The organism is Metabacillus sp. FJAT-52054, from assembly GCF_037201815.1.
Taxonomy (GTDB): Bacteria; Bacillota; Bacilli; order Bacillales; family Bacillaceae; genus Metabacillus_B; species Metabacillus_B sediminis.
The window spans coordinates 3,388,296-3,445,966 of record NZ_CP147407.1 but is presented as its reverse complement, the minus strand read 5'-3'; the positions used below and the strand labels follow the sequence as shown (position 1 = coordinate 3,445,966).

54 protein-coding genes and 1 riboswitch (2 of these 55 cut by a window edge) are annotated in these 57,671 nt (G+C 42.9%); of the genes, 39 read left to right on the top strand and 15 right to left on the bottom strand.

Annotation, left to right across the window (positions count from 1 at the left end):
- The 9 genes from WCV65_RS17975 to WCV65_RS17935 all read left to right on the top strand — a co-directional run.
- On the top strand, positions 1–704 hold the 3' portion of the coding sequence (locus WCV65_RS17975) for a type 1 glutamine amidotransferase (RefSeq protein WP_338778387.1). The gene continues 214 nt to the left of window position 1, outside the view; the window shows 704 of its 918 coding nt (coding positions 215–918); its start codon lies off the left edge, out of view; its stop codon occupies positions 702–704.
- Positions 705–784: 80 nt separating this feature from the next.
- Positions 785–889, top strand: a riboswitch (purine riboswitch).
- Positions 890–1,023: 134 nt separating this feature from the next.
- Complete coding sequence (locus tag WCV65_RS17970) at positions 1,024–2,217, top strand: nucleoside transporter C-terminal domain-containing protein (protein ID WP_338778385.1); 1,194 nt, start codon at positions 1,024–1,026, stop codon at positions 2,215–2,217.
- A gap of 109 nt (positions 2,218–2,326) precedes the next feature.
- Positions 2,327–3,016 carry a DUF2071 domain-containing protein gene (locus WCV65_RS17965; RefSeq protein ID WP_338778383.1) on the top strand — a complete coding sequence of 230 codons (690 nt, stop codon included), beginning with the start codon at positions 2,327–2,329 and terminating at the stop codon, positions 3,014–3,016.
- Positions 3,017–3,204: 188 nt separating this feature from the next.
- Positions 3,205–4,221, top strand: coding sequence for a fatty acid desaturase (locus WCV65_RS17960; protein WP_051860495.1), 1,017 nt, complete (start codon positions 3,205–3,207; stop codon positions 4,219–4,221).
- 115 nt (positions 4,222–4,336) lie between these two features.
- Positions 4,337–5,848 (top strand): spore germination protein, encoded by a 1,512-nt coding sequence (locus WCV65_RS17955; protein WP_066098996.1) that lies wholly within the window; start codon positions 4,337–4,339, stop codon positions 5,846–5,848.
- Positions 5,841–6,938 carry a GerAB/ArcD/ProY family transporter gene (locus WCV65_RS17950; RefSeq protein WP_338778378.1) on the top strand — a complete coding sequence of 366 codons (1,098 nt, stop codon included), beginning with the start codon at positions 5,841–5,843 and terminating at the stop codon, positions 6,936–6,938. The genes WCV65_RS17955 and WCV65_RS17950 overlap by 8 nt, the downstream gene beginning before the upstream one ends.
- Position 6,939: 1 nt before the next feature.
- A complete protein-coding gene (locus tag WCV65_RS17945) occupies positions 6,940–8,040 on the top strand; it encodes a Ger(x)C family spore germination protein (RefSeq protein ID WP_338778377.1) in 1,101 nt (366 codons plus the stop codon).
- 235 nt (positions 8,041–8,275) lie between these two features.
- Complete coding sequence (locus WCV65_RS17940) at positions 8,276–9,472, top strand: hypothetical protein (RefSeq protein WP_338778376.1); 1,197 nt, start codon at positions 8,276–8,278, stop codon at positions 9,470–9,472.
- Positions 9,473–9,507: 35 nt separating this feature from the next.
- Positions 9,508–11,082, top strand: coding sequence for a hypothetical protein (locus tag WCV65_RS17935; protein WP_338778375.1), 1,575 nt, complete (start codon positions 9,508–9,510; stop codon positions 11,080–11,082).
- A gap of 174 nt (positions 11,083–11,256) precedes the next feature.
- Here WCV65_RS17935 and hxlB read toward each other — a convergent pair whose 3' ends face one another.
- Positions 11,257–11,814, bottom strand: coding sequence for a 6-phospho-3-hexuloisomerase (gene hxlB / locus WCV65_RS17930; protein ID WP_338778374.1), 558 nt, complete (start codon positions 11,812–11,814; stop codon positions 11,257–11,259).
- A 4-nt stretch (positions 11,815–11,818) separates the two neighbouring features.
- On the bottom strand, positions 11,819–12,451 hold the full coding sequence (gene hxlA, locus WCV65_RS17925) for a 3-hexulose-6-phosphate synthase (protein ID WP_338778373.1): 633 nt from the start codon (positions 12,449–12,451) through the stop codon (positions 11,819–11,821).
- 168 nt (positions 12,452–12,619) lie between these two features.
- Between hxlA and WCV65_RS17920 the strand changes: the two genes are divergently transcribed.
- Positions 12,620–12,982, top strand: a complete 363-nt coding sequence (locus WCV65_RS17920) for a helix-turn-helix domain-containing protein (RefSeq protein ID WP_338778372.1) — start codon at positions 12,620–12,622, stop codon at positions 12,980–12,982.
- A gap of 31 nt (positions 12,983–13,013) precedes the next feature.
- On the opposite strand, the gene WCV65_RS17915 is transcribed toward WCV65_RS17920, so the two are convergent.
- Positions 13,014–14,819: a DNA/RNA non-specific endonuclease gene (locus WCV65_RS17915; protein ID WP_338778371.1), complete on the bottom strand. Its 1,806-nt coding sequence runs from the start codon at positions 14,817–14,819 to the stop codon at positions 13,014–13,016.
- A 146-nt stretch (positions 14,820–14,965) separates the two neighbouring features.
- Between WCV65_RS17915 and WCV65_RS17910 the strand changes: the two genes are divergently transcribed.
- The 10 genes from WCV65_RS17910 (at position 14,966) to WCV65_RS17865 (ending at position 25,863) form a co-directional block, all read left to right on the top strand.
- A complete protein-coding gene (locus WCV65_RS17910; RefSeq protein WP_338778370.1) occupies positions 14,966–15,757 on the top strand; it encodes an SDR family oxidoreductase in 792 nt (263 codons plus the stop codon).
- A 16-nt stretch (positions 15,758–15,773) separates the two neighbouring features.
- Complete coding sequence (locus tag WCV65_RS17905; RefSeq protein WP_338778368.1) at positions 15,774–16,082, top strand: iron-sulfur cluster biosynthesis family protein; 309 nt, start codon at positions 15,774–15,776, stop codon at positions 16,080–16,082.
- Positions 16,083–16,241: 159 nt separating this feature from the next.
- Positions 16,242–16,937: a GntR family transcriptional regulator gene (locus WCV65_RS17900; RefSeq protein ID WP_338778366.1), complete on the top strand. Its 696-nt coding sequence runs from the start codon at positions 16,242–16,244 to the stop codon at positions 16,935–16,937.
- Complete coding sequence (locus tag WCV65_RS17895; RefSeq protein WP_035404437.1) at positions 16,934–17,557, top strand: sterol desaturase family protein; 624 nt, start codon at positions 16,934–16,936, stop codon at positions 17,555–17,557. Before WCV65_RS17900 ends, WCV65_RS17895 begins: the two co-directional genes overlap by 4 nt.
- 1 nt (position 17,558) lies before the next feature.
- Entirely contained in the window at positions 17,559–18,323 is a 765-nt protein-coding gene (locus tag WCV65_RS17890; RefSeq protein ID WP_338778362.1) for an SDR family oxidoreductase, read from the top strand.
- A 1,164-nt stretch (positions 18,324–19,487) separates the two neighbouring features.
- On the top strand, positions 19,488–20,453 hold the full coding sequence (locus WCV65_RS17885; protein ID WP_338778360.1) for a nuclease-related domain-containing protein: 966 nt from the start codon (positions 19,488–19,490) through the stop codon (positions 20,451–20,453).
- A gap of 19 nt (positions 20,454–20,472) precedes the next feature.
- Positions 20,473–21,198, top strand: coding sequence for a nucleotidyltransferase domain-containing protein (locus tag WCV65_RS17880; RefSeq protein WP_338778358.1), 726 nt, complete (start codon positions 20,473–20,475; stop codon positions 21,196–21,198).
- A 109-nt stretch (positions 21,199–21,307) separates the two neighbouring features.
- Positions 21,308–22,645 carry a copper amine oxidase gene (locus WCV65_RS17875; protein ID WP_338778356.1) on the top strand — a complete coding sequence of 446 codons (1,338 nt, stop codon included), beginning with the start codon at positions 21,308–21,310 and terminating at the stop codon, positions 22,643–22,645.
- Positions 22,646–22,727: 82 nt separating this feature from the next.
- Complete coding sequence (locus tag WCV65_RS17870) at positions 22,728–23,699, top strand: class F sortase (protein ID WP_338778353.1); 972 nt, start codon at positions 22,728–22,730, stop codon at positions 23,697–23,699.
- Between the two features lie 934 nt (positions 23,700–24,633).
- Complete coding sequence (locus WCV65_RS17865) at positions 24,634–25,863, top strand: trypsin-like peptidase domain-containing protein (protein WP_338778350.1); 1,230 nt, start codon at positions 24,634–24,636, stop codon at positions 25,861–25,863.
- A gap of 74 nt (positions 25,864–25,937) precedes the next feature.
- On the opposite strand, the gene WCV65_RS17860 is transcribed toward WCV65_RS17865, so the two are convergent.
- The 3 genes from WCV65_RS17860 to WCV65_RS17850 form a co-directional block, all read right to left on the bottom strand.
- Positions 25,938–26,447, bottom strand: a complete 510-nt coding sequence (locus tag WCV65_RS17860; RefSeq protein WP_035413522.1) for a cupin domain-containing protein — start codon at positions 26,445–26,447, stop codon at positions 25,938–25,940.
- A gap of 12 nt (positions 26,448–26,459) precedes the next feature.
- Positions 26,460–27,455, bottom strand: coding sequence for a DUF4003 family protein (locus WCV65_RS17855; RefSeq protein ID WP_338778348.1), 996 nt, complete (start codon positions 27,453–27,455; stop codon positions 26,460–26,462).
- A 136-nt stretch (positions 27,456–27,591) separates the two neighbouring features.
- Complete coding sequence (locus tag WCV65_RS17850) at positions 27,592–28,377, bottom strand: SDR family NAD(P)-dependent oxidoreductase (RefSeq protein ID WP_338778346.1); 786 nt, start codon at positions 28,375–28,377, stop codon at positions 27,592–27,594.
- 459 nt (positions 28,378–28,836) lie between these two features.
- Here WCV65_RS17850 and map point away from each other — a divergent pair, with 459 nt between their 5' ends.
- Positions 28,837–29,583 carry a type I methionyl aminopeptidase gene (gene map / locus WCV65_RS17845; RefSeq protein WP_035413516.1) on the top strand — a complete coding sequence of 249 codons (747 nt, stop codon included), beginning with the start codon at positions 28,837–28,839 and terminating at the stop codon, positions 29,581–29,583.
- A 76-nt stretch (positions 29,584–29,659) separates the two neighbouring features.
- Here the strand turns inward: map and WCV65_RS17840 are convergent, their stop codons facing one another.
- Complete coding sequence (locus WCV65_RS17840) at positions 29,660–30,613, bottom strand: YafY family protein (RefSeq protein ID WP_338778344.1); 954 nt, start codon at positions 30,611–30,613, stop codon at positions 29,660–29,662.
- Positions 30,614–30,798: 185 nt separating this feature from the next.
- Here WCV65_RS17840 and WCV65_RS17835 point away from each other — a divergent pair, with 185 nt between their 5' ends.
- Both WCV65_RS17835 and WCV65_RS17830 read left to right on the top strand, forming a co-directional pair.
- The gene (locus WCV65_RS17835; protein WP_338778342.1) at positions 30,799–31,032 is read left to right on the top strand and encodes a dihydrofolate reductase family protein; all 234 of its coding nucleotides are present in this window, start codon (positions 30,799–30,801) and stop codon (positions 31,030–31,032) included.
- A 27-nt stretch (positions 31,033–31,059) separates the two neighbouring features.
- A complete protein-coding gene (locus WCV65_RS17830; RefSeq protein WP_338778340.1) occupies positions 31,060–31,320 on the top strand; it encodes a dihydrofolate reductase family protein in 261 nt (86 codons plus the stop codon).
- Between the two features lie 31 nt (positions 31,321–31,351).
- On the opposite strand, the gene WCV65_RS17825 is transcribed toward WCV65_RS17830, so the two are convergent.
- The 7 genes from WCV65_RS17825 to WCV65_RS17795 form a co-directional block, all read right to left on the bottom strand.
- Complete coding sequence (locus WCV65_RS17825; RefSeq protein ID WP_035413511.1) at positions 31,352–31,963, bottom strand: VTT domain-containing protein; 612 nt, start codon at positions 31,961–31,963, stop codon at positions 31,352–31,354.
- A 79-nt stretch (positions 31,964–32,042) separates the two neighbouring features.
- Positions 32,043–32,210: a hypothetical protein gene (locus tag WCV65_RS17820; protein WP_156506005.1), complete on the bottom strand. Its 168-nt coding sequence runs from the start codon at positions 32,208–32,210 to the stop codon at positions 32,043–32,045.
- Between the two features lie 19 nt (positions 32,211–32,229).
- Positions 32,230–33,255, bottom strand: coding sequence for an alpha/beta fold hydrolase (locus WCV65_RS17815; RefSeq protein WP_035413509.1), 1,026 nt, complete (start codon positions 33,253–33,255; stop codon positions 32,230–32,232).
- The gene (locus WCV65_RS17810; RefSeq protein ID WP_051860886.1) at positions 33,252–33,728 is read right to left on the bottom strand and encodes a hypothetical protein; all 477 of its coding nucleotides are present in this window, start codon (positions 33,726–33,728) and stop codon (positions 33,252–33,254) included. The genes WCV65_RS17815 and WCV65_RS17810 overlap by 4 nt, the downstream gene beginning before the upstream one ends.
- A gap of 432 nt (positions 33,729–34,160) precedes the next feature.
- Positions 34,161–35,327 (bottom strand): galactosyldiacylglycerol synthase, encoded by a 1,167-nt coding sequence (locus tag WCV65_RS17805; RefSeq protein WP_338778335.1) that lies wholly within the window; start codon positions 35,325–35,327, stop codon positions 34,161–34,163.
- Positions 35,328–35,353: 26 nt separating this feature from the next.
- Complete coding sequence (locus WCV65_RS17800) at positions 35,354–37,687, bottom strand: FtsX-like permease family protein (RefSeq protein ID WP_338778333.1); 2,334 nt, start codon at positions 37,685–37,687, stop codon at positions 35,354–35,356.
- On the bottom strand, positions 37,684–38,385 hold the full coding sequence (locus tag WCV65_RS17795) for an ABC transporter ATP-binding protein (protein ID WP_035413505.1): 702 nt from the start codon (positions 38,383–38,385) through the stop codon (positions 37,684–37,686). Before WCV65_RS17795 ends, WCV65_RS17800 begins: the two co-directional genes overlap by 4 nt.
- A 708-nt stretch (positions 38,386–39,093) precedes the next feature.
- Here WCV65_RS17795 and WCV65_RS17790 point away from each other — a divergent pair.
- From WCV65_RS17790 to WCV65_RS17770, 5 genes are all read left to right on the top strand, one after another.
- Entirely contained in the window at positions 39,094–40,449 is a 1,356-nt protein-coding gene (locus WCV65_RS17790) for a glycosyltransferase (RefSeq protein ID WP_231890001.1), read from the top strand.
- A gap of 43 nt (positions 40,450–40,492) precedes the next feature.
- On the top strand, positions 40,493–41,386 hold the full coding sequence (gene galU / locus WCV65_RS17785; protein WP_035413500.1) for a UTP--glucose-1-phosphate uridylyltransferase GalU: 894 nt from the start codon (positions 40,493–40,495) through the stop codon (positions 41,384–41,386).
- Positions 41,387–41,463: 77 nt separating this feature from the next.
- Complete coding sequence (locus tag WCV65_RS17780) at positions 41,464–42,813, top strand: UDP-glucose/GDP-mannose dehydrogenase family protein (RefSeq protein ID WP_338778327.1); 1,350 nt, start codon at positions 41,464–41,466, stop codon at positions 42,811–42,813.
- A gap of 74 nt (positions 42,814–42,887) precedes the next feature.
- The gene (locus WCV65_RS17775) at positions 42,888–43,691 is read left to right on the top strand and encodes a YusW family protein (RefSeq protein WP_035413497.1); all 804 of its coding nucleotides are present in this window, start codon (positions 42,888–42,890) and stop codon (positions 43,689–43,691) included.
- A gap of 353 nt (positions 43,692–44,044) precedes the next feature.
- Entirely contained in the window at positions 44,045–44,245 is a 201-nt protein-coding gene (locus WCV65_RS17770; protein WP_338778325.1) for a hypothetical protein, read from the top strand.
- A 101-nt stretch (positions 44,246–44,346) separates the two neighbouring features.
- On the opposite strand, the gene WCV65_RS17765 is transcribed toward WCV65_RS17770, so the two are convergent.
- Positions 44,347–45,381, bottom strand: coding sequence for an STAS domain-containing protein (locus tag WCV65_RS17765; protein WP_338778323.1), 1,035 nt, complete (start codon positions 45,379–45,381; stop codon positions 44,347–44,349).
- A 171-nt stretch (positions 45,382–45,552) separates the two neighbouring features.
- Here WCV65_RS17765 and WCV65_RS17760 point away from each other — a divergent pair, with 171 nt between their 5' ends.
- The 11 genes from WCV65_RS17760 to brnQ form a co-directional block, all read left to right on the top strand.
- A complete protein-coding gene (locus WCV65_RS17760) occupies positions 45,553–46,869 on the top strand; it encodes an NAD(P)/FAD-dependent oxidoreductase (RefSeq protein ID WP_338778321.1) in 1,317 nt (438 codons plus the stop codon).
- Position 46,870: 1 nt separating this feature from the next.
- The gene (locus tag WCV65_RS17755; RefSeq protein WP_338778319.1) at positions 46,871–47,857 is read left to right on the top strand and encodes a class I SAM-dependent methyltransferase; all 987 of its coding nucleotides are present in this window, start codon (positions 46,871–46,873) and stop codon (positions 47,855–47,857) included.
- Positions 47,858–47,887: 30 nt separating this feature from the next.
- Entirely contained in the window at positions 47,888–48,415 is a 528-nt protein-coding gene (locus WCV65_RS17750) for a GNAT family N-acetyltransferase (RefSeq protein WP_338778317.1), read from the top strand.
- Positions 48,416–48,977: 562 nt separating this feature from the next.
- A complete protein-coding gene (pgsB, locus tag WCV65_RS17745; protein WP_035413486.1) occupies positions 48,978–50,159 on the top strand; it encodes a poly-gamma-glutamate synthase PgsB in 1,182 nt (393 codons plus the stop codon).
- A gap of 12 nt (positions 50,160–50,171) precedes the next feature.
- Entirely contained in the window at positions 50,172–50,621 is a 450-nt protein-coding gene (gene pgsC, locus WCV65_RS17740; protein ID WP_338778313.1) for a poly-gamma-glutamate biosynthesis protein PgsC, read from the top strand.
- Between the two features lie 15 nt (positions 50,622–50,636).
- Complete coding sequence (locus tag WCV65_RS17735) at positions 50,637–51,794, top strand: CapA family protein (protein ID WP_338778311.1); 1,158 nt, start codon at positions 50,637–50,639, stop codon at positions 51,792–51,794.
- 13 nt (positions 51,795–51,807) lie between these two features.
- On the top strand, positions 51,808–53,400 hold the full coding sequence (locus WCV65_RS17730; protein ID WP_338778309.1) for a gamma-glutamyltransferase: 1,593 nt from the start codon (positions 51,808–51,810) through the stop codon (positions 53,398–53,400).
- 18 nt (positions 53,401–53,418) lie between these two features.
- A complete protein-coding gene (locus WCV65_RS17725) occupies positions 53,419–53,652 on the top strand; it encodes a hypothetical protein (RefSeq protein WP_035413480.1) in 234 nt (77 codons plus the stop codon).
- Positions 53,653–54,047: 395 nt separating this feature from the next.
- A complete protein-coding gene (locus WCV65_RS17720; protein WP_338782350.1) occupies positions 54,048–56,357 on the top strand; it encodes an immune inhibitor A domain-containing protein in 2,310 nt (769 codons plus the stop codon).
- Between the two features lie 494 nt (positions 56,358–56,851).
- Complete coding sequence (locus WCV65_RS17715; protein ID WP_338778305.1) at positions 56,852–57,355, top strand: hypothetical protein; 504 nt, start codon at positions 56,852–56,854, stop codon at positions 57,353–57,355.
- A gap of 181 nt (positions 57,356–57,536) precedes the next feature.
- On the top strand, positions 57,537–57,671 hold the start of the coding sequence (gene brnQ / locus WCV65_RS17710) for a branched-chain amino acid transport system II carrier protein (RefSeq protein WP_338778302.1). It continues 1,188 nt past the right edge of the window; only the first 135 of its 1,323 coding nucleotides appear in the window; its start codon is at positions 57,537–57,539; its stop codon lies off the right edge, out of view.

The window sequence follows — 57,671 nt, the reverse complement described above, 5'->3', positions numbered from 1 at the left end:
GTGCAATTTTGCTGAAAAAGGAGAGGTTCAAGTTGATCGTTCATTATTTACAGCATGTTCCCTATGAGGGTTTGGGATATATACAGGATTGGGCAGATGAAAGAGGGTTCCATCTGACGAAGACAGCTTTATATAAGGATGATATCCATTTCCCTGAACTGAGTGAGTTTGATCTCCTTATTGTTCTAGGCGGTCCGATGAATATTGATCAAACTGATGAATATCCTTGGCTGAAGCAAGAGAAAGAGTTTATCTCCAGAGCCATACATTCAGGCAAAAAGGTGCTGGGAATTTGTATGGGATCTCAGTTAACTGCGACTGCTTTGGGCGCGAGAGTAAGCAAAAACGCGTTTGAAGAGGTAGGCTGGCATGAGGTGAAAATGAGAGAGACTCGAATTCCTGGTCTGCCGGCCAGTTTCAAAGCGATGCAATGGCATGGGGATACATTTGATCTCCCGGAAGACTGCATTTGGCTGGCAGAGAGCGAAGCTTGTTCCAACCAGGCGTTTCTTTACGATGACCGGGTCATCGGTCTCCAGTTTCATCTGGAGTTTACAGAAGAAATTGTTTCTAAAGTTGCCGAGAGTGAAACTCCTTCAAAGGGACAGTATGTTCAAAGCTTGGAAGAAATTGCAGAAGGCAGACATTATTTTCAGCAATCAAAAAGATTAGTTAGCTGCTTTTTAGATTACTTAAATCAGTAATAGGAAACTATCGAAAAATTTCAACTTCTCGGAGACAGGTTGCTAAATACCTATACCTGTTTTAGAATAAGCTATACTCAATTAACCTAATTTTATATCCTTGTATAATATCAGTTAAGATTCGGTCTGATAGTTTCTACCTGGCAGCCGCAAAATGCCGGACTACAAGGAAGTATGATCATATAAGAGAAACAGGGGCATGCCGTTTACAATGGGCAATCCCTGTCTGCAGGCTCTAATTTTCATGCTTTCGGTCCATTTGGCTGAGGGTGAAAATTAGGGTTTTTTTATTGGGTCAATACATCTGGGAGTTGAGATCATGTATTTTTTAATTAACCTGCTGGGCATTTTCGTTGTGATCGCTCTTGTCTTTGCCTGTTCTCCTCAAAAGAGAGAGGTAAAATGGAAGTCGATTGGAATTTTGCTCGCGGCTGAACTGCTTATCACCTGGTTCATGCTTGGTACAGAAATAGGCGGTAAGGCAATCAGCACGTTTGCTTCATTTTTCACTTGGCTGATTGCATGCGCAAATGAAGGGATTTCGTTCGTCTTTCCTTCCGTCATGGCCAATGACACGGTAGATTTCTTTTTTAGTGCACTTCTTCCTATCATTGTAATTGTCACCTTTTTTGATATATTATCTTATTTTGGTATCTTGACTTGGATTATTGATAAAGTAGGGTGGGTAATCTCGAAAATTTCCGGGTTGCCGAAGCTTGAAAGTTTTTTTTCCATTCAAATGATGTTTCTTGGAAACACAGAAGCACTTGCGGTTATCCGTCAGCAGCTGGTCGTTCTAAAAGAAAACCGGCTTCTAACTTTTGGAATCATGAGTATGAGCAGCATAAGCGGATCGATCATCGGAGCCTATTTAACGATGGTTCCGGCTGAGTATGTGTTCAGTGCGATTCCGTTGAACTGCCTGAATGCACTCCTTCTTGCAAGTATTTTGAATCCTGCAGTTGTCCCTAAAGAGGAAGACATTGTGTACGTTCCCCCAAAAAGCGAAAAGAAGGATTTCTTTTCGACCATTTCCAACAGTATGATGGTTGGAATGAACATGGTGATTGTAATCCTCGCGATGGTTATCGGATATGTAGCCCTAACGGCTGTCTTGAATGGTATTCTTGGCTTTTTCGTAGACGGTCTGACCATTCAAAAAATCTTCTCCATCATTTTCAGTCCTTTTGCGTTCCTTCTTGGTTTGTCAGCAAAGGATACGATGTATGTGGCTCAGCTTATGGGAATTAAGATGGCGACAAATGAATTTGTGGCTATGCTTGATTTGAAAAACAATCTGAATACGCTAAGCCCGCATACGGTTGCCGTTGCGACGACGTTCCTGACCTCCTTTGCAAACTTCAGTACTGTAGGAATGATTTACGGCACATTCAGCTCCGTTTTAGGAGAGGAAAAATCCTCGATGATCGGGAAAAATGTCTGGAAGCTGCTTGTCAGCGGGTTGGCAGTTTCCCTGTTGAGTGCGATGATTGTAGGCTTATACGTCTGGTGAAATAAAATCCGTCTCCTAATCAGGGAGGCGGATTTTTTTGAATGGCTGATTCTCTATCTGGCTAAATTATTTTAAGAGGCACATATACATAATGGAGAGGGGGGATTTGGTGAAATGGATCATGAAGCAAACGTGGCGGAATCTGCTGTTTGTGCATTGGCCGGTTGACCCTGCATGGCTGCAGGAAAGGCTTCCTCATTCATTAACAGCAGATGTATTTGAAGGCCAGGCTTGGATAGGACTCGTGCCGTTTGAAATGGATGACATCAGATTCAGGGGATTCCCCTCTATCCCTCGCCTGTCTAACCTGTTAGAGCTGAACATTCGGACGTATGTAACCTGCAGCAGCAACCCGGGGGTATATTTCTTCAGTCTTGACGCGAGCAGCCTGATTGGAGTTAAGGTGGCAAGGTCGTTCTTTCATCTGCCATATTACCGTGCAAAAATGATGGCGGAGAAGGAAGGAAAACGGACGCAATTCACCTCGGAAAGACTTCATAAGGGAGCTCCTTCTGCAAAGCTTCATATAGAATATGGACCTGCTTCATCTGAGGTGATCATGAAGCCATCCGCACTCGATCTTTGGCTGACGGAACGATATTGCCTCTTTACCGAAAAAAGAGGCCATCTATTCCGGGGAAATCTTGATCATGAGCCTTGGAAGCTTCAATTAGGAACGTGCATTATTCACACAGACACCATCACTGTTCCCTTCAGAAGAGATGAGAGCGAATCCTTACATATTTTATATGCCGAAGAGCTGAAAACTCAATTCTTTCCATTTGTTAAACTGTTCTAATTTTTCAGGTGCTGAACTCAGTCACAGCAGTCATTTGAAGAATGTTTCCGATATTTTAACTCTTTATAAAATTAAAGCATCTAGTTTTATGGAGCCAAACATAGTAAGATGGGAGTAGTTCATGAAGATAAAAATAACAGCTGTTCAGCTGAAAATAGATCACGTACCTAACCCTCGAGGAGGAAGATATGTCTAAACAAAAACAAGTAATGCTCAAAAAAGACATGGCCCCATTTGAAAAATCCAGTGTGAAATCAAGCGTAAGACAGCTTATTAATACATTTCCGCCATTTTTTCTCCTTTGGTTTGCAGCCTATCAATGTTTGTCCGTTTCCTATTGGCTGTCCCTTGCTCTCGCGATTGCAGCTTCAGGTTTTGTCATTCGAATCTTTATCATTTTCCATGACTGCTGCCATCAATCGTTTATGAAGACCCGCAAAGGCAATGACATTCTTGGGATTATAAGCGGTGTCCTCACGTTATTCCCTTATGAAAAATGGAAGAGAGCCCATTCCATTCACCATGCGACAAGCAGTAACTTAACAAAAAGAGGAACAGGCGATATTTGGGTATTAACGGTTGATGAATATGTTTCTTCGTCTTTTTGGAGAAAAATTGGTTATCAGCTATACCGCAATCCGCTTGTGATGTTCGGACTTGGCCCAATCTATCTTTTCCTTATTTCGAACCGCTTTAACCGTAAAGGAGCAAGGAAAAAAGAACGCCTCAATACGTACTTGATTAACTTTTTGATTGCCGGATCTTATGCGCTCATGTGCTGGTGGATTGGCTGGCAGGCGTTCCTGCTTATCCAGGTTCCGATTGTCTTTGTATCTGGTGCTCTTGGAATTTGGCTGTTTTATGTACAGCATCAATTTGAAGATTCCTATTATGAGAATGAAGAAGAATGGGATTATGTCAAAGCGGCTGTAGACGGCAGCTCTTATTACAAGCTCCCGAAGGTTCTTCAATGGGTAACAGGCAACATCGGCTTTCACCACGTTCACCATTTGAGCCCTAAGGTGCCAAACTACAACCTGGAAAAAGCGCATCAATCCACTCCGCCGCTCCACAAGGCGACAACGATTACGCTTCTTTCCAGCTTTAAATCCCTCCGTTTTCATCTGTGGGATCAGAAAAATAGAACGTTCGTCCGTTTTAAGGATATAAAACATCTTCTCCGTAAACCGAATTCAGAAATGTAATAGCCCTGAAAAACCTGCAGACCTGCTCTGCAGGTTTTTTGCCGTTTACGGGTTTCCCAGGCTGTATATTTTCAGACAGAATCGAAAATGCTAAAAATAATCGAGGTGGAAGCGGATGAGCTCAAGCTCTCATATCAATCATGATCCATCGGCTAGAACAGGCAGCGGGAACGGGCCGCTCTCTTCAGGAAGCCCGGACGAAACGATTTCATACATAAAGAATTCGTTCTTCCAGGCGGATGATCTGAAAATAAAGAGGTTTATTTTCAATGAAAAAAATACATTTATTCTCTATATAGATTCCATAGCAGACCGCGAGATCATTCAGACGAATGTTTTAAAACCTCTCTTGAATAAGCAAAAAGGAAAAATTGAAGACATTGTGACCATTACCGTCATGCATAGGACCTTGGAGCTTGATAGCGCTATTGAATCCATGGTGGAAGGACATTGTCTTTTATTTATAGAGGGAGAAACAGAGCTCTTTTTATTAAATGTATACAAAAAAGAGATGGATACCGGCCAGGAACCGAATAATGAGAAAGTAATCAGAGGATCACACCAAAGCTTTTCTGAAAATGTATTGAAAAACATTCATTTTATCCGCGAAAGAATTAAAAGTCCTTCCTTAACTGTTCAGTTTCGTTCAGTAGGAAGGACGGGCCATTCGAAAATGGCAATTGTCTATGTAGGGAAAATTGTGAATCCATCCCTCGTTAAAGAAGTGGAAAGAAGGCTCAGCTACCTTCAGGTAGATTCTGTTCAATCACCGGGTTATTTTGAGGAATTTCTCGAGGACTACCCATTTTCTCCGTTTCCTCAGTTTTTGAGCACGGAAAGGCCAGATCGGGCAGCGTCGAATTTAATGGATGGAAGGATCGCAATTTTGATGGAAGGAAGTCCGACTGTACTGATTCTGCCTGCCCACTTCTTTACATTTTTTCAGTCATCGGAGGATTATAACCAGCGGACGCTAATTGGATCCTTTTACAGAATTGTACGAATGGTCTCTTTTTTAATTGCATTGGGGCTGCCCGCCTTCTATATCGCCCTCGTTTCCTTTAACTATGAGGTAATCCCGGTGGAAATTGTTTTCTCCATTAAAAGCTCACTGGAATATGTTCCATTCCAGCCGGTTCTTGAAGCCATGATTATGCAGCTTACTCTTGAATTGCTTAGAGAAGCAGCGATTCGCCTTCCAAATGCCATTTCCCAGACCATTGGCGTCGTCGGAGGTTTAGTGATCGGAACGGCAGTAGTGGAAGCTCATTTTGTTTCCAACACCATGATTATTGTAGTCGCCATTACTGCCATCTCTTCCTTTGTCATTCCTTCCAATGAGATGAGCAATACAATCAGGATTTTAGGCTTTCCGATTATGCTGATGTCGGCCCTTTTTGGTTTCTTCGGAATTGTGATTTCTTTTATGCTTATATTGATTCATCTTGTGAAATTAAAGCCCTTTGGCTGTCCCTATTTTTATCCTCTGGCACCTTTTGACTTTAAGTTTTTTAAAGACACGGTCTTCCGTGTTCCAATCTGGATGATGAATGAAAGGCCGCGTGATACGAAGCCGGTTTATTCATGGAAGGAATCAAAGTCAAGAGGGTGGAGAAAAAATGAATAAAAATCTATCTCCTTTTCAGCTCTACTTCTTCATCATTCAAACCCAAATTGGGGTGGGGATTCTTGGACTTCCTTATGAGGTTCAAAGTGAAGCGAAAGGGGATGCGTGGATTTCCATTGTGGTAACAGGCATCCTCATTCAAATGGTCATCACGCTATATTGGCTATTGGCAAAAAGGAACCCGGAAAAAAATCTGTTCCAATACTCAGTCAGCATGCTAGGGGGAATTGCGGGGAGATTCATCAATGGACTGTACGTTTTGTACGGAATTACAGTCATGGTTGTCATTCTTGTTTTTGCAGTGGGAATCATTAAGGACTGGGTGCTGGATGAAACGCCAAGGTGGATTATTGTAGCAATGCTTTGCCTTGTAGGAGTATACCTTGGAAAAGAAGAGGCTGAAGTTATTGCGAAGTTTCATGTAATTGTATCGGGATTGATTATTCTGCTATTAGTGATTACGGTCATTGCTCTTTTTTCCTATCCATTAGATTTCAGGTATCTGCTGCCCCTGTCGCAATCGGGCTGGAAAGAAATTTCAATGGGAATCACCAAAGCTTATTTTTCAATGATCGGGTTTGAAGTCCTTTTAATTTTATATCCTCTTGTCAAGACAAAAACGGCAGGAGCCATTTTAAAATCCGCCACATGGGCAAATTTTACAGTCACTGGAGTTTACACGTATTTAACAGTCGTCTGCCAAATTGTTTTTAGTCCGGACGAGATGGATATCATTCCGCAGCCGCTTCTTTATTTGGTAAAGGCCCTTTATATTCAGGTCGTGGAAAGGTTTGATTTGCTTTTCGCATCCATCTGGATTGTCAATGTTTCCACCTCTTATGTAAGTTACTTATTCCTATCAACAGAAGGGTTGAAAACGGTTCTTATGAAACTGAAAAGGCCGTATCTTGCTTATGGTCTTTGCGCCGCAACATTTTTGATAGCTTTGTTTTTAAAGGATGAAAAGCAGATGTATATAGTCAACGATATTCTGCTCAAATTTAGCGTGATTCCTATTATTGTCATTCCGTCACTTCTTTTGATCATTGGCTTGTTTTTTTACAAAAAGAAAACCAAAGGGAGTATGTGAGATGAAGAAAATCATGCTCGCGGTATTGGCTGGTTTGCAAATCTTTATATCTGGATGCTGGGATCAGCGCCTGCTCAAGGATAGCAGACTTGTTTTTGGGACGGGAATTGATCTGGTTGAGGATGAACAATTATACGTGACGGCCACGATTAGAGACTTCATTGGCGGAATTCCGAATAATTCGATTGTTCATACAAAAGCTCATACATTAAGGGAATCCAGGATGATCATGGACAGGAAGGTATCCGGCCAATTTGATCCTTCAAAAAACAGAATTTTTCTCCTTGGTGAAAATCTTGCAAAAAGTGATATCTATTCATATCTGGATGTGCTGTACAGAGACTCCAATAGTTCGGTTTCTTCCAAGGTGGCTGTAGCAAAAGGGGATGCAAGTGAAATTTTAGATATGGGAATGGTTGGGAATGTGCTCATTTCCGAGTATTTGATTGAAATCATTGAAAGCCAGGAAAAATCGACGGTTAGCCCTATTCATAGCCTGCAGACGATCTGTACCCTGATGTTTGATGAAGGAAAAGACTTTGGTCTTCCTTTGGTAAAAAAAGAGTTAAATGAAGTAACCGTGGATGGCATAGCTCTTTTTCATGATAAAGTTCTGTCTGGATATCTTTCTGTTGATGAATCAACGCTATTGCTTTTATTAATGGGGGCAAAGGCTAAATCTGCAAGATATGTTAACCGTATTCATGATGGAGAGAAGCCTGAAAAAAATAACTATATCACCTATTCATTCCTAAAAGTGAAGTCCGGAATGAACGTAATCCATGCAACTCCCGGAAATATAAAGGCTGAAGTAAAAATGAAGGCTGAAATTGATGTGGCAGAATACCCGCAGGATTCTTTGACAAATGAAAAATTAGTTAAAGCAATAAATAAGAAAATCTCAGAGCAGCTTACAGCCGAAGCTAAATCCGTCATCAGCAAAATCCAGGAAGCAAACAGTGATATGTTTGGAATCGGGAGAGAATTAATGGCTTACTATCCTCACGTATGGAAGAATCTTGACTGGGAAAAAGAATATCCATCCATAGAAATCCTTCCAAAAGTTGAAGTTACAGTGACAGAGCATGGGGTGATCAATTAAAAAATTTTGGCTCTGTCAGAGAGGGTTGTGTTAAAGATAAATGTAAATAGAGCTGCCCTTAACCTCCCAAATTATTTGTCAAAACAACCATGTTTAAGAAAATAGCCAAATTTTTTTTGAGTAAATGACAAAATAGTGATCCAAACCTAAATCTTTTCCGTTAGCTTATCGAATACACAAAATTAATCGTTACTGCATGAAAAATGACTTTTCAAGGAGGAGGTGAAAACATAAGGTGCATAAGCAAGTAATTCAGGCTGCATTAGTCTTAGGAATCTTAACGGTTCCTGCATTCGCTTCCGCTGAAGGCTTGCTGAGCTCAACTGTGAAAAATACCACTGGAATTGTGGAATCTGTCACGAATGAAGTCATTGGTGTTTCAACAGAAAAAGAAGATTCTGCTATGGAAGAAAAGCAGGCTGCTCCGATTAAAAAGGAAAGCAGCACCCAAAACGCATTAAGTAAAACGGTTTCTTCTGTAACAGAGTCTCTATCTACTACAACGGACAAGGTGACAGATTCCCTATCCGACGGCAAGCCTTTAGTGGATTTAAATCTATCAAAAGATCCTTCTTTAAAAGTGAACGCTGGAGCAGTAAACGCAGATCTTTCCAGAAAGCCAAGCGTCAAGGTTGAAACGGGAATCGCTAATGCAGACTTATCAGAAAAACCTTCTGTCAACGTGAACACCGGCATAGTCAAAGCAGATGTATCGGAAGAACCAAGCATTAAAATCGATACAAACGTGATTCAAGCCGATGTATCCAAAGAGCCAAGTATCAAAATCGATACAAAGATTGTTCAGGCTGAAGGAAACAAAGACAGCGTCTCAGTAAATACTGGCAGCACTCCAGCCAAATCAGACATCCCGGTAAAAGAGGAGCAGCCTAAAAGTGAAGCAGATCCAAAACCTGCTGTAACTCCTGTAAAGGATCAAGCTCCAGCTGAACTGAAAGAAAAGGATACGAAAGAAACAATAGAAAAAGAAACATCCAATTCCTTGCAGGCTGCCGATAAACCGGAAGCAAGCAAGAAACCTGCAGCAGCCGTTCAAGCGCCAGTAAAAAAGGTAATCAGCCAAACTGAGCCAGAACGTGCAAAAATCACGGCTAAGCCTTCCGAAACAAGCCCTGCAAAAATAGTAAAGGGTACGGAAGATCCGGCAAACGGGCCGCCTGAAATGGTGAAAGAAAAACTAACCGCCATTACAGTAAGCCAAAGTGCTCCGTCATCCTCTACAACAACGATGACAGGAAGCAGCGCAGCCAGTTCAGGATTGGCAGCGATCGGACTGCTGAATCCGATGCAGGGGGAATTTATTTTCGCGGATCCAATCCATAACAGCCAGAGTAAGAACTACTATGACCAATGGTTAAATGCTCCGCCGGCACAGCCGCCCCAATCTTCTCTTCTTTTAACTAAAAGCATATAAACAAAAAACTTTTATTAAAAGGAGAGAATTTTATTATGAAAAACGTACTCAGAACATTAACCGTTACAGGTGCTCTTGCAGCAAGTCTATTTGTTGGAGGCCAAACAAGCTACGCAGCGGAAAAGGATTCTTTGCTGGACTTGGATAGAATCAATATCTTGGAAAGCGGAGAAAATCAAAGCTTGCTCGAAAACATCAATATCCTGGATCGCAGTGACGATCAGCGTGTAAAAGCAGATACGGTTACAGATGGAAACATTAAATCCGATGTGAAAGAAACAGAAGATACGAAGACAACTGTTTCAGAAGCAGAGGGGACAGCGGGAGCCGCCGCAGCCGTTGAAGGCGAAGACACATCTGCCGCAGCGAAAGCAGAAGGCAGCGGAAAAGTCTCCAATGAAACCATCGTGAATGAAGAAAACGACTCATATTCTTCTAAAACTGATGCCGATGCAAAAGGTGAAGCAGGAGCCGTAATTAAAGGCGAAGATACATCAGCTGCAGCCAAAGCGGAAGGCAATGCTGGAGTTTCCAATGAAACCGTAGTCGAAGATGATAAGTATTCTTCTAAAACAAATGCCAAAGCATCCGGTGAAACTGGAGCAATGATTGAAGGAGAGGATACATCTGCTGCAGTGAATGCAAAGGGTGACGCTGGAATCTCCAATAAAACCGTAGTAGAAGAAGATAACTACTCTTCTAAAACAGACGCCAAAGCATCCGGTGAAACTGGAGCAATGATTGAAGGCGAAGACACTTCTGCCGCAGTGAATGCGAAAGGTGACGCTGGAGTTTCCAATGAAACCGTAGTAGAAGAAGATAACTACTCTTCTAAAACTGATGCCAAAGCATCCGGTGAAACTGGAGCAATGATTGAAGGCGAAGACACTTCTGCCGCAGTGAATGCGAAAGGTGACGCTGGAATCTCTAACGAAACCGTTGTTGACGAAGAAAATGACACATACTCTTCTAAAACTGAAGGGAATCTTGCTGGTGAAACAGGTGCTGTTCTTGAAGGTGAAGACGCTTCTGCCGCTGTAAAAGCGAAAGGAAACGCTGGAATCACTAATGAAACAGTGGTTGATGAAGAAAATGATTCTTATTCTTCAAAAACAGAAGGTAACTTTGGAACTGGTGTAGGAACTGTTTTAGAAGGTGAAGACAGCTCTGCTGTTGCAAACGCTGATACGAACACAAAAATCTGGAATGTTTTCGAAACAAACGATGATTCTTCGAAAGCTGCAATTGGAACAGATTCTGCTACAAACTTTGGACTTGGTTTACAAGGGGAAGATAATGAGTCTGTTATGATTAATGGAATGTCTGATATCCTTACTGGACTATGGGTACAATCAAATGAAGAAAATGATTCGTATGAAGCTGGACTAAACTCCAAAACAAACAATCAGCTTGGTTTAAACCTTACAGATGGTGAAGAATCTATGCTTGGTGCGAACGTTGGACTTATGACAGATCTTCAAGCGATGTTCTCTGACAGTGAAGAAGGAGACGATAGCGAAAGCAGCTTCAACAGCGGCTTGAACCTTGGTCTTAACCTTATGCTGAATGGAGTAACTGACTCCGAAGATGGTCTTGATTTAGGACTATAAGATTTATCCTTTTAAAAGGAAAGGCCTGACGAGGTCTTTCCTCTTTTTTTGTAAGGAAGTACATGAGTGCCGGACATCGCGACTAAAACAAGACGTTACCTGACCTCCTTCCCCCCGTACAACAAATCACCGCAAAAAAATGGAGAGGTCATAAAACCTCTCCATTCCAAACATTTATTCCAAATTCGCATGCTTTCCATACATCGTTTTCGAATCGAGTCCTTTTTTCTCCATGAACTTCAGGATTACGGCATCGAAAAAAAGAAGCAGGGTTTGTTCAAAAAGTGAACCCATCGGCTGGATCGTTTCTTTCCGTTCTCCGGATTGATCCTTTGGTGCTCCAGGCAGTTTTACGGTGAAATCCGCTATTTTGCCAAGAGTGGACTCGGGTGAAATAGTGACACAGGCTATGCTGCCTCCGATCGAATGCGCTTTTTCAGCCATGGAAACAAGACTTTTGGTTTCTCCTGATCCGGATGGGATGATGATAAGATCGTTCTCTTCAAATTGGGGAGTAGTCGTTTCGCCAACGGCGTAAGCGTCGAGCCCCATGTGCATCATTCTCATGACGAAGGATTTGGCCATTAACCCGGAGCGGCCGGCGCCTGCAACAAAAATCTTGTTCGATGCCAAGATTTTATCGACAAGCTCAGCGGATTCCTGCTCGTTCAGTGCATCTGCTGCAGCATTCAATTCATTGAGAATGGTGCGGAAGAATTCAGCGGTCTGCATGGGATTACCCTTGCTTTATCAGTTTTTGCATTTTAGCGGCTGTTGCTTTTTTATCATCTTGACCAGTGATGCCGCCTCCAACAATGACTAAATCCGGGCTGGCTTTGATTACTTCTGGCAATGTATCCATTTTAATTCCGCCGGCTACTGCTGTTTTTGCATTTTTGACGACACGTTTAATGGTTTTAAGATCTTCAAAGGAGTTTTGGCCAACTGCTTGAAGGTCATATCCAGTATGAACGCAAATGTAATCTACGCCGATTGCGTCCAGTTCTTTTGCACGTGTTTCAATGTCTTTAACAGCAATCATGTCTACAAGAATTTTTTTGTTTTGTTTTTTTGCTTCTTCTACAGCGCCTTTTATAGACATATCTTCAGCTGCTCCAAGAATGGTAATGATGTCTGCACCAGCTTCAGAAGCCTTCATCACTTCGTATCCGGCTGCATCCATAATTTTCAGGTCAGCTAAAACCTTCAAATTAGGAAATGCTGCTTTCATTTCTTTTACTGCCTTAAGTCCTTCATTTATTACAACGGGCGTGCCGATCTCGACGATATCGATGTGTTCCTCTACTTCTTTAACCAATTCAATGGCCTCTGGAATGTTCACGAGGTCTAATGCGAGCTGCAATTCCATCTATAATCACTCCTGTATATTAGTGTGAGGCAATCCTTTTTACTGTTCCCTAAAAAACTGCCTGAAATAAGCATACTCTCAAATTTATTATTTTGTAAGTACTGACTTAAAACTTACATAGTGTTAAAAAGTATACCATGAGTTATAATAAGACTTGAGGTGATTTAAATGACACGAACGAAAGATAAATTTTTTAATTGTGAAAAAGAATTAACCCTTTCCGTTATCGGCGGAAAGTGGAAAATGCTGATTCTTTGGCATCTTGGAAAAGAAGGGACAAAGCGTTTTGGAGAACTTAAATCGCTCATGCCTGGAATTACACAGCGTATGCTTGTAAACCAGCTTCGGGAGCTTGAAGAGGACGGGATTGTGCACAGGGAAGTATATCCTGTAGTTCCGCCAAAAGTAGAATATTCCCTCACAATTCAGGGAGAGAGTCTGATGCCCATTCTTGAAGCTATGTATGACTGGGGTAAAAATTATATGAGTGAGTTAGAAGAGAATCCGCTTGGAAAAACGGCTCAAAAATAAAAAGACTTGCCGCGTCGGCAAGCCTTTTTGATTAGATTTCAATATCTTCCGGTCCTTCAATGACCCGTCCGACAGCCGATTCAAGCTTTTCAATCGGATCGCTCTTTTTAAGATCTTTAAACTGAAGGCCTGTTAAAGACTCGATTTTTGATAAAGGAACCTGATACGTTTTATACTCTCCGTATGCAAATTCCAGATCATCAATTAAATTCTTTTGTGACTGAAGGTAGGCGGTAGCGGAGAGGGTGTCGTCTTCTTTTACCATGACCGCCACTTTCCAAAACTCAGCCGGAATTTGAATATCGCGATAGACAAGATCATCATCTCTGAAGACCGGCCCAGTAAAAATGGTGGCTTTAAACTGATGGTTTTCGGCATTGTCCAGGATGTAATTTTCAAGCTCAAGCCACGTTTTTTGGTTCAAATTTTTATGCTGAGGGGAGCAGTTTGTAAAATGGAACGTATCATCATTTGCTTTTTTTGCATCTGATCCCCATACCGGATCTCTTCTTCTAACCAGATGGCCGCGATCCAAGTCGTTACGGCTGTATAATTCCTCACCTGCTTGATACTTTTCATCAATACGGGGATCGTAATACCAGGAGTCTTTATCCCGTTCGATCTCCTTCAGCTGTTTTCCATCTATATTGACAACCGTATAGTAAGCAATTCTTCTCTTTTTACTCATAACAAGGGAAAAATGTGTGTAATCAAGCACGTTCCCTCCGGCTTTCACTGGGGCGGCATCCGCTTCCTGATCCTTTGAGAGCTTAGGCAGTGAAACCGCGTGTTTGGTGCCAAGGAATTTGCTGTCATATCCAGTTGCTTTTTCATATCGGGAAGGCTTTAATTTTTCCACTTTCACCGGTTTAGGATTCGCTTGCTCGGCTTTTATATCTCCAAGGATTTCAGATAGCAGCTCCTTTTGGTGCTCTTTAAGAGATGCTTTTTGCTCTGAAAGAAATTTAACGATGCTGCTGATTCGAATTCCTTCATTTGCTGTATATTCCTCCGGATTTTCAGGATCGGGTACGCCGGCATGGTGAAGAGCCACTATGACCCATTCATCGTTTAAAACGGGTGACCCGGAAGAACCTTCTTGTGTATCAGTAGAATAATGAATGTAATCATCGAAAACATCCGTTATTTTATTATCGCGAATAGCTAAGGATTTAGGTGCGCCTGACGGATGCTGAATAATTGAAACATATTCTCCAACAAGCCCTTTTCCAGACTGGGCATGCAGCGGAAGAAAGCCAAAATCACTTAATGGAGAGCCATCGGCTGAAATTTCTTCAACCGCTGTCAGTGTAAAATCCATTTCTTCATTCGTAATGAACAATCTTTCAGGAGTGATACGAAAGCTTTTAATCTGCTTTTCTCTTAAATTTAGATCCAATTCATAGTTGAATTGAGCCAAACTGTTTAATGCAGCATCCTCGTCAACCAAGACGTGGTGATTTGTAAGCAGAAGAGAAGGTGAAACGAGAAAACCTGTGCCATGTCCAAGCACTCTGCCGATCCGGTCTCTCACTTCAATTCTGCACACGGATTTTGAAGCTTGAATTCCGGATTCCAAATAAGAAATCGGAAACAGGTTGTTTTCACCAACAATTCGTTCAAGTGCTAAGCCATCTCGAGGGTTGACAAGTGCTTGCCGGTAAGCGGCTCTTTCAGGCGTATCGACTTCAAGAGGATTCTTTGTCTCCAGCTTTTTTGCCAGTTTTTCACGTTCATTGGAACGATGCTCATACCTTTTCATCGCCTGCTGTTCCTGTTGGGCTGAAGATGCTTGGTTCCACTGCTTCTGCGGCTCTTTCACACGAATGATTGTCATGATTCCCTCCTGAACTTTTTTATCCGCCTTTATGGCGGACAATTCCATTATAGAAGGGTTTTTCCATAAGCTCAAACATTGGCACTGAAAGTTAAGGGTATGATAACCTAATGAATATTTGAATAAGGTGAAAGCAGGTGGAAGGTTTGGATTTAAATCTAAAAGGTAAATTAGCTGTTGTAACAGGATCAACAGGGGGTATAGGTAAAGAAACAGCAAAAAGCTTTCTTCAGGAAGGTGCCACAGTCATTGTTAATGGAAGAACAGAAGAAAAAGTACAAAAAGTTGTGGACGAGCTATCCGCATTTGGAACGGTGCATGGAATTGCAGCGGATCTTTCAAATCTTGAAGGAAGCAATGATTTCATTTCAAAAGTGAATGAAATCGGACCAGTTGATATATTGGTCAACAATCTTGCCTTTTTCGAAGTGAAATCATTTGAAGAGGTGACAGATGAAGAATGGGAAGATTACTTCCAAACCAACATTATGAGTGCCGTAAGACTCTCACGCAAATTTTTGCCGGATATGCTGAAACGAAACAGCGGACGCCTTCTTAACCTTGCAAGTGAAGCCGGAGTTAAGCCTTTGCCGCAGATGATTCCTTATTCGGTAACCAAAACAGCTCTCATTTCTCTTTCAAGAGGATTGGCAGAATTGACAAAGGGAACAAACGTTACGGTAAACTCTGTCCTGCCGGGGCCAACCTGGACAGAGGGTGTCGAGAACTTTATGAAAGGCGCAGCCGAATCGGAAGGAAAAGATCTCGAGCCGTTCACGAAAGATTATTTTAAAGAAAATGAGCCAACTTCATTGATTCAGCGTTTTGCAACTGTTGAAGAAGTGGCCAGTACCATTTTGTTTTTAGCTTCGGATAAGGCTTCTGCCATTAATGGCTCTGCCCAGAGGGTCGAGGGAGGCATTATTCGTTCTTTATAATAAGGAGGAATTCACAATGATTAAGCTAACCGAACATGCAAAACAGAAGCTGAATGAGGCGCCGGAGGGCACAGTCTTTGCCATTCCTTTTGATCCCGGAAGCTGCGATATCGTAAACAATGTTTATGAAATCAAAGGAATGAAGGACCGCGATCTGGAAGGCCGCGAAAAGAAAATTTCAGCCGAAGGATACGATTTTATCGTTGACAAGGATTTCGAAGAAGGCTTTGATCATGAACTGGAGATCGATTTCTCCAATAACCACTTTGTCCTCCGCAATAAAAATCAGATTTTTAACAGCCGGGTGAGATTAACAGTCGAATAGTAAGGGGATAGCGGACCGCAATAGGTTCGCTTTTTTTATGGAGATTTCCGGAAGATGGTAAGGAATAAAGCATAAAAGTCCCTATTGGATGTTGACAATTTCTGAATTTTAGAATAATTTGGTCTTACCAACATATATTTTGGTCATACCAAAAAGGAGATGGGGAATGTGGAAAGGGCATCAGATTTTGTTGAAAAAGAACTCGTTCAATCCATTCTGGCGCACAAACTTTTGCCGCACACCTCTTTAAAGCCTGAGAGAGAGCTTGCTTCAATCTATGGGGTTGGCAGACCGGCTGTCAGGGAAGCGATCCAAAGAATGGAGCGTGATGGGTGGGTTACTTCGAGAAAAGGAATGCCGCCGACTATCAATGATATTTGGCAGCATGGGAATCTGATGACAATTGCCAGCCTGCTCAAATCCTATGAGAATATTCCGCGGGAATGGATTAGCTATATGCTGGAGCTGAGGATCTCACTCACCCCTGCCTATATTCGGGATGCCGTTGAAACGAATCGGGCAGAGGCCGCTGCTCTCTTAATCAAAGCCGATACTCTTAAGCATGCCGCTGAAGATTTTGCGGAATTTGACTGGGAGCTTCAACGGGGAATGGCGAGATTGTCCTCTAATCCAATATATTTGCTCATTATTAATAGTTTTACAGATTGTTATATAGCGATGGCTGTGCAGTATTTTGATGAGGAGAATCATCGAATTGCTTCAAGGAAGTATTACACGGATTTGCTGGAGGCTGTTCTCGCCGGGAGTTCAAGGGAAGCGGAAGCAATCGCAAGGAAGATGATGCAGGATAGTCTGGTGTTATGGGAAGCTAAAAATGAGGAGCTGAAAAAATGAAAAGTAAAGGATTGTATCGTGATTTTTTCCTTCATTTTGATATTTTAGTAATGGGACTGATATTTATTGTCCTTGGTGCTGCTGTTCTAATTATGAATCCTTCCTGGCTGAATTTCGTTTTTTTCTGTACTGGATTAATCGTTTTTATTTTCAGCGAGTATTTAACACACCGCTTTCTTTTTCATCTTAAACCGCCAAAAAATCGTTTGTTTCTCCAGTTTTTAAAGCGTTTACATTACGATCATCACAAATATCCGAATGACTTAAAACTGTTATTTCTGCCGGTCTGGTACAGTCTTCCGAATTTTATTGTTTTGGCGGCCATTTTTTATCTTTTCACAGCGAATGTAATAAGTACAGCCGCTTTCGGCATGGGGCTGATTCTCATGCTGCTCACCTATGAGTGGAAGCACTATGTCGCCCACCGGCCGATCAAACCGCTTTTCGGATTCGGAAAATGGATGAAAAAAACCCATCAGCTTCACCATTTTAAAAATGAAAACTACTGGTATGGCGTCTCCAATCCAATCGGAGATGTTCTCTTTGGAACATTAAAGGATGAAAAAAAGGTAGAAATGAGTCAAACAGCGAAAGATTTAGAGGGAAAAGGTGGATTGTGATATGAATAAAATCGCGCTTATTACGGGGGCCTCCCGTTTAAATGGTATTGGAGCCGCTTTATGCAGAGAGCTGGGGGCGGCAGGACACGACATTTTCTTTACAGCATGGTCTCCATTTGATCAGGCTGTGTACGAGAAAAATCATGTAAATGAACCCGGATTATTGCTGGACGAACTGCGCACAATCGGAGTCCAAGCGGAAATGATGGACGCTGATTTATCTGACCCTGCGGTACCTGAAATGATTTTTAGTGAAGTAATAAGGAGATTCGGTACAGAACCTGACATCCTCATTAATAATGCCGCATTCAGCATGAATAAAGACATTTTGGAGATGACCGCCCTGGACATGGACCGTCATTATCACGTCAATGTCAGAGGAACCGCCCTCATGTGCGGAGCCTTCGCCCGCCATTTTTCTAAGGCGAGCGGAGGCCGCATCGTCAACATGACGTCCGGCCAATCACGCGGTCCCATGCCGGGTGAAATTCCATATGCCGCAAGCAAGGGAGCCATCGACGCTCTGACTGTATCCATTTCAGCTGAACTCGCACCAATGGGCATCACCGTAAACGCCGTCAACCCAGGCCCCACCGACAGCGGGTGGATGAACAGCGAGATAAAAGAGCACCTCGCGCCGATGTTTCCCTTCGGCCGAATCGGCCAGCCTGCAGACGCCGCGCGGCTCATCCGATTTTTAGTTAGTGAGGAAGCAGCCTGGATCACGGGGCAGGTGCTGCACTCGGAAGGCGGGTTTCGGAGGTAGTGGGATGGATGGGGGGGACCGCTGAGGTTGGGGGGAGGCGGTCTGGTCTTCATTCAGCTTCGCCGATATCGGGAGGGCTGGGTCCGAAAAAAGGAGGTCAGAGTCTGATATCCAGAAGTGAGTGACCGATATAATAGCGTGAATGTCCGATAACCGATTCAATGTCCGATATAAGGCTGGTTGTGTCCGATAAAAGGTAGCGATGGTCCGATATCCTGAAGTGAGTGATCGATAAAAGAAGGGGAATGTCCGATAACTCATTCAATGTCCGATATAAGGTTGGCTGTGTCCGATAAAAGGTAGCGAGGGTCCGATAAAAGGTAGCGAGGTTCCGATATCCTGAAGTGAGTGATCGATAAAGGAGCGTGAATGTCCGATAACTGGTTCAATGTCCGATATAAGGCTGGCTGTGTCCGATAAAAGGTAGCGAGGGTCCGATATCCTGAAATGAGTGACCGATAAAGGAGCGTGAATGTCCGATAACTGGTTCAATGTCCGATATAAGGATGACAGCGTCCGATAAAAGGTAGCGAGGGTCCGATATCCTGAAATGAGTGACCGATAAAAGAGGGCGAATGTCCGATAACTGGTTCAATGTCTGATATAAGGATAACAGTGTCCGATAAAAGGTAGCGAGAGTCCGATATCCTGAAGTGAGTGATCGATAAAGGAGCGTGAATGTCCGATAACTGGTTCAATGTCCGATATAAGGCTGGCTGTGTCCGATAAAAGGTAGCGAGGGTCCGATATCCTGAAGTGAGTGACCGATAAAAGAGGGGGAATGTCCGATAACTGGTGCAATGTCCGATATAAGGATAACAGTGTCCGATAAAAGGTAGCGAGGGTCCGATATCCTGAAATGAGAGTCCGATAAAAGAGGGCGAATGTCCGATAACTGGTGCAATGTCCGATATAAGGATAACAGTGTCCGATAAAAGGTAGCGAGGGTCCGATATCCTGAAATGAGAGTCCGATAAAAGAGGGTGAATGTCCGATAGCAGATTCAATATTCGAAATACAGACTGAGATATAGATTCAGAAGCCAATATTCATTTGAAAAGAGATATTTAGGCCGGAATAAAACTATTTTGAAACGAAAACTTTCCCGTAGAAGGACATTTTCCTAATAATGACGAAATCGTAAAATAGAAAGGGAGTGACAGATTGATTGTAAAACAAAGGGAGAAATCGATTTTAATCAAAAAACAGGAGGCTCTATTGCGGAGGCTCCCCAAAAATCATTCTAAATACAGTGAGATTGAGGGTGATTTAGGGAAGCGATTGGCAGGTTTAAATGGTGAGTATTCAATGGATTATTATTTAAATGAAGTAGAAGGGAGAGATTATTATATAGTAAACGATCTCAGACTTTATTATCAGGATCAGTATTTTCAAATTGACAGTTTAATAATATTTAATTCTTTTCTGTTAATATTAGAGTCAAAGAATATTAGTGGTGTGGTCAAGTTTGATCCGCATTTCCAGCAGGTCATAAGAATTAATAATGGAAGAGAGGAAGTTTTTCCAGATCCGGTTCTTCAAGCTAAAAGGCATGCAAGGCTGCTTTCGTTATGGATGAAAGACAAGAAACTTCCTGAACTACAAATTGAGTATTACATTGTAATTACGAATCCCCGCGCAGTTCTTCAAACATTATCCTCCAGTGAGAAGTATATTGACAAGATACTACGGGCCTCTAATTTGCCTGACAAAATTCAGTCTCTTCGTTCTCATTATACCAAAAAAATCCAATCGCCAAGTTTGAAACGCGTGTCTAAAGAGCTATTGAATGCACATGTGCCACTAAATACTGATCTCCTTTCACAATATAGTATTGAGAAAGAGGAATTAAAAAAAGGTGTAATTTGTCCAAAATGCAGTGCCGTCCCTATGCATAGAACTTGCAGGACATGGGTATGCAGAAGCTGCCAGTTTAAATCTTTAGATGAACATGTGGAAGCTATTAAAGATTATGGTCTTTTATTTTCCACTAACTTAACAAATAATAAGTTGAGAGCCTTTCTTGAAATTCAATCACCTAAATTGGCATACAGATTGATTAAACAGCTGAAAGTTCCCCAAAATGGAGAGAATAAAGGCAGAATTTATGATGTTTCAAAATTAGTATAATCACGAGAGGAGTCTCCCAATGCCCATCCCCACCACCCACCTCCAAAAAATCCAATCCACCCACCAAGTCAAAATCTGCTTCGCTGTCGAAGCGGGCAGCCGCGCATTCGGCTATGCATCAGCTAAAAGTGATTATGATGTGCGCTTTATTTATATCCACCGTCCGGAATGGTATCTATCTATAGACAAAGAAAGAGATGTGATAGAGGTGCCTGTCAGCGATAACCTGGATATAAGCGGATGGGAGATGACGAAGGCACTGAGGCTTTTCAGGAAATCGAATCCGTCCTTACTGGAGTGGCTCTATGCTGATACGTATTATGAGGATCGTTTTTCCGTTGCCGATGAGCTCCGTTCATTGAACCGCACATACTTTCAGCCAAAACCGGCGCTTTTCCACTATTTAAATATTGCCGCAGCAAATGAGAGGAAGATCAGCGGAGGAGCGATACCAATGAAGCCACTCATGAATCTTATTCGTTCTATCCTAAGCGCAGGCTGGATTAGGGATCATGGTACTTTTCCTCCGAACATAATGGAATCTTCTGTTTGGGCACCTATTATAAATATGAAGAAATCCGGTTACACGGATCCCATTTATTTAAATAAAGAAATGCAGGCCTTTATTCACCGTGAATTGGAAGAATTGAGAGCGTACGCCGTATCTTTAAGACAAAATCCCGCAGATCCCACCGCAGAACTGAATCTCCTTTTTCAAAATACAATTAAAATAGCCTGGCATTAAAGCAGATTTCGATAAGGAATCTGTTTTTTTATTTTTAAAAAAGTGATCCATTAGGTAAACTGTCCCGTTTACTATATGTAAAACAAAAAACAAGGGAGTGAACAGCTACATGAATATGAAAAGAATACTAATAATGATGATGGCTTTACTGCTTTTTATCCCGACTATGGCTATGGCCGCAGGAGAAAAGGCACAGCCGACGGTCTCTACACCGGCAGCAGATCTTAGATCGACTTTGGACCAGCTGTTATCCGAGCACTTTGTTTTAGCAGTAATGTCCATGACGAAGAAATATGACGGAGCTGCCGATGCAGAACAAGTACAAGCAGCACTAAATCAAAATGCAAAAGATATGACGCCAGCCATTGAATCTATTTACGGTAAAGAAGGCGCAGCACAGTTTGAAGAAATTTTCCTTGGTCATAACACATACACAGATTCTCTAGTCGAAGCAGCGAAAAGCGGAGATGCTGAAGCACGCAAAGCAGCTGAAGCTGAAGTTCAGGAATTTGTTGACAACTTCGCTAAATTCCTTGGAACAGCTACTGAAGGAAAACTTCCTGAAGCAGCAGCAAAAGAAGCTCTTCGTGCACATGAAGATGATGTAATGAAAGCATTCGATATGCATGTAAAAGGTGATTATGAAGCATCATACACAGCTTTCCGCGAAGGTTACGCACGGATGTTTGTCATCTCTAAAGCATTATCAACAGCAATCGTTTCTCAAATGCCTGAAAAATTCGAAAACTCTAAAGCAGATACACCAGCTGCCGATTTAAGATCTAACCTGAATATGCTTGCTTCTGAGCACTTTGCTTTAGCAGCAATGGGTATGCAAAAAGGCTTTGATGGAGCAAAAGATTACGATTTCGCAACTTGGGCTGAAGATATGCACACAGCTGATTTCAAAGCAGCCATCGCTTCAATTTATGGTGAAGAAGGCGGAGCACAATTTGAAAAAGTATGGCAGTCTAAACACATCACTGCACAAGCTGATCTAGCTGCAGCTGCTGCACAAGGTGATGAAGAAAAAGTAAAAGCAGCTAAAGAATCTCTAAGCATGTTCTCTAAAGAATTTGGTGCATTCCTTGGTGCAGCAACCGAAGAAAACCTTCCTACTGCAGATGCTCAAGCAGCAGTAAAAGGACATGAAGACACAGTCATCAAAACGTTTGATAGCTATGTAGCGAAAGACTACGAAGCAAGTACAGCTTCATTCCGTGAAGGGTATGCTTACATGTACGGAGTAGGTGAAGCACTTGGAGGAGCAATCGTAAAACAAATGCCAGACAAGTTCATGGCAGAAAACATGCCTTCTGATATGCCTAAAACAGGTATGGGCGGTACAGCAAATGACCAGTCTCCATACATGATGTATGCTGCACTTGCTGGAATTTTGGCTCTGACTGGCGGATTAGTTATTCGCAAACGAGCAATGAATAAGTAATAGACAGGGAATAGGAAAAAGAAGAGAACTCCTTCTCTTCTTTTTCCTATGATTACCATCTTTTTGAAGCGGAGGTGTTTTCGTGAAATGGTTCCTCTCAATTGTTTATGTAGGACTGTTCACCCTATTCATTTATAGTGCAGCTGATTATTTTTTCTTAAACAACCAAGAGCCAGCGGTTAATGCAACGCAGCAAGAGAGAAAGACAGAAGAAAAGAAAGATGTCATTCCAGCTCTGATCAAGACGAAGCTTCCTCTTAATAAGGAGTTTCCAAGAATCAAAGAGCAAATTGAATCCATGAACGGATTGACCTCCGCCTTTAAAGGATTGGAGCCGGTGAAGGTGGAAATTCCTAAAATCAATGTCTCGGCCAGTATTGAAAATGTAGGAACCCTTCCGAGCGGTCAGATGGATGTTCCGAAAGATGATAATAATATCGGCTGGTTTGAACCGGGAACCAAGGTCGGGAATGCAGGAAACGCCGTTTTAGCCGGTCATGTAGATAATAAGACCGGTCCGGCTGTCTTTTACAACCTTAAGAAGCTTGAAAAAGGCGACGAAATTAAAGTGAAGGACAATCAGGGAAAAGAGCTTGTTTTTATTGTAAAAAACAAGGTAAGCTATCCGCGTGATAAAGCACCTTTAGATGATATTTTTGGCAGTACAAGCAGACGGAACTTAAACTTAATTACTTGTACAGGAACATTTGACCGCTCTAACCGAACTCATGAAGAACGTCTTGTCGTGTATACGGAGCTCAGAGACGATTTAGTTAAACAGATTGAAACAAATGCGGAAAATCCGGAAGCTCCAACTAAAGTGGAGGTAAAAGGAAACTTGGTTTCATGGCATGCGGTCAGGGATGAAAAAATTATCGGATACCGTGTCTATCGCCAGAACAGTAATGGAACGAAGGAGCAAGTAGGAAGTGTATCTTCTCTGGACCGTAAAAATTATTTAGATCCTGATTCAGAGAGTTCCATCTACTCCGTCACGTCTGTCGATATTTACGGACAGGAATCCCATTTTGCAAAATGGTCAACTGAAAAATAATAAAGAATCCCGCTGGCTATTCGGCGGGATTTTGTTTGTATTATTTAGGGTTTATACCTCAAGGCATGAACTCTCTCACCGTCTCTCACGGAGGCCGCAGCACGATGCAGGCAGTTCTGCGTTGCGACAGGACGTCGCGCCTTTAGCAGAACATCTTTACTAGTAGCCGCCTCCGCTTTTCTCATTGTCCAGCTCCGGGCGCTAGCCGCTTGGCCGCTTTTCTCATTGTCCAGCTCCAGGCGCTATGCCGCAGAGCCATTTCGCCCCCTCGGTCGAGGCAAAGAACGCCTCTCGGTCGGGGGCTCCAATGTCCCAGTCGGCATGACCAAGCGCCCTCCGCTTTTCTCATTGTCCAGCTCCAGGCGCTATGCCGCAGAGCCATTTCGCCCCCTCGGTCGAGGCAAAGAACGCCTCTCGGTCGGGGGCTCCAATGTCCCAGTCGGCATGACCAAGCGCCCTCCGCTTTTCTCATTGTCCAGCTCCAGGCGCTATGCCGCAGAGCCATTTCGCCCCCTCGGTCGAGGCAAAGAACGCTTCTCGGTCGAGGGCTCCAATGTCCCAGTCTGCATGACCAAGCGCCCTCCGCTTTTCTCATTGTCCAGCTCCAGGCGCTATGCCGCAGAGCCATTTCGCCCCCTCGGTCGAGGCAAAGAACGCCTCTCGGTCGGGGGCTCCAATGTCCCAGTCGGCATGACCAAGCGCCCTCCGCTTTTCTCATTGTCCAGCTCCGGCGGCTAGCCCTTCGGCCGCTTCGCTCTCTCGGTCAGGGCAAAAAGCGCCCTTCGGTCGAGAGCTCCACCGTCTTTCAGGGCTAAGCAAGCCGCCTCCGCTTTTCTCATAATTTCACATCATTCTCTCATTCTCTTACCAAATTCTTCTTATAAGATTAGGACATAAGCAAAGAGGACTAGTGAATGTTAAGGAGGAATTCATGATGGGTTACTATGATGAACATTCAAATCATAATGAGGAATCTTCAAGCCGCTATGGGGGTGGAAAGAAACCGTCTAAGCCCAGCCGCTGGAAGCCGGTTCTTTCTTCTATAACGAGCGGTGTGGTCGGAGGGATGATTGTTCTCGGGGTTTATCCGATGCTTGATAAGCAGCAGGAATCGCCGGCTGTACAATCGGCTCCTACTCAGCAAACTGCATCACAGAGTGCTTCCAAATCCACTAACGTTCAGGCGGTAAGTCATTCAACAAATGTTGCGGATGTGGCTGAAAAATTATCCCCTGCGATTGTGGGAATTGCGAATTTGCAGCAAAGTCAGGAGAGCTTTAGTAACACGGCTAAGGAGAGCGGTACGGGCTCTGGTGTAATTTTCAAGAAGGATGGCAAGGATGCTTTTATTTTGACGAATAATCACGTGGTTGAAGGAGCACAGTCGCTTGACGTTTCTTTCTCTAATGGGAAAAAGGTAAAGGGCGAGCTGGTAGGCGCAGATCCTTTAACCGATCTGGCTGTGATTCGTATTAATGCGGAGGCGGCTCCGAGTGTAGCGCCAATTGGTGACTCTTCTAAGCTTCGTGCAGGTGAAAAGGTCATTGCAATCGGGAATCCGCTTGGCATTGAGTTCTCCCGCACGGTAACGGAGGGAATTATTAGCGGAACGAACCGCAGCATCCAAATCGATACGTCGAAGGGACCTTGGGAATTAAATGTTCTTCAGACGGATGCCGCCATTAATCCAGGAAACAGCGGCGGCCCTCTTATCAATATGAATGGTGAGGTCATTGGCATCAATAGCTTGAAAATCAGCCAAAATGGTGTAGAGGGCCTCGGATTTGCGATTCCGAGCAATGATGTGATGCCGGTTGCGAAACAGCTGATGGAGAAAGGACAGATTGATCGTCCGTTCCTCGGAGTTTCGCTTGGGGATATTGAGCAGATTCCGCCACAAGTTGCGGGTGAGCAGCTGGGTCTTCCGGAAGGAATGACTACCGGTGTTTACCTCGATAGCATTCAATCGGGTTCTCCGGCTGAAAAAGGAGGACTAGAGAGAGGCGATGTCATTACGGCCCTTGATGGTAAAAAAGTGAAAAATTCCAGTGAGCTGAGAAAATACCTTTATGAAAGCAAGTCCATTGGCGATAAGGTACAGGTCACGATTTATCGCGATGGCAAAAAGCAGGAGGTCACGCTTACGCTCACTGCTCAAGAATAGATTAGCAGTACCCTTCCCCCCTCTTAAATAGATAAATAACCTGCTTCCAGTCAATGGAAGCAGGCCTTTTTTTGTCATTTTTTCCAATGTGAATGAAGGGGTCCGATTCCGCCAGTGACCGGGTCCTGAACTGGAATGGGAACGGATTGAATACAGGCGATGGTTTCCTGAAGGAGAGGGTCGCTTTCTGAGTATTGATCAGGGTTCATACCTTCAGGATAAGCCCCTGCCACTTTAAAATCGGCGGAGGATGAGAGTTTTTTGTGACCGGTTCCAGCAGGGAGAACGATAACATCGCCTGTTTGAATCATTATGTCTTGTCCATCTTCTCCTCCGATCCGCACCTCGGCATAACCTGAAATCACACCAAGTACCTCGTGAGAATTGCTGTGGTAATGATGATAAGGAAAAATACCGTTTCTCCAGCTGTTCAGCCAATTATTCCGGTTAAAGAGTTCTTCAATCCTGCTGGCATGTTCAAGGATCGGTCCTTTATATAAAAGTACGGGAAAGGATGGGTGGTTTGGTATCATTCCGCTCCTTTTGAAATGGAGAGTTTCAATTCGATTTTCAAAGTGATTCATCATTTCTCCTCCTTATTCTCCGCCCCCGCCGCCGTCAGAGACAGAGGTGGCTGAGCTTGCAACTACGGCAATCATAGCGGCTTGTTGAGCTTGCATCATGATTTCGATGGAAGTATAAAATCCGGTTCCGAGCACGGTTGTGTTTTCCAAGCGTTCACTGGCAATTAGATGGACGGCTACCGTGAAGTTCATTTCTTTATTCCATTTAAAATGTTTTGCAGCATTCAGCTGGCTAATGGCACTTTCAAGGTTTTCTATATCCGAGGTTTGACTGTCAATTAAAGAAAGCAGACCGATTTCCGGATAGTTTTTTCTTTTTAATCTAAAGCCGTGATTCTCCAGTGTGTAAGCGGTTTGAACACAGCGGTCCACTAAGTTTTGAGAAGCTGCTGCACCTGCTAGAGATAGAATATGACTTAAAAATTGCAGTTCATTGCCTTTTTTAAAACCGCTTCGGTTCAGCTGGTCATAATAAGATTCCATTAACCCTACAATGTCCTCTGTCCGTTCCTCTCCTTCAGCGAGAAGAACAGCAAGCGGATAGTCACTTGCAGAGGTAAGAAAGAAATGCTGGTCCTTCATATAGGAGTAGATGGTATGCGCTTTTGCGGCTTTTTCATGGATTCTCTCTTCTGGAGTATTTGTTCCCATGAATGCCAATGCAGAGATATAAGTAAAGATTCCCTTTCGAAACCCGGCCTTTACAAGTTCATCGTGTATCCGGTTCATTTCGTCAAATTTGGAAAAGGGATCTTCGTACCTTGTGTCAAGGATAGCAGCTGTGATGAAGCGGTGGTAGGATTTAAATGGAGAAAACATTCCGCTGTAAGCTTTCATATAATCACATATATTGAGATAGTGCGGAAGGTTGAAAGGCCGTTTGGAAACAGAATAAAAAGAAGCGGCCATCATTAAAATTCTCTGGTCAGAGACCTTCCATTTCAGTTCATCCTTTAACAGCAGAAAGATATGACTGTATTGATCGAGTTTGTGCTGAACATGTTCCATAGCGCTTCCCTCCATTCGTTCTGCCAGTAATACGGATAAGGATAAAAAAAGTTCCAATGAATGAAAAATCACCTCCAACTTTAAGGGTTGGAGGTGAGCTATAGATCCTTTTAACTCTATTAGAGTAAATCCTGCCTTAGTTTTGCAGGCGTGCCCGTTTTGCATGGCGGGCGGCCTTCTCTGGCTCAGGGGTACTTCGATTTTCCATTGCCTCCTGTTTTGTTGCTTCATCTCCGCCAACAACGTGATCTACATCGTTCATTAGTGCTTCGAAGCCCTGTTTGGCTACGAGCTCTTTATCGTTTTTCTTAGAAGAACCGATTTCGCTTGAGCCCATTCCTGCATTAGAGTGGAAATTTGTATCCGTCGGCCCTGGAAGGATGGCAGTGACCGTAACGCCTGTTTCGCGCAGTTCTTCACGCAGCGATTCTGCAAATAGAAAACCAAATGCCTTAGAAGGTCCATATACAGTCTCATATGGGGTTGGAAGAGTTGCAGCAATGGATGAGACCACTAGAATTTTACCGCGGCCATTTGGGAGCATATGTTTAACCACGCGTTTTGCCATGTGAACCGTACCTGTAATGTTGATGGAAATCAGCTTAAGCTCTTCTTCGAGATCTGTGTCTGCAAATGCCCCTCCAAGACCAATTCCAACGTTTAGGACAGCTGCTTCAACCGGCCGGTTTAATTCTTTCACAAAGGTCCAGAAGCTTTCAACACCATCGTATGAAGCCGCGTCTGCCTGATGGGGATAAGCGTTAGCTCCAAGGCCGCGAATGACTTCTGCTGCTTCAAAAATACGGTCACTTGATCCTGATATGGCCAGATCATAACCGTTCTGGGCGAATTGTTTGGATAGCTCAAGGCCAAGACCGGAGGAAGCTCCGGTAATTAATGCAAGTGGACGTTTTTCTGACATAAGAATCTCTCCCTTATTAATCTAAGTTTGTGTTTAGGATATACATAGCCTAAAATAGTAAAAACAAAACCTGTTAACACACGAATAGGCAATATTTTCTTTCGGAAATTAAGACATAAAATGTATCTCATTTTTTATTTTAAGATAGTTTATATGCGCTCCAACTGCTTGTTAAAAAGGTACATAAACAAAATAGGACACCAAATTAGAATGATAATGGAGTGCATGCTGTACGCGTATAAAATGCTGGAGATACACATGCTAAAAGGGAGAACTTTGAGACGGCATATTTGGCTTGGAAATGGTTTATTGATGAAGCCGCACATATAGGCTAATAAGGGATTTCCAGAAGAAACTGCTGTTAATGCTAACGAAATAAAGTGCAGGAGGTTAGCTCATACAAACTGTAATATGGTATCGTTTATATGCAGGAAATAATGACCGGTTAGGAGCGTTAAGATGATCCAGTTAAAAAGTAAGAGAGAAATAGAACTCATGCATGAAGCAGGGAGACTTTTAGCCGAAACCCATAAAGAGATTGCCATGATGATCCGGCCAGGGATTACAACACTTGAAATTGATACCTTTGTGGAAAAGTTTCTGAAAAGCAATGGGGCTACTCCTGAGCAGAAGGGCTACCATGGCTATCCATTTGCAACGTGTGCGTCCGTGAATGATGAAATCTGTCACGGATTTCCAAGTAAAAAAGAACTTAAGAGCGGGGATATCGTCACGATTGATATGGTGGTTAATCTAAATGGAGGCCTTGCTGACTCTGCCTGGTCTTATGCGATAGGGGAATTAGATGAAGAGTCCTCACGACTCATGGACGTAACGAAAACATCACTGGATAAAGGGATCGAACAAGCCATTGCCGGCAACAGAACAGGGGATATCGGACATGCGATTCAATCCTATGTAGAAGGGGAAGGCTTCTCTGTTGTCAGAGATTTTACCGGTCATGGAATCGGAAAAACGATGCATGAGGACCCGACCATTCTTCACTATGGGCTTCCGGGAAAAGGCACGCGCTTAAAAGAGGGCATGGTTATTACCATTGAGCCAATGGTGAATGCTGGAACGTGGCAATCCAAAATGGATAAAAACGGATGGACTGCGAGAACGGTGGATGGAAAGCGCTGTGCGCAATTTGAGCATACACTTGCGATTACAGCAGATGGACCTCTTATTTTAACAGCCCATTGAGTTAAAAGACGGAACAGCCGCTGTTCCGCCTTTTTTCATTTATGGCATAGATAAGTGTGCATTTCGCTTCAGGCACTTATTGTTTCTCCACATCCGCATAGAGATCGACCAATACTCTCGCATGCTCCTTCATTTCTTTTCGCAATGTCTCTGGCTTCAGAACTTCGGCATTTCCTCCAAGTGAGAGGAGCAGGGTGGCGGTGTAGCTGATTTCCGCAGGATCCATTTGTCTGCGGATAAAACCGCTGCCATCCTCCTCTTCGCTCAAACCGGTTTGAAGAATTGGATGGTTTTTGCAAAGTCTTACTCCTTCCCTCGATAAACGGATATCCAGCATGGAATTGCTCTGGGCAGTATCATCCTGCAAAAACCACTCCGTTAAAGTGGGGAGTCCTTCCATTTTCTTTCCTTTCCTTGTAATACCAAGTACCCGGTCTGCGCGGAAGAGGGAAATTTTTTCTTTTTCAATTAAGTAAGCCGGTACATACCAGAGCCCTCCGTGGGCATAGATACCGATGGGAACGACTTCTCTTTTATTCTGACCGCCTTTTGAATCATAAAGCCACTCCACAATTTGTTTTTCAATTGCAGCATCTGCAATTTCTTGAAGGTATGGAGCTTCAGCCAAATGGCTGAGAGGGGACCAAAAAGTAATCGTGTCTTTCAGCCGGTCCAGCTTTTCTTTGCTGTGCTGAGGCAGATTTGAATAAAATTTTTGAAGAGCTGATTCGATATCAATCTGAAAGGGGAGAGAGCGGAAATAAAATAATGACTGATAGGCAAAATAGATAGATACAGCTTCATCGGCAGAGAAAAGAATAGGCGGGAGCAGATTTTTGTTTAGCATCCGGTAGCCTCCATGTCTGCCCTGTTCCGAATAAAATGGAACGCCCCAGGTGCTTAGTTCCTCGAGATCACGCTGGATCGTTCGGATTGAGACGCCGAATTCTTCAGAGCATTCCCTGGCTGTAAAAGAATCTCTCCTGTTTATGTATGTTAAGAGGTCATAAAGCCTTTTGGAACGATTCATACCGATCTCCTTTTTCATAGTCTCTGTTAAAGCCTGATGTTGATTTTTAACGATTGGAAAGCGAATTCCTGCTAACTGCAATCAACAGCCAAGTTTAACAGATCCTTTTCATAAAATACGTCAGTTTCTGTCATGTTATATGTTTATCATTATAACGAATCTCAATACTAAAGGAGGAATTTGCGATGAGGAAAACCGTATTGTATATCGCCATGAGTCTGGACGGATACATCGCCAGAGAGAATGGAGATATCGACTGGCTTGAGGAAGCCGAAAGACAAGGAGATAATGGATATAGTGAACTCATAGAAAACATCGATACGGTGGTTATGGGGAGGAAAACGTACGAGCAGGTACTTGGTTTTGATATGGAATTCCCTTATAAAGGAATGGATTGCTATGTCTTTTCAAATGAATAAGAAGGCAGAGATGAATATGCGTCCTTCATGAAAGGCAGTCCATCCAGCCTCATTTCGAAATTGAAAGAGCAGCCGGGGAAAGATATCTGGCTTATTGGCGGAGGGGATCTCATCCGGGAATTTTTGAAGGAGAAGCTTGTGGATCAATTTATGATTGCGGTCATCCCTGTTTTATTAGGAAAGGGCATTCCGCTTTTTAAACAAGACTTTCCCGTGCACAACCTTAAACTTTCTAATACACAAATCTACAATGAGATCGTTATGCTTTCGTATGATAAGAAACAATAAAAAAGGATGGGGGTTCCCATCCTTTTCCTTTTTACACTGAACTGGATTCTGTCTGCTCGTCAGCATCACAATTTTTTTTCTTAATAAAGAATCGATAGATAAGATAACCTGCCAATGCAAGGCCGAGTAAAATGAAAATAACGGTCTGCATATTGGACATGAACTTCTGAACGGAACCGAGATTTCCTGCAGATCCGAGCCATAGCATAGCGATATTTAACGGAAATACTCCAATAAAAGTCAGAATAAGAAAAGGGGTTAATTTTACTTTAGATAATCCTGAAACGTAGGAAATGTAATTTCCGATTCCAAGCGGCCTTGAAAGGGCGATGCTCCAAATTCCGCACTTCTTAAACCAGCGCTGGGTTCTCTCGATTGTCTTTTTTTTGCGCTGAAACTTCTTTTTCATTTTATGTTCCAGTTTTGCCCCTATCCAGTAAGGAATGAGGGAGAAAATCGTGTAGACAATGCTTGCAAGTATGGCAATCCAAATCAATTTTGACATAGGCTGATCAAGGACAAACCCGTATGCCAAAGTTAAAAGAGAGCCGGGGAATGGAACGGAAGAAGCCTCGATTGCAATTCCGCCCAGAAGTCCCCAAATACCAAATGATTTTAAAATCCCAATAATAAATTCAAGCATGGCGGCCCCTTCCCAACAAATATAAGTTACTTATTATTTCCCTATGTCAGGAGCCGCTCAAACTGGTAGATTTTCCTTATTATCGGTATAAAGGAAAATGAGTGATGCGGTTATAGTACGAAGACTCTGCTAAATCATTGAATAGGGCAGGGCTGTTATCAGACTTTAGGTAGTTTATATAGACAACAGATGCCATACCGGCTGCAGATTTTCCTTTTTTATCACTGTGCAGACCCAGAAGGTACAAAATGATCCTCCTCTCTCTATTAAGAAGAATGTTCATGAAGCCAGGTGCTAAGGTATCCTGGAAGACCGTTCTTCACTGTAAATGTAGCATGGCCGCCTTTAAGTATTTCAAGCGTTTTATCGTGGCTTGAAACAAGATCCATAATGGCTGTGCTTAGTTCCATTGGAACGAGCTTATCGCTCTCAGCACAGATGACGAGCAAACTGGCTTTAATGTTGGAAAGGCTCGCATCCTTTCCGCTAATCTGCAATCCTCCGTTAATGAGCTTGTTCTCTCTGCCGAAATCACGAACGAATTGCTTCATCGCCTCTCCGGAAAAAGGGACGTGGCCCTGCGTCCATTTATTGAATCTTCTCCAATAATCCGTATATTCTTTATTATCTGCTCTGTAAAGCAGGGATAAATAAGGACTGTAGTAAACAGGGTAGCTGACCATTCGCAAGCCTGCTTTCATAAAGCCTGCAGGAATAATCCCAAGGGCGTCGAATAAAGGATCAAAATCAGCTTTTCCATTTCTCATACCATCTACGATTTTATCGAATACCTTGTATTGATGAAAATCAATAGGAGCTACGTTAAGAATCAAATTGCGGATTGGATCGTCGGTAACGGCTGCATAAATAGCTGCGATTGTCCCGCCAAGGCAGTAGCCGATAACCGTTAGTTCTGCCGCTTTTGAATGACGAAGTGTTCTTCGGGCTGCTTCCTGAATATAGTTGATCACATAATCATCAATAGTAAGATCTTTATCCTCATAGCCTGGCGCGCCAAAGTCCAGCAAATAGACATCATAGCCCTCATTAACAAATGCTTCAATCATGCTGTATCCAGGTGCTAAATCCAATATGAATGCTTTGTTTACAAGCGAATAAACTAGAAATAAAGGGACGGGGTACTTTTTCTCTTTTGCAGGATAATACCATAAAGCAGCCTTATTCTTCTTCCAAACCGCTGTTCGGTCAGTTAGCCCTACAGGCGGTTCAGGAGTTTGCAAAAGAAGGGCGCACTTTTTTACCTGCTCGTATATTTCTTCGAAGGGAGTCATTTTTTGGTGGTTTCCTTTGCGGATGGGGCATTTAAATGAAGTGCATGCTGCATAAGAATTTGTTTTAGCTGTTCTTTATTTGCCCGGCTTCTTGCCAGAGAAGGCCGATTTGCTCGTTCAATAAGTGCCGGTGTTTCAGTACTTGGAAGGGATGGTGCAGGAGTGGTTCCCTGATTGGCAAGCTGGTAGAGGTAGCCTTCGATTTGATCGAGCTTTTCTTCAATTTGAATAGAGAGATTCGCTAACCGGACGAAATCCCTTTTAGTAGGGAAATTTAAAGGAACGGAAAGAAATTCAGAAATTTCCTGACTTTGATCGAACGCCCTTTTAATGAATGGGGCAGCCATGTTTACGAGATTCAATAATTCCTCCCGGTTCAGCTGAATCTGGATGGTATCATTTATGCTTCTTTCAAGCTCAGTCCCTGTCTTTTTAATCAGTGCCAATGCTTCTTGAGGATTCATGTCTGACATAAGATGTTCCTTTCCATCAATTTTTTAGGGCTTGTATAATAGAATTTCTTTGTTTGACAGCAGAATAAGGACATTGCGCTGCCTGCCGTTTGAACCTTCTATTATCAATCACATTACAGTATAAGTTTATTTCTGCTAAATGTGATTAAAATGATGGATAAGCCTTGAAGACTGTGGGGATACCCATAAGTTTAAAGTTGTAGGTAAATATAACTATTTTATAGATAAATAGTTAAAAAACTAGGCCTTCAGACGATATTATAGTCAAGAAGGATTAGGAAAACTTCCTATTTATTATCCAGAGAGGATGGGAGAAATGTCATTTATCGAAATGTTCCGTGCAGCCTTCATGTGGGCACATATTGGCGTCTTGGCAGTGGGCTGCACGTTTATCTATTATCATGTGTACAAAAATCGCAGAAATGGTAAAGCTTAAAGACTGCGGTAAAGCTTGGAGAAAAGATCATTCAAATACTTTTCTTTTGGTGTCTTTTTACCTGCAAAGAGCTTCTGTTCAATGAGGGAAGCAAGTTCAGCACAGGAACGGACATCAAGTTCATTCATATAGAGATGGCGTGCTTTATTTATGGCAAACAGCTTACTTGAATCGCTGACAACAGAAAGCAGCTGATCTTCAAAGGATTCCCGGACATCAATTGTTTCCGCTAATCCTCTTTCAGACAAGTATTCTAGATTAATTTCTTCCTGCCCAGGAAGAACAGAATGAATAAAAATGAGAAGCTTCTTTCTGATTGCCTCACTAATCGTTGCTCCCCCGGGTTTCGTAACAATGGCATCCGCCCAGCTGTAAAGCTGATTCATTTGCTCTGCAGAAGCAATATAGGGCAGTGCTGTAATGTGAGAAGAATTCAGGCTGTTTACTTTATCTAAAAGGGCCCTGTTTGTTCCGCATAGAACCTTGTATTCAACAAGGCCGCTACTGGAAGTTTTGACTAAACTCGAAAGATTTTTGCCAAGTCCAAGACTTCCGCCGGAAAGAATGACATGAATCTTTTCATCATGCTGGCGGTTCATTTTTCTCCGATTTAACCGATCATTTGCAAGAATCCCTGAAACAATCACTTTATTTTCTGGAATCCCCATTTGGAGCAATTCATTTTTCACATCCTTGCTAGGAACACAATGCACATCCACTTGTTCCTTTCCCCATAAACCGTTAATGAAGAAATCTGTGTACAAATTTAATACCGGCACATCACATACTCCGTAACGCTTCAGCTTATCGACAAGGAAGGAAGGGAAGCTGTGTGTGCAGACGATTAAATCAGGCTGTTTAACTTCTATCAGCTGTTCCATTTTTTCAAGAAAAACGGCTTCATAAGCAGATTGGAGCATGCTCGATTTTTTGCTGAAAAAGAGATGGTAGAACGAGCTGTATGCCTTTGGAAATTTCTTAATCCAAGTTAAATAAAGATTCGATACGAACCTTTCGAGACCCCCATTTACATAGCTTAAAAAGTCTACCTTTTCGCATTGTATTTCAGGATCATGCTTTTGAAAGGCCTCTACCAGTGCGTTGGCACTTCTATGGTGACCGGATTCCATTTTAAATAAAGGCAAAACCAATATTTTCTTCATTTTTGAAGCCTCCTCTTTTTCAGCTGTTAATCCTCGAGCATTTTAGGCAGCGGCTTTGCCAGAGATTTTATAACAGGCACTGCTGATGCACCAAGTCCAATGACAATACTTGCCGTAAGCCAAATGAAAATTCCGTCTAAATAGAATCCGCTTTGCAATGGAGAGCCGAGAAGGGCGGTGCCGATTTGCGTGCTAAGAAAATGACTGAGCGGGTAAGAAAAGGCAGCTGCAAGACTCCAGCTGATCATGGCTATGATTAAACTTTCTGCTGCGAACATCCGAAGAATTTTTCCAGAGGACCCGCCTATAGCCCTCGTTATCCCGATTTCCTTCTGCCTTTCATATACGTTCATGCTCGTAGCGGTCATCAGGTTAAGCAATCCAAGAACGGTAAATAAAATTCCCGCTGCTAAAATGGATGCAACAATCAATCCGATAATCTGTTTCGGGCGTTCCTGCATAGCTTGAATAGTTTCCGTTCCTTCTACTGCTGCACCTTGATCTGTTAACTGTTTCTCAAGCTGTTCTGAGACCTTCCCGCTCTTTGCACCGGACGTTAATTTTACGGCAATCCGGTTTGCAGTATCTGCAAGAAGCCATTTCTCATAATCCGTTCCGCCCATGTAGGCAGCGGGGCCTCTTAGCTGGCTTCCGATTATTCCTTCTATATAAAATGTTTTTCTCTCTTTTCCGATTTGCAGCTCAGCCTTTTCACCGGGTTTGGGGCTGCCAAGCATGGTGCGAAGATCTTCGTTAATGACAATGGCCGGTTTTCCGCCCCGCTTGAGCCACTGTCCTTCTTTTACAGCAGGTGTAATCAATTTTGAACGTTCAGGAAGAGCCATTAGGAGGGCGTTGTGCTTACCCCCTTTATCAAGCTTGATTTCCGTATTGCGGACGGTCCAGCCCTCTGCTTCGCTTACTCCCTCTGTTTTCTTAAATAGTGCTGTCATTTCAGATTTTGGAAGCTTGCTTTTTACAGACCATTCCTGATCATAATTCCAAAATTTATTCATTTGGTTCAGATGACTATTCAGCGTCTGGTTCAGTGCCAGGCAGGATATAATAATGGCTCCTCCAAACGAAAGCATCAGGATATTGGAAACCATTTGCCCCTTCTTGGAAAAAGCATGCCTCCACGAAAGGACACTTAGTGAAAACCTTCCAAAGCTCTTTTTAGCTTTATGGGATGGGAAGGAATGAGGCATATTTCTCAATGTATCGGTGAGCGGTTTGTTTAATACTTTTTGGATCGGTACAAATGCTCCAAGATAAGGAATAGCAAATGATAACAAAAGCAGCAGATAAACAACTGAAGGATGAATGGTTTCCGTATATGAGCCAATGTTCAGCTCTTCTGCCAAATACCGGACAGCCCATTTGCTGCCAAAATAGCTGACCCCGGCGGAGCACATGAACGAGATGCTTCCGATGATCCCTAAGTAAAGGAAATATTGCTTCCAGATGAATGATAGCGGTGCACCTACCACACGCTGGATCCCCATCTCTTTTACATGCTCGGCAATGACCCGATGGAAGAGGTGAGTAATCAGGATAAACCCAAGGACTAACGAAAAGAGGCCAAACCAGATGAGGACGGTAAGAATGGCTGATACCAGTGTATTCCTTATATAATAGGTTTCCTCAGCATGCTCGGTACGATAGGATGTGATACCCGATGATTTCAAAACCTTGCTGATTCTTGTGATTAGCTGATCTCGTTCTTCTTTGCTTGTGCCTTCCTCAAATTCAATCAGAATTTGAGTATACGTTAACGGAACACCAAGTTTTTTTAATGCTTCAGAAGATAAATAAAGGTATCCCGTCCCGCTGAATGGTGCTGGTATCCTGGATGGATCGGTGACGGTTCCTGATAGCTTCAGGCTTTTTTGTTTTTCACCTGGAATCAGAAGCTCAATGGTCTGTCCAGCTTTCCACTGGAAAAGCTGCAGTGTGGTGGTCTCTGCATAGGAAGCAGCATCTGAAGGATGATTTTTATAAAGATGGATTTGACCGATTTGATAATTTTGCTGATCCGGCAAACCCGCGATTTCAATATTTTTAAATCCTTCCTCTGTTTTTGCCCTTGCACGGACGGAAATTTTTGCTTCTGCTTCTTTAATTCCGTCCAGCTTATGGAGTCTGGCAGGCAGAGTCTGGAATGAGTTGGTGTAAAATGCTGCGTCTGAAACATGGGATTGATTCATGCTTTCTTTTAAAGCCGCCTCAAATTGAAGCTTAGTGTGCAAAATGATTCCGGCAATCGACAGGCTGATAATAATAGATAGCAGGATTAAAAGCGTTTTTGCTTTTTGCCTGCCTAGGTCCCGAAGCGGTTTTCTGGCGAAGAGAGGCATCATGATCCGCCAGCCCCTTGTATAGAAGCTAAAGGACCTTGATCTTCTATTACCATTCCGTCCTTCATTTGAATGATCCGATCCGTTTTTTTTGATAGCTCCAGATCATGGGTTACCATCACAATCGTTTTCCCCTCATGAATCAGGCGAAAGAATAGTTCCATTATATGATTCGCATTTTCTGTGTCGAGATTTCCCGTCGGCTCATCTGCAAAAAGAATTGGTGGATCGTTAGCTAATGATCGTGCTATAGCCGCCCGTTGTTTTTCCCCGCCGGATACATAATCAGGAAACATATGAACCTTCTCTGCAAGTCCTACAGATCTCAAAAGTTCAAGCGCCCGATGTTTCTTATTCCTTTTTATAGGGGAAAACTCCATTGGAAGCATCACATTTTCTAAAAGCGTAAGACTTGGCAGGAGATGAAAGGATTGAAACACAATTCCGATATCGCTGTTTCTCCACTTCGCTAGCTTTCTTTTAGAAAGATTGGTAATCTCTGTGCCGTTGATGGAGATCTTCCCTTTAAAAGGCTTATCAATCCCGCAAAGTAAATTCAGCAAAGTGGATTTGCCGCTCCCTGATTTACCGGTTATTGCAACGAATTCATTTTCCTGTATCTTAATGTTCACTTTTTTAAGCGCGTGATGCCATTCATTCCCGTTTGCGAACACTTTTTCAATCTCTGCGGTTTCAATCATTCCAGCACCTCACAAGCATATCTAGCATTATCATCAAATAACTTCTTTTGCCTCCATACCATTAAATATCATGTGCCATAAAGATTAGCAACCGCGTCCCTACCCCCATAAACCCCATGTGGAAGCTCCATTACGTAAATGTTCACAGGAAAACACCGTGAAAAAGTTGAATTTATGGAATTTTATAGTAGTAAAGGACATCGGTTATATGAAATCCTTCTCATTACTATTGTTGAATATCGACGAAATTTGTCGAAAAAGGTTTATTTTTTTAGCACTGTTTCCTCATTTTTCTTAACAATTCTGCAATTTCCGGCAAATTTCTATAAAATCCTTAATAATCAAAAAAATATGCAAATAACTTGAGATTTTATATTACAGTTTGATTACAAAAGTTACGAACAATTATTAGTTATTCCTATATATAAAATACAGGTTTAAACAAAGCCCCAATTTTGTAGGGGTTTTTATTATTACAATAATATTACAAAGTGAAGGAAGTGCGAAGTTGTTATGGAGAACGCTTACATCCTTGAAAAGATTGAATTTCTCACATTTTCTTGAAGAGGGGATGAATTTAGTCACGGGCATAACGGCAGGTTGATGCGTTTTGGAAAATTCCTTAATCTGAACGAGATGAAAGTTCCGCAGCTGATTGCCATGCGGCAGAAGTGAGGGAGCCAAAATCAATTTGAGAGGAGAACGAGTATGGCTAAAGTTGAACAGGATCTGTCTGCGATGAGAGAATCGCAGGAAATGAACACACAAAAGAAATTATCCACGAGGGAAAAGACCTTCGTTATTTCTTTGTTCGTGATCACAGTAGCGGCCCTTTTCTATGTGAACTGGACTGCGTCTGATAAGTTGAATTTAACAATCGGTCTATATGGTTCTGTAATGATTGCCTACCTATTAGGGAAAATGCTTCTTTCCTTCAAATATCAGGAAGTCATGATGGATCCACCTGATTTGAAAGTATCAGTCGTTATACCTTCCTATAATGAATCACCCGATTCTGTGCTTGGCACCATCGAAAGTATTCTGAAGCAGGATTATCCAATTCATGAAATTTTCCTGATTGATGATGGAAGCAAGGACATTTCTGGTTATGAGGCGACTTTAAAACTTAAAGAAAACCTTATGTCAGGTATTGGTGAAACAGCCGCTGAGCTGGCTAAAGGCAACTATAAAATGCCGAATTTGATTGTTCATCGCCTTCCTCAAAATAAAGGGAAACGCCATGCGCAAATCTGGGCTTTCGAAAAAGCAACTGGAGATGTATTTATAACAGTAGATTCAGACTGTACTGTATTTCCAAACGCTGTCCGCGAATTGCTAAAACCATTTAACAATCCTGAAGTATCAGCTACAACAGGGCACGTAAATATCCGAAACCGCACTGATAATGTTCTTACCCGTCTTATTGATATGCGCTACGACAATGCCTTCCGTGTAGAGCGTGCTGCTCACTCGGTTACAAATAATGTTCTGGTATGCAGCGGACCATTAAGTGCATACAGACGCGAAGTAGTAATGAAAAACCTGGATCACTACGGAAACCAAATGTTCCTTGGACAGCAGGTTCAGCTTGGTGATGACCGCTGCCTGACAAACTATGCGATTCGTGAAGGAAAGACACTTTATCAATCGACTGCCCGCTGTATTACAGATGCTCCAACAGATTTGCGCACACTGCTTAAGCAGCAATCACGCTGGAATAAATCATTTTTCCGTGAGAGTCTTGTTGCGATGAAAATTGGTTTTACGAAACCGAACGTTTTTGTATGGGTCATGCTTGAAATGTTCCTTTGGATTGCATTTGGTATTTCACTGATTCTTGCCATCTACTTCACGTCTACGACCATGGGCTGGATCATGCTCATTTACTACTTGGCTTACGTTGTTATATCGGCTTATGCCCGTAACGTGTTTTACGCCTACAAGAGGCCGTTTACATTCTTGCTCGCACCGTTATATGGTTTGCTGTTCCTAATCCTGCTTTGCCCGCTTCGCTTCTGGGCGCTTCTGACTATTCGCTCAACTGCTTGGGGTACACGCGGCTAAGCTAGCCTGATGAGATGAATCTTATGTGAATGGAGAGGTTTTAATGAAAGTACGTAAAGCGATTATTCCTGCAGCCGGTTTAGGCACCCGTTTCCTTCCCGCTACGAAAGCTCAGCCGAAGGAAATGCTCCCAATTGTAGACAAGCCAACAATTCAATACATTGTGGAGGAAGCAATTAAATCGGGGATTGAAGATATTCTCGTCATTAGCGGACGCGGTAAGCGTGCCATAGAGGATCATTTCGATAAATCCTATGAGCTGGAGGAAACGCTCTACAAAAAAGGCAAGTTTGAAAGGCTAGAGGAAATTCAGTCGATATCCAACATGGCAAACATTCACTATGTGCGCCAAAAAGAGCCGCGCGGCCTTGGACATGCGATCCATTGCGCAGAGAGCTTTATCGGAAATGAGCCTTTTGCCGTTTTGCTTGGCGACGACATCGTTAAGTCCGAAACTCCATGCTTAAAACAGCTCATAGATGTGTTCGAAAAATATGATTCCTCTGTTTTGGGTGTTCAGGAAGTGGAGCATAAAGATGTTTCCAAATATGGAATCATTGCTCCTCTTGAAAACAAGACACTTGAAGAAGATGTTCTATCTCTATCAACAGTTGTGGAAAAGCCTGCGGTTGAGCAAGCTCCTTCCAACTATGCGATTATGGGCCGTTACATATTGACGCCTGAGATCTTCAGTATCCTTGAAACGCTTCCACCGGGTTCCGGAAACGAAATCCAGCTTACTGACGCAATCAAAATACTGAATGAATCACAAACTGTACTAGCTTATAACTTTGCAGGCAAACGCTATGATGTTGGAGACAAATTCGGTTTTGTAAAAGCAACCATTGATTTTGCTCTTGAGCGTGGAGACCTTGGAGATCAGGTTCACGAATATTTAAGCAGCCTTGTAAAAGAGAAAGAAATCATCCTATCGTAAACGTGCCACTGGTTCCCAGCTGCAGCTGCAGCTGGGAAAAGCACGTCTTGGTGTAAAGCTTAGAAGGAGGAATAATCATGAATATTGCCATTATCGGAACTGGATACGTAGGTCTTGTTACTGGAGTTTGTCTTTCTGAAATCGGGCATGACGTGACGTGCCTGGATATTAATTCTGAAAAAGTAGAATTGCTTCAAAAAGGAATTTCCCCTATTTATGAACCGGGTCTTGAAGAATTAATGCTGAAAAACATTGAGGCTGGCCGCCTGAAGTTCACAGACAGCCACATCATTGGCCTTAAAGACAAAGATGTTGTTTATATTGCTGTAGGTACTCCTCAGTCTGACGATGGTTCCGCAAACCTTTCCTATATCTACAAAGCAGCAAGAGATATCGGCCAAAACATCACCCGCGACGTGACGGTCGTAACAAAGAGTACCGTTCCGCTCGGAACAAATTACAAGGTGCGCGAATTGGTTATGGCCAATCTTCAGGACAACTACCTGGTGGAAGCCGTTTCAAATCCTGAATTCTTAAGAGAAGGTTCGGCTATCCATGATTCTTTCAATGGCGACCGCATTGTCATCGGGGCGGACGACGTTGAAGCAGCTAATATCATTGAAGAAATCAACAAGCCATTCGGACTTCCTATTCTAAAAACAAGCATCAGCAGTGCAGAAATGATCAAGTATGCAGCAAATGCCTTCCTGGCAACGAAGATTTCCTTTATCAACGAAATTGCGAATCTTTCCGAAAAAGTGGGCGCTGATGTAAATGAAGTGGCAAACGGTATGGGAATGGATGCACGGATCGGAAGCAAATTCCTTAATGCGGGAATCGGCTACGGCGGCTCTTGCTTCCCGAAGGATACGCATGCACTTGTGAAGATCTCTCAGGATCACGGCCATGATTTCCACCTTCTGAAATCCGTTATCCAAATCAATGAGAACCAAAAAACGCTTTTGGTTAAAAAGGCTAAAGAACGTTTAGGATCTCTTGAAGGAAAGCGTATTGCCCTGCTTGGTCTTGCGTTCAAACCTGAAACGGACGATATGCGTGAAGCGGCGTCAATTGTTGTTTCCAAACAGCTGGTAGAAGAAGGGGCAGAAATTATCGGCTATGATCCGATTGCTGCTGAAAATGCAAAAGCGATTCTGCCGGAAGAAGTTCAATATGCAGAACAAATTGAAGATGCAATCAAAGAAGCGGATGCAGTCTTTATCTTAACAGACTGGAAAGAAATTGTAGAAAAAGCGCTTCTAATGTCTGGACTGTTTATGGAAAATCCAATCGTATTTGACGGCCGCAACTGCTATACAGCAGAAGAGGCGCAGAAGCTTCACGTTGAGTACATTTCAATCGGACGCGACGCAGTCCTCCCTACAGGTGAAAAAGAGCAGGAATCGATTCTTGCTGCTTCCTTTTAATCCATAGATTTTTAAACTTACAGCTTAGGGTCGGCATCCATGTAACTAAATTACTTTGAGAGGGTGCTAAGAAAATGAAGAAAATCGCTTCAGCAGTATTGGCGGCAGCACTTGCAGTCAACGTGGCAGGTCAAGCATCTGCAGCGGAAGTTAAGCTTCCGCAGGGAACAATTGAGCAAGTGAAGAAAATTGACGTGAATTCCCTATGGAAAACAGTCGATACCTTCAATGGCACAATTGAACTAACAGATGCGAAGTACAAAGTGGATTACAAGGAAGAAAAAGGAATCGTTAAGGTTTCTATTAAAAAAGAATCCGGCAATAAAACGATTGAAGTAACAGGCGAAGAAGCAAACAAAAAAGTTGCAGAGTTTGTGAAAAATCTTGATCTTTCCTTGAACTTAAGCAAAGAGGAAGTCATCAAACGCTTGTCCAATGCTCTTGGAGTAAAACCTTCTGACGTTCAGCGTGCAAAAGCTTCAGTCGGGTTTAACAACATGGCAACTGTAGACTTCTCCTTCAAAAAAGGTGAAAAATCAGCCGTTATCAATCCTTACAATATCAGCAAGCTTTACATGAAAGTAGAAGACAAGAACGGCTACTACTACCATGTAACATACCTTGCTCACGGCGACAGCGTTAAAGCAATCATCGAAAAGAAAACAGCAGCCGGCACGAAAGAATATAAAGGCATCTATGCCCTGCTTGAAGCGCTAAGAATTAAAGACAGCGTCATTCCTGCTAAAGATGTTACGTGGAATGGATACCTTGATCAGCTTTCCAAAACACTTGGAATGAAAGTGACGGACATCACGAAAGTGGAAGTTCAGTCTCAGTTTGAAAACAACACAAAAGCGAATATCAACTTCGAAAGATAAGCAAGAAAGACCGTCCTTATGAGGGCGGTCTTTTTGATGCCTCCGTCAAAGCCTGGAGGTGATTTTTAACACATGCTGATTGAAGCGGAAGACACGAGACTCCAGCGGGTTCAGCGGGACAGGTGAGACCCTGCAGGCGCCTGCGCTGCGGAGGCTCGCCGCCCGCCCAAGGATAAGCAAGTGTCTGAAGCGGAAATCAGCAGTCAAGTTTAATAGCGCTTTGATGTTAAGGAGGTCATTTCCTTTCCATTACGGAGCACGAAAGACACTTGCCCCCATCAGCCTACTCAAAGGATTACATTTCCAAACCAAAGGGTATTACCCAGAATAATACAAAAAAGGAGGAATAACCAATGGTGAATACATTTAATGAATCAGCAATTGCCACCTATTTAAAAACTACGGGTGAAGAATTATGCGAGAAGCTTGGAGCCCAGGACCTTGGTGAGACAGAAAGAGCGCGTCTTGAAGGACAGGTTGAAGCATACAGACAAATGATGGAACGCTTTGAACTGGGGGATTTAGAATGCGGACACATTAAAAGAAAAATATAAAAAAACCTGCTTGACGCAGGCTCACGATCAAAACCCTATCTTTCTTCTATAATCTGCAGGACTTGGCACTGTTCAAGTCAATTCTTCTACTATTCCCGCAATTACGTAATCTGCCTGCCCTGTTCCGATAGGGCAAAATATATTCCATGCTGCAGTGTGCTAAAGCAATTAAACGCAGATAAATTATTGTCCGATTTTGCAATGGATATCGCGAATTCAGGAGAAATTCCGACCAGAATCGTTTTAGTGCCAATCAAAGAGGCGGACGTTGCAAGCCGGTCTATAAACTCAACGGTTCCTTTTGTAACGTCCTCGCTCATTGCAGTTAAATCCAAAATCATATATTCAGCTTTTTGCTTCGGAAGATTGAGGAGTGTCTCCTGGACAAGATCATGAGACCGCTGTTCATCATATTTTCCTATTAGCGGAACGACGACAATTCCCTCTAGTACAGGAATAATGGGAGAGGAAATTTCCTTTATCAATTCATTCAATTCACTGGTTCGCTCATCCACCAGATACTCAAGCCTTCGAATCTGCTCAGATTGCTCCTGGCGTGCGAATTCATGAATGTTTTGCTGAACCGTCATTTCAGAAGGGAAGTATTCAAATTCACTATGACTGTCTCCTTCAATTTGGCTTTTAAGTACCTTATACCAAATGTTTACCCCGAATAGTCCGGACAAGATTCCGGCAAAGTGGCCGGGAGTGAATGTACCGCGTCTCGTTTTTCCCTGAGCTTTGTTGATTTTATACTCCCAGCTGTCCTTAACCTGAATGATAGCCATCTTTCTGCCGTGGTTCACCTGAGATATTTCCATTTTACCCCATCCCGCAGAGGCATAGGTGTTAGGAAGAACGGCAGCTACCTCATTAAGTGTAAGGTTTTGTTTTTTGAAGTAATCACCTACAATAATGCCCTGTCTGAAGCCTGCTGTTTCAAGAACGACGGCAGCAGCTTTATCGCCTGAAATTTCTTCAATGGTATCAAAAAAGATTTTCATTGCAGAATCAATCCAAAAAAGAACGGCATCGTCCTTTTCATATTTAAAAGTACCTTGATCAAGATCCCAGCTAAATTCCAAGCCGCCGACCTGAATCTCGGTGCCGGTATAGGATTTTAGTTCGTTTTCCATCGTACACAACCTTTCAATTACATCTTTTTTAATCATACTACATAATTCTGGCATTTGGCTTTAAAAAAGATGCCTATGCTTATGATTTGGAACCTGTTGACGGAGATGCTCAAGCAGAATTGAATAGAACAGGTTTTCAAATCTTAAAAGACAGAATGAGAGGGTGAGGAAATGAAAACCAGCGTTCTGGTCATAGGCGGCGGTGTGGGAGGTCTGACCGTTGCTTTGAAGCTTGCAATGTGCGGAATTCATGTAACGGTTGCTGAGCAGGCGAAAAGCGGAATTCATACGTACAAGGGTGAACTGCTGCAGCCTAAAAGCCTGGAAATTTTTCATTCTATCGGTCTAATTCAAGAGGTAGAGGCAAAGGGCCACCGCATTCATCATATCGATATTCATGAAATGAAAAAAAGAGATCAAACCTTTTATGAAACCGGCAAGGCAAGCATGGATTACAGAATGATCAACAGTCCTTTTTCCTATTCCCTTATGATTCCGCATGAAGGGCTGAAACATATCATTTTGAAGGCAGCAGAAGCCTATCCTTCCTTTAATTATCTCCAGCCTGCAAGGTTTAAGGGATTTCATCATGATGAAGCCATTATTCATTATCACGGAGAAGATTTGTCAATTGAGGCAGATTACGTAATCGGCGCGGAAGGAAGAAAGTCCAAGACGAGGGAATCCATGAACTCCTCTATTAAAGAGCGTCAATACGATCATCACTTTTTAACCGTTTCTTTCAGCAGACCGGCTTCTATGAAAGAAGGCAAAATGATTTCGACTCCTTATACATTTCTGGGACTATTTCCGCTTCCTGACAACCGTGTCCGGACGGTCTATCTCATTCCGGCAGGAGAATATAAAAATATGAAAGAAAAAGGGATTTCTTTCTTTCATCGCTGTTACAAGGAGCTCTGCCCGGACCTGGACGGATATGTCGATGAAATTAAAAGCTGGAGGGACATTCATCTGATGATTCCCGTCAGATATCATGCAAGCAAATATGTAGACGGAAATAAGGCGCTCGTTGGTGATGCCGCTCACAGTGTCCATCCAATGGCTGGCGAAGGGATGAATCTTGCTATACAGGATGGAGATATTCTCGGAGAATTACTATGCTGGATGTATGCAAATGGGATTACCTCTCCAGGGTTTTTAAAATGGTATGAACGCGTCCGCAAGCCCAGAACCCGCTATGTTCTGAATCTCAGCCATCTTTCTGCCTTAACGTACTCCAAGCCTTTTGCTTATTTTCCGGGCTTTAGAAAGAAAGGTATTTTGCAGACAACAAGGGATGACAGGCTGCATACGAAACAAATGCTGAATGTGTCCGGGCTTGGGATATGGAAGGAAACCATTTATGACCGGCTCATTCAATTAGGTCTGTTTCCCGTTCGCAGCAATGTGGATTTGATGAACCTGCAAAAAAAGTTTATGTTCACAAGATCTTCAGATTACCCTTGGAAAACAGAAGGAGGGAAATAGATTGCTGAATGAATATGTCAGAGTGCTGAAGGCGAAAGGCTGGATGAAAAAAAATCTGCCATTTCTTTATACATGGCATGCCTACGTCGGGTATGAGCTGGATTTATATGAATCATTTCGTAAGCCCAAAACGATAACAGAGGTAGCTCAAGCGAACTCTCTTAAAAAAGACTTATTAGAGCGGTGGATGGATGTAGGTCTTTCAATCAGATATATGAAAAAGGCGTCAAAAGGCCGATTTCGTACTTCTCGAAGCTTCATGCTGCCGTCTGGCAAGAAAAACCCCCAATCGACCGGGGTTATTCTAAAGGAAATGATGGAACTTCACATACCTGCTCTGCTTAGCTATCCGGCTATTATGACAACAGAAAATAAACAGACTTTTGATCATGAGCAGCACGGGGAAGTGGTGGCTCAAACCTCTTCGATCCTTGAGCAGGTCGCCTATCCTGTTATTTATCAGCTTGTGAAAAAAACGAAGGCCAAAAGCGTGCTCGATGCAGGGTGCGGCCATGCCGGATATTTAAAGCGATTATCGAAGGATTTTCCAGATCTCCTTTTAACGGGAATTGAACTAAATGAAGGAGTGGCAAATGAAGCGAAAGTGAGATGCAGGGAGTACCCTGATTTGAAGATTGAGTGCCAGGATGCATTTGAATGGGAGAGTTCGGAAAGCCGGGATTTAGTTCTAATTAATAATCTGCTTCACTATGTACCTCAGGAACGGCGGGGAGAGCTTTTGAAGAAGGCTGGAACCTGGCTGAAAAAAGGGGGAGGTATAGCCATCATAACCCCAATGCGTCATGCCAAATACGGGAAACAATTCTCGAGTGTTTTTAATAGCTTCTTTTCCGCATTTGATAATCTTCACCCCATCCCAACCGAGAAAGAGCTGAAAACAGTGGCAGCTGAAGCCGGACTTGGGATTTCTTCCATTCGTCCTGTTGTAAAAGAAGGAGGATGGTTCGCAGTCTATTTGGAAAAGTAGTACAATCAGATACGGAAATGAGGTGGATATATGAATTTTCGTATCAAGCAGAATTCCATCCCGGACGGATTTACTGTCAAATTGGCTGAGCCGGCAGATACTCAAACAATCGCTTTACTGCTAAAGGAAGCTGCTGCTTGGCTCAAGGAAAAAGGTTCTGCACAATGGAGTGAGCTGCTGGAAAACGGTGAATTAGACGGGCTCGCTGCTTCAATTAAAATGGGGGAAGTATTTCTATTTGAAAAAGGGGGATTGGTGGCCGGCATGGTCATGCTTCTTCCTCAACCAGGAGATTGGGATCGCCGTCTATGGGGTGATGAAAAGCAAAGCCTTTCCATTTATTTGCACAAGCTCGTAACAGCCAAATCTTTTAAAGGGTCTGGCTTAGGAAGAAAAATTCTGACTTGGGCAGAACAAGGAATTGAATATAATGGGAGGGACCGAATCAGACTGGATTGTATTGAATCCAACCCATCCCTGAACATCTTTTATCAATCTGCCGGATACCTCCTTAAAGGAAGCAGTAAAGGGTTTTGCAAATATGAGAAGTCGATTTAATTTCTAAGCTGAATGCATGTCCATTCAGCTTTTTCTGTTTTTTCTGCTTCCTGCAAAAGCAGAGTCTTAGCAGCTGCTTTGCATGAAATTTACAAAGAACAGGAGAAAAGACTCCCCTTTACTTGAATGAATCATGACCTTTGATTTATGAGCCGGCGCCAATAGTCACCAGTATTAGTCAGAACCGCATTTTGTGTAAACCTTTACATAAATAACTCCTCACTTCGTACCCTTCCTAAACTTTTACATTCCTTTACAATGTGAGAATCATCCTATAGATATCCTTTAACTATCAGCAGGAAGAAATTATGGAAAAAGATGATCAGAGAAATTTTCTGACAAAACCCTTTTAAAGCAGGGTTATGCAATAAATCCGCTTTTTTTAATCGGACTTAGAAGTTTGAAAAGTCTAAATTTATGAGCCGTTCCACATACATGCCAGCATATTGTCAAAACGGGACTTCGAACTTTTATCATCTATTATTCTGTGCGGTAAATCCATAAAGTAGACATGGGTTTACTAATACACGCTGATGAAAACAAATAGAGGAGATGAGGTTACGTGTGGGTCATTTTCGCGGCTGCTGTTTTCGTCCTGCTGCTGGGCATCATTGAAAAGCGGCGCCACCAAAAGCGGCTTGATTCCATTCCGGTTCGGATTAACATTAACGGAATCCGGGGGAAATCAACCGTTACAAGACTTATTTATGGTGTGGTAAAGGAAGCCGGGTACAAAACAGTCGGAAAAACAACAGGTACGGATGCAAGGATGATGTACTGGAATACGAAAGAAGAAAGACCGATTGTCAGACGGCCTGAAGGTCCAAATATCGGCGAGCAAAGACGTGTGATTCAAGAAGTAGCTGAAATGAACGCGAATGCGCTTGTGAGCGAATGCATGGCCGTAAATCCCGATTATCAGATTATCTTTCAGGAGGATATGCTTCAGGCGAATATTGGAATTATTGTGAATGTATTAGAGGACCACATGGATGTAATGGGGCCGACTCTTGATGAGGTTGCAGAGGCATTCGTAGCTACGATCCCACATAACGGGCACGTTATCGTCAATGAGAGTCCATATATTGAGTACTACCGGAAAGAAGCAGAAAAACGCAATTCAACTTTAATTGTTTGTGATAATACAAGAATTTCCGAACAATTTCTAAAGAGCTTTGAATACATGGTTTTTCCAGACAATGCATCTCTTGCTCTGGCAGTTGCAGACGCGTTGGGAATCGATGAAAAAACAGCCTTTCGGGGCATGCTGAATGCTCCGCCTGATCCAGGTGCCATGAAAATTCTTCCGCTCGCCGATGCGGGCAACCCGGGATATTTCGTAAATGGATTTGCGGCAAATGATGCCTCGTCTACGATTAACATTTGGAAAAGGGTTGAGGATCTAGGGTATCCGACAAAGAATGCGGTCGTCATTATGAACTGCCGTCATGACCGGGTAGACCGGACCATTCAATTTGCAAATGACGTACTGCCATATATTCCTGCTGGAGATGTCGTGATAATAGGTGATACTACACAGCCAATTGTTGATTCATATGAGGCTGGAAACATTCCTGCTGACAATTTTCACAATCTGGAAGGGTATTCAACAGAAGAAATATTGGCTGTTCTTGAGCCAATGATGAGCGGACGCGCAATTTATGGAGTAGGAAATATCCATGGTGCCGCTACACCGTTAATTGAAAGATTGGAAGACTATAAAATTAAGCAATTTGTCAGTTAGGAGGAAGAGTCATTGTTCGGATCTGATTTATACATAGCCCTGGTTCTCGGGGTATTGCTAAGCTTGCTATTCACTGAAAAAACGGGGGTCATCCCAGCGGGACTGATTGTTCCGGGATACTTGGCACTTGTATTTGACCAGCCGGTTTTCCTTGCTGTGGTTTTCTTCATCAGCTTGCTTACCTATTTAATCGTTACATATGGAATAGCCAAAATCGTCATTCTTTATGGAAGAAGAAAATTTGCTGCCATGCTTACTGTAGGAATATTGCTGAAATTAGCTTTTGATTACACGTATCCTATTCTTCCTTTTGAGATTTTTGAATTTAGGGGAATCGGAATCATCGTCCCTGGATTAATTGCCAATACGATGCAAAAACAGGGAATGGCGCTTACAATCGGAAGTACGCTTTTGCTAAGCGGAGCTACATTCCTGCTTATGACGCTTTACTATATTTTCTAAGGGGAGGAGAAAAACGTGAGCCATCCAAATGGAAAAGAGCTTAATTTCGAAGAGAAGCTCCTGCGGTTTATTAAAAGGAACCGGCGGAATTCAAAAACTCATGCAGTGATCGGTCTAATTGCCACTGCAGGAATTATGTTCGGTTTTTCCTTTGCGGACAGACCTCCGGCCCCAGCCGTAACCCAATATAAAAACGAGGTGTTCACTGCCTCCTTCATGGGCGACATCATGATGGGACGGGATGTAGAGAAGGTAACCGACATTAAAGGACAGGATTATTTGTTTCAGCAGGTTAAGCCGCTGCTTCAAAACTCTGATTATATTACAGCGAATTTTGACCACCCGATTACTTTGGACGAATCAGCACCAAAGAATGAATCGAAAAGCATTCAGCTGAGAACGGACAAACAATCAGCTCAGACACTTCAAAATCTCAACTTTTCAGCTGTCAGTCTCGCCAATACCCATGCGATGGATTATAACGTCCAGGGGCTAAATGATACGAGAAAGACATTAAAAGAGCATGGGATCGATCCAGTCGGAGCCGGAAGCAACCTGAAGGATGCGAAAAATTCCATTTCCTATCGCGAGTATAATGGAATAAAAGTTGCAACCCTAGCCTTTACGGATGTGTACGCAGAGGGAACAAAAGCGACTGAATACAACAGCGGGGTTTTGGCGATGGAGCCGAAAAACTTCGTTCCCATGATAGCAGAAGCCAAAAAGAAAGCGGATTTTGTATTCGTTAATGCTCATTGGGGGCAGGAGTACGATACGACCCCTCATCCCCGCCAGAAAGATCTGGCTAAGGCACTGGCGGATGCCGGAGCAGATGTGATAATCGGTCATCATCCGCATGTATTGTCACCTGTTGAAGTTTATAAGGACAGTGTGATTTTCTACAGTCTTGGAAATTTTGTATTTGATCAGGGCTGGAGCAGAACAAGGGAAAGTGCCATTGCACAAATGAGGCTGATGGCAGACGGAAAGGCAAGATTTGAGCTGACCCCGCTTGAAATAAAAGCCGGCCAGCCGGCACCAATCAGGGAAATGAATGAGCTGCAGAAAAAGAAAATGATTCAGCAGCTGACGAAAAATTCAAAGAACCTGGATTGGAAGGAAGAGAACGGGAAACTTATTTTTGAAAAGGACCTCTCAAAAAAACTCGATTAAAGCAGGGATGCACATGAGAAAGAAACGTCTTTGGACAGCACTGGCAATTCTTCTCATTGTCATATTGCTCGTCGCACAATCCGGAATCCTAAATCGTTCGGCTGAAGGGCAAGCGGCCGTCAGTGCAAACCATCCTCTAGCTGTTCAGGCAGGGATGAAGGTCATGAACAGCGGAGGCAATGCCATGGATGCCGCTGTAGCCGTTTCCTACGTGTTAGGTGTTACGGAACCATACGGATCAGGCCCGGGCGGCGGAGGAATGATGGTCGTTTATAACCCGGATAAAAAAATTAAGAAAGTATACGATTATAAAGATTCTGCACCTCAGAACGGAAAAGGATCAAAAGATCAGATTGCCGTTCCCGGTTTTGTAAAAGGTCTGGAGCTTGCTCATAAGGAGCAGGGGAAAATGAACATGTCCGAACTGATTGAACCGGCAATACATTATGCAAGCAAAGGCTACAAAGCCGACTCATTTCTTTCACAGCGGCTTGCGGAAGCACAGGACCAATTTAAAGGCAAGCTGCCGGAACCGTTTTATCCGGATGGCAAGCCGGTAAAACCGAACGGAGTGATCAAGCAGCCGGAGCTTGCTAAAACACTTCAAGCTATTCAAAGACAGGGAAGCAAAGGGTTTTATTCAGGGGAAATGGGAGAATCATTGGCAAAAGAATTGGACCGGGTCAATCTGGAGGATTTGAAAAATTACGAAGTGAAGGAAGAAAAACCGCTGGAAGGGAAATTTGGCGGATATACAGTCATGTCAGCTCCTCCTTCGGCAGGCGGAATATCACTTCTGCAAATCTTAAAACTGGCAGATATGTATAAGGGAGAATTCAAGTCCAATGAGGTAACCAATTCTACTCATTTAATGGGTGAGTTTACAAAACATGTTTATCACGAGCGTATATCCGAAATTCAGGATCCTGCTTTCGGTCAGGTAGATACGGAGAGGCTTCTTTCGGACAAGCACTTGGAAAACATGGCTGAGGATATGGATTTTGATAAAGCATCTTTTGACATAGAGGTCAACAATTCCGAAGCAGATGAAGAAGACCACGATAATACCACCCACTTTGTTATCAAAGATAAAGAGGGGACGATCATATCCGTAACGAATACACTTGGAGAATTTTTCGGATCCAAAGAGCAGGTCAATGGTATATTCATGAACAATGCACTCAGTAATTTCAGTGAAGACCCCGAATCTGCTAATCGAATGGAGCCGGGAAAAAGACCGAACAATTATACATCTCCATCCATTCTGGAAAATGATAAAGAAATAGTTGGAATTGGAACCCCGGGGGGGAAAAGAATTCCGACGGTCCTTGCACAGGTTCTGGTGCAGAGAGAATTTTTCGGATCGTCCTGGCAGGAAGCTATTAATCAGCGGCGTTTCTACATTGAAGATAACGAGATTACAATGGAGCCCGGCTATCCTGAAAATGTGAGAAATAAACTTGAAAAGCGCGGTTATGACGTCCGGGTGAAAGAGTCACCTTTCTATTATGGAGGCGTAATGGCCTTGACCATAGATAAAGACACCAAAAAAGTATCCGGAGCAGCAGACCCCAGAAGAACAGGAACATGGAGCTCATCCAAATAAAAATCGGGAGGAATCGTCATGAAACTTATTAAAGGTTTTTGGTCTACACTTGCAGTAATGGGGATTTTAGCGGTCATGATTGGTTTTAAACATACAGAAGTAATGGATCCTGCTGAAAAGACGGCCATTGCTGATGAGATGAAAAAGGTGAGTGCTCAAGCACAGGCCGAAGCGAAGCAGGCATCAGCTGCTAAAGCCTCCGCTGAAGGCAAGCAAATCGCTCAAAAGCCAGCAAATACAAGTGCAGAATAATATAATCGCTATGCCCGGGGGCTTTTCTCTGGGTTTTTTATTTTATTTGCAGCGGGGATGCAAATCTGACTATCTATCCAGTTCGCCATCCATTTATTGGTATATGATGTAAAGTGAAATCAAAACATGACGAAAAACATAGGGACAAAGACCTCAAAAGGAATTTTTATAAAATAGAAAATTCGGACTATTTATTCTATTCAGATTAGAATTATAATAGTTTTGTAATGAAAAAATTTCATTTTCATGAAAAAATGTCTAATTTTACTCATTTTTTTGTGATTACAGGGGGTCTTGGGTTGAGGAAATTAAAAAGATCAGTTAAAAGAAATAGCCAGCGCCTGCAAAAAGCGGCGATTGGTACAGCAGTAGCAAGCGGACTGCTGCTTGGTACAATGCTTCCTGCTACAGGACAAGCATCTGCTGCCGAAACGAGTTCAGCAATTGAATCAGCACCTATTGATTACAACACAATTCCTGAAGAAAGATTAGCAGAAGCATTAAAAGAACAAGGTGTGATTTCTAAATCTGCTACACAGACAGAGATTAATAGAGCGGTCAAATCCTATATTCAGAAAAAAGAAGGACAAAAGCCCTCAGTAGCAGCAGATTCACACGGACATGCCATGGATACGAAAGTAAAAGATTTCATGAATAAGCAAAAAGAAAAAATTAAAAAACAGTTCGGTAAAAACAAAGCATCGAAGGGCAAGCCGAATGGGTTAGTAAAAGTAGATCCGGCCAAAGGAACAGCTTACAACGGAAAAGTCCGTGAAGATAAAGTTCTGGTTTTGCTTACTGAATTCTCCGATTTTAAACATAACAATGTAGACCAGGAAAAGGGTTACATGTATGCCGATGATTTTAATAAAGAACATTATCAGAAGCTAATGTTCGGCAACGAAGAGTTCACGATGTTTAACGGTGAAAAAATCAAAACCTTCAAGCAATATTACGAAGAGCAATCAGGCGGAAGCTACACGGTTAATGGCGTAGTCTCTGACTGGCTGACGGTCCCTGGAAAAGCGAAGGAATACGGCGATGATAATCCGAATGGCGGACATGATAACCAAAGTCCTAAAGGAGCACGCGACCTGGTAAAGGATGCATTGAATTCTGCGGTAGCAGCGGGCATCAACCTATCTGAATACGATCATTTTGATCAATACGATTTAGATGGAGACGGCAACCAAAACGAGCCGGACGGACTGGTGGATCACTTGATGATCATCCATGCTGGTACAGGTCAGGAAGCTGGCGGCGGACGTCTTGGCAATGATGCTATTTGGTCTCACAGATGGACAATTGGTACTCAGCCATACCGTATTCCAGGAACGACATCTTCTACTCCACAATATTGGGGTGGACAAATGGCGGCATTTGACTACACAGTACAGCCTGAAGATGGAGCAGTAGGGGTATTCGCTCATGAATTTGGACATGACCTTGGTCTTCCGGATGAGTATGACACTCAATACACAGGAGCTGGCGAGCCGGTTGCATCCTGGTCGATCATGAGCGGCGGAAGCTGGAACGGAAACATTGCCGGAACAGAACCAACAAGCTTCTCTCCAATGAACAAAGAGTTCTTCCAAAAAGGAATGGGCGGAAACTGGGCAAACATTACAGAGATTGATTACAATGAGATTAATCCATTCGGCTACTCAACGGTAATCGACCAAAGTGTAACGAAGTCAAAGAACCCGGGAATCGTTAAAATCAACCTTCCGAAAAAAGCAGTAAAAGGAATTGCCCCTGCATTCGGAAATAAATACTACTACAGCACAAAAGGTGACGATCTTAATACGTCTATGAGCACACCTGTATTTGATTTGACGGCTGCTACTACAGCTAAATTTGATTACAAAGCATACTTCGATGTTGAGTTTGAGTATGACTACTTGTATGTAAATGCAGTAAAAGAAGATGGCACGAAAGTTCTTGTTGATACAATCGGAAATGATGATACGAAAGGCGATGCGTCCTCCGAATCTTCATTAGGCCAATGGGTAGACAAGTCCTATGACCTCAGCCAATTTAAAGGCAGCAAAATCAAGTTGGAATTCAACTACGTAACAGACGGCGGATTAGCCCTTGATGGCTTCGGTCTTGATAATGCAACGCTGACAGTTGACGGAAAAGTTGTCCTTTCTGATGATGCAGAGGGCACCCCAAAAATGACGCTTAATGGCTTCATCGTCTCTGATGGAAACTACTACAAGGATAACTACTACTACCTTGAGTGGAGAAACTATGCAGGATCTGATAAAGCATTAGCATTCTCAAGAGGTGCGAAATACAATACTGGAATGCTCGTATGGTATGGAGATGAAAGCTACTTGGATAACTGGACTGGACCTGCACATCACCCGGGCTACGGATTCATCGGAGTAGTTGATTCGCATCCTGAAACAGTAATGGGTACACTAAATGGCCAGAAAACAGCAGTAAATAGCACTCGCTACCAAGTAGCAGATGCAGCATTCTCATGGGACAAAACGCCTGAATTCTTCGTATCTTCTCCAACACGCGGAGATTACACGTTCAAAGGAATGCTTGGCAACACATTGTTCGATGACTCTCAGACATACATCGACTACGATCTTCCTGACGCAGGAAAAATCCTTCCTCGCAACGGCTTGAAAGTTCAAGTAATGGGCGAAGCGAAAGACAACTCTGCAGGTATGGTTTGGATCCGTAAATAATAATTAGCAGGAGAGCAGGCCGCTGGGATCAGCGGCCTGTTTTTTTGTTTTGTGTTTTTGCAGAAATCCATATTGCGAAGTACTGAACAGTTCAGGTTTGTCACCGTGCAAGTGAATAGTAACGTTCTCAAAGTGAATGATAGGATATGGAGCAATTGTTAAATAGAATCTTGATGAAAACTACCCATTTCTTCCTAAATCAGCAATTAATTTATGGAGTCAGCAATGGTTCAGTTTGGTGGAAGTCAGCAATTATGATTCAAAAGTCAGCAATTAGTCTAATAAAGTCAGCAATTCCTTGCAGGAAGTCAGCAATTAACCTCCAATAGTCAGCAATTAACCTCACACCGGTTATAAATTCCTCACGCGTATCGCGAATTCCGAAGCAATCACTGCTGAAATACATGGAAAACTGGAGAAAAGGTAACCGGTGGACCGGCTGGAAAAGAGCGTGAACCGGCCGGAAAAACCCCGGTTCGGCTGGAAACTAGAGAATGGCTGGAAAGAGCCTTGAAGCGGCTGAAAAAGGATCTGCGCGGCTGGAAAAGAGCGTGCCCCCGCCGGAAAGAGTACTGGTTCGGCTGGAAAACAAAGAATGGCTGGAAAGAGTCTTGAAGCGGCTGAAAAAGGGATCCGCGCGGCTGGAAAAGAGCGTGCCCCCGCCAGAAAGAGTACCGGTTCGGCTGGAAAACAAAGAATGGCTGGAAAGAGCCTTGGAGCGGCCGAAAAAGGGATCCATCCCGCTGGAAAAGAGCGTGAACCGGCCGGAAAAAACCCCGGTTCGGCTGGAAAACAAAGAATGGCTGGAAAGAGCCTTAAAGCGGCTGAAAAAGGGATCCGCGCGGCTGGAAAAGAGCGTGAACCGGCCGGAAAAAACCCCGGTTCGGCTGGAAAACAAAGAATGGCTGGAAAGAGCCTTGAAGCGGCCGAAAAGGGAATCCGCGCGGCTGGAAAAGAGCGTGTCCCAGCCGGAAAAAGCCCCCAGTCGGCTGGAATAAAAGTTTGTCTGACAAAAAATCCGCAGGAACGACCCCCTCCAAGGCCATTCGTCTATGCAAAAAATCTTGAATACCCTTACAATTTATTTAAAATTTTAGTATTTTTCGAAAGCTATAGCCAAATCTTTTTCAAGTTGTTATACTTCATAATTATCTTTTAATTGAAGAGGAGGAGAGGACGATGGAAAAACTTAGCGGGAAGGATCGGGTTCTGATCAGCGTCATGCTGTTTTCAATGTTTTTCGGAGCGGGAAATCTTATTTTCCCAACGTTCCTTGGATATTCAGCTGGAACTCATACGTTCTTATCACTTGCC

Bases quoted from the DNA above. Each gene is read 5' to 3' on its own strand.
- WCV65_RS17750 (WP_338778317.1), top strand. From the start codon at position 47,888: ATGAATTTTCGTATCAAGCAGAATTCCATCCCGGACGGATTTACTGTC.
- WCV65_RS17955 (WP_066098996.1), top strand. From the start codon at position 4,337: ATGAGCTCAAGCTCTCATATCAATCATGATCCATCGGCTAGAACAGGC.
- WCV65_RS17780 (WP_338778327.1), top strand. From the start codon at position 41,464: ATGAATATTGCCATTATCGGAACTGGATACGTAGGTCTTGTTACTGGA.
- WCV65_RS17850 (WP_338778346.1), bottom strand. From the start codon at position 28,377: ATGTCAGAAAAACGTCCACTTGCATTAATTACCGGAGCTTCCTCCGGT.
- WCV65_RS17790 (WP_231890001.1), top strand. From the start codon at position 39,094: ATGGCTAAAGTTGAACAGGATCTGTCTGCGATGAGAGAATCGCAGGAA.
- WCV65_RS17960 (WP_051860495.1), top strand. From the start codon at position 3,205: ATGTCTAAACAAAAACAAGTAATGCTCAAAAAAGACATGGCCCCATTT.
- WCV65_RS17890 (WP_338778362.1), top strand. From the start codon at position 17,559: ATGAATAAAATCGCGCTTATTACGGGGGCCTCCCGTTTAAATGGTATT.
- WCV65_RS17805 (WP_338778335.1), bottom strand. From the start codon at position 35,327: ATGAAGAAAATATTGGTTTTGCCTTTATTTAAAATGGAATCCGGTCAC.
- WCV65_RS17865 (WP_338778350.1), top strand. From the start codon at position 24,634: ATGGGTTACTATGATGAACATTCAAATCATAATGAGGAATCTTCAAGC.
- WCV65_RS17855 (WP_338778348.1), bottom strand. From the start codon at position 27,455: ATGGAACATGTTCAGCACAAACTCGATCAATACAGTCATATCTTTCTG.
- WCV65_RS17760 (WP_338778321.1), top strand. From the start codon at position 45,553: ATGAAAACCAGCGTTCTGGTCATAGGCGGCGGTGTGGGAGGTCTGACC.
- WCV65_RS17880 (WP_338778358.1), top strand. From the start codon at position 20,473: ATGCCCATCCCCACCACCCACCTCCAAAAAATCCAATCCACCCACCAA.
- WCV65_RS17715 (WP_338778305.1), top strand. From the start codon at position 56,852: ATGGCTGGAAAGAGCCTTGAAGCGGCTGAAAAAGGATCTGCGCGGCTG.
- WCV65_RS17810 (WP_051860886.1), bottom strand. From the start codon at position 33,728: ATGTCAGACATGAATCCTCAAGAAGCATTGGCACTGATTAAAAAGACA.
- WCV65_RS17775 (WP_035413497.1), top strand. From the start codon at position 42,888: ATGAAGAAAATCGCTTCAGCAGTATTGGCGGCAGCACTTGCAGTCAAC.
- hxlA (WP_338778373.1), bottom strand. From the start codon at position 12,451: ATGGAATTGCAGCTCGCATTAGACCTCGTGAACATTCCAGAGGCCATT.
- WCV65_RS17835 (WP_338778342.1), top strand. From the start codon at position 30,799: ATGAGGAAAACCGTATTGTATATCGCCATGAGTCTGGACGGATACATC.
- WCV65_RS17825 (WP_035413511.1), bottom strand. From the start codon at position 31,963: ATGCTTGAATTTATTATTGGGATTTTAAAATCATTTGGTATTTGGGGA.
- WCV65_RS17860 (WP_035413522.1), bottom strand. From the start codon at position 26,447: ATGAATCACTTTGAAAATCGAATTGAAACTCTCCATTTCAAAAGGAGC.
- WCV65_RS17840 (WP_338778344.1), bottom strand. From the start codon at position 30,613: ATGAATCGTTCCAAAAGGCTTTATGACCTCTTAACATACATAAACAGG.
- WCV65_RS17920 (WP_338778372.1), top strand. From the start codon at position 12,620: ATGACACGAACGAAAGATAAATTTTTTAATTGTGAAAAAGAATTAACC.
- WCV65_RS17720 (WP_338782350.1), top strand. From the start codon at position 54,048: ATGCTTCCTGCTACAGGACAAGCATCTGCTGCCGAAACGAGTTCAGCA.
- hxlB (WP_338778374.1), bottom strand. From the start codon at position 11,814: ATGCAGACCGCTGAATTCTTCCGCACCATTCTCAATGAATTGAATGCT.
- WCV65_RS17915 (WP_338778371.1), bottom strand. From the start codon at position 14,819: ATGACAATCATTCGTGTGAAAGAGCCGCAGAAGCAGTGGAACCAAGCA.
- WCV65_RS17905 (WP_338778368.1), top strand. From the start codon at position 15,774: ATGATTAAGCTAACCGAACATGCAAAACAGAAGCTGAATGAGGCGCCG.
- WCV65_RS17895 (WP_035404437.1), top strand. From the start codon at position 16,934: ATGAAAAGTAAAGGATTGTATCGTGATTTTTTCCTTCATTTTGATATT.
- galU (WP_035413500.1), top strand. From the start codon at position 40,493: ATGAAAGTACGTAAAGCGATTATTCCTGCAGCCGGTTTAGGCACCCGT.
- map (WP_035413516.1), top strand. From the start codon at position 28,837: ATGATCCAGTTAAAAAGTAAGAGAGAAATAGAACTCATGCATGAAGCA.
- WCV65_RS17900 (WP_338778366.1), top strand. From the start codon at position 16,242: ATGGGGAATGTGGAAAGGGCATCAGATTTTGTTGAAAAAGAACTCGTT.
- WCV65_RS17795 (WP_035413505.1), bottom strand. From the start codon at position 38,385: ATGATTGAAACCGCAGAGATTGAAAAAGTGTTCGCAAACGGGAATGAA.
- WCV65_RS17725 (WP_035413480.1), top strand. From the start codon at position 53,419: ATGAAACTTATTAAAGGTTTTTGGTCTACACTTGCAGTAATGGGGATT.
- WCV65_RS17815 (WP_035413509.1), bottom strand. From the start codon at position 33,255: ATGACTCCCTTCGAAGAAATATACGAGCAGGTAAAAAAGTGCGCCCTT.
- WCV65_RS17875 (WP_338778356.1), top strand. From the start codon at position 21,308: ATGAATATGAAAAGAATACTAATAATGATGATGGCTTTACTGCTTTTT.
- WCV65_RS17765 (WP_338778323.1), bottom strand. From the start codon at position 45,381: ATGGAAAACGAACTAAAATCCTATACCGGCACCGAGATTCAGGTCGGC.
- WCV65_RS17800 (WP_338778333.1), bottom strand. From the start codon at position 37,687: ATGATGCCTCTCTTCGCCAGAAAACCGCTTCGGGACCTAGGCAGGCAA.
- WCV65_RS17730 (WP_338778309.1), top strand. From the start codon at position 51,808: ATGAGAAAGAAACGTCTTTGGACAGCACTGGCAATTCTTCTCATTGTC.
- WCV65_RS17935 (WP_338778375.1), top strand. From the start codon at position 9,508: ATGAAAAACGTACTCAGAACATTAACCGTTACAGGTGCTCTTGCAGCA.
- WCV65_RS17950 (WP_338778378.1), top strand. From the start codon at position 5,841: ATGAATAAAAATCTATCTCCTTTTCAGCTCTACTTCTTCATCATTCAA.
- WCV65_RS17830 (WP_338778340.1), top strand. From the start codon at position 31,060: ATGAAAGGCAGTCCATCCAGCCTCATTTCGAAATTGAAAGAGCAGCCG.
- WCV65_RS17945 (WP_338778377.1), top strand. From the start codon at position 6,940: ATGAAGAAAATCATGCTCGCGGTATTGGCTGGTTTGCAAATCTTTATA.
- WCV65_RS17770 (WP_338778325.1), top strand. From the start codon at position 44,045: ATGGTGAATACATTTAATGAATCAGCAATTGCCACCTATTTAAAAACT.
- WCV65_RS17970 (WP_338778385.1), top strand. From the start codon at position 1,024: ATGTATTTTTTAATTAACCTGCTGGGCATTTTCGTTGTGATCGCTCTT.